Source organism: Kitasatospora sp. NPDC093550 (assembly GCF_044764985.1).
Classification (GTDB): domain Bacteria; phylum Actinomycetota; class Actinomycetes; order Streptomycetales; family Streptomycetaceae; genus Kitasatospora.
Window position 1 is genome coordinate 1 of record NZ_JBIWJF010000049.1, and the last position, 42,898, is coordinate 42,898.

31 protein-coding genes are annotated in these 42,898 nt (G+C 73.5%); 25 read left to right on the plus strand and 6 right to left on the minus strand.

What is annotated here, in order from left to right:
- Positions 1-202 precede the first annotated feature (202 nt).
- Entirely contained in the window at positions 203-1,096 is an 894-nt protein-coding gene (locus tag ACIRD3_RS38635) for a ferritin-like domain-containing protein (protein ID WP_402226402.1), read from the minus strand.
- Positions 1,097-1,389: 293 nt separating this feature from the next.
- Here ACIRD3_RS38635 and rimP point away from each other — a divergent pair, with 293 nt between their 5' ends.
- The 10 genes from rimP to ACIRD3_RS38685 all read left to right on the plus strand — a co-directional run bounded on the left by rimP (position 1,390) and on the right by ACIRD3_RS38685 (position 14,676).
- Positions 1,390-1,929, plus strand: a complete 540-nt coding sequence (rimP, locus tag ACIRD3_RS38640; RefSeq protein ID WP_402226332.1) for a ribosome maturation factor RimP — start codon at positions 1,390-1,392, stop codon at positions 1,927-1,929.
- 55 nt (positions 1,930-1,984) lie between these two features.
- Positions 1,985-2,989, plus strand: coding sequence for a transcription termination factor NusA (gene nusA, locus ACIRD3_RS38645; RefSeq protein WP_402226335.1), 1,005 nt, complete (start codon positions 1,985-1,987; stop codon positions 2,987-2,989).
- Positions 2,990-3,087: 98 nt separating this feature from the next.
- Positions 3,088-3,381 carry a YlxR family protein gene (locus ACIRD3_RS38650; protein WP_402226338.1) on the plus strand — a complete coding sequence of 98 codons (294 nt, stop codon included), beginning with the start codon at positions 3,088-3,090 and terminating at the stop codon, positions 3,379-3,381.
- Between the two features lie 229 nt (positions 3,382-3,610).
- Complete coding sequence (gene infB / locus ACIRD3_RS38655; RefSeq protein WP_402226340.1) at positions 3,611-6,724, plus strand: translation initiation factor IF-2; 3,114 nt, start codon at positions 3,611-3,613, stop codon at positions 6,722-6,724.
- Positions 6,725-6,874: 150 nt separating this feature from the next.
- Positions 6,875-7,171 carry a DUF503 domain-containing protein gene (locus ACIRD3_RS38660; RefSeq protein WP_030289887.1) on the plus strand — a complete coding sequence of 99 codons (297 nt, stop codon included), beginning with the start codon at positions 6,875-6,877 and terminating at the stop codon, positions 7,169-7,171.
- A gap of 153 nt (positions 7,172-7,324) precedes the next feature.
- Positions 7,325-7,768 carry a 30S ribosome-binding factor RbfA gene (gene rbfA / locus ACIRD3_RS38665; RefSeq protein WP_402226343.1) on the plus strand — a complete coding sequence of 148 codons (444 nt, stop codon included), beginning with the start codon at positions 7,325-7,327 and terminating at the stop codon, positions 7,766-7,768.
- Between the two features lie 2 nt (positions 7,769-7,770).
- Positions 7,771-8,874: a bifunctional oligoribonuclease/PAP phosphatase NrnA gene (locus tag ACIRD3_RS38670; RefSeq protein WP_402226345.1), complete on the plus strand. Its 1,104-nt coding sequence runs from the start codon at positions 7,771-7,773 to the stop codon at positions 8,872-8,874.
- Positions 8,875-8,916: 42 nt separating this feature from the next.
- Positions 8,917-9,846, plus strand: a complete 930-nt coding sequence (gene truB, locus ACIRD3_RS38675) for a tRNA pseudouridine(55) synthase TruB (protein ID WP_402226348.1) — start codon at positions 8,917-8,919, stop codon at positions 9,844-9,846.
- A 193-nt stretch (positions 9,847-10,039) separates the two neighbouring features.
- Entirely contained in the window at positions 10,040-13,666 is a 3,627-nt protein-coding gene (locus ACIRD3_RS38680; protein ID WP_402226350.1) for a serine protease, read from the plus strand.
- Positions 13,667-13,731: 65 nt separating this feature from the next.
- The gene (locus ACIRD3_RS38685; protein ID WP_402226353.1) at positions 13,732-14,676 is read left to right on the plus strand and encodes a bifunctional riboflavin kinase/FAD synthetase; all 945 of its coding nucleotides are present in this window, start codon (positions 13,732-13,734) and stop codon (positions 14,674-14,676) included.
- A 58-nt stretch (positions 14,677-14,734) separates the two neighbouring features.
- Here the strand turns inward: ACIRD3_RS38685 and ACIRD3_RS38690 are convergent, their stop codons facing one another.
- The 3 genes from ACIRD3_RS38690 to eccE form a co-directional block, all read right to left on the minus strand.
- Positions 14,735-16,912 (minus strand): MinD/ParA family protein, encoded by a 2,178-nt coding sequence (locus tag ACIRD3_RS38690; RefSeq protein WP_402226356.1) that lies wholly within the window; start codon positions 16,910-16,912, stop codon positions 14,735-14,737.
- A 131-nt stretch (positions 16,913-17,043) separates the two neighbouring features.
- Complete coding sequence (locus ACIRD3_RS38695) at positions 17,044-17,811, minus strand: hypothetical protein (protein ID WP_402226359.1); 768 nt, start codon at positions 17,809-17,811, stop codon at positions 17,044-17,046.
- Positions 17,811-19,211: a type VII secretion protein EccE gene (gene eccE / locus ACIRD3_RS38700; protein ID WP_402226361.1), complete on the minus strand. Its 1,401-nt coding sequence runs from the start codon at positions 19,209-19,211 to the stop codon at positions 17,811-17,813. The genes ACIRD3_RS38695 and eccE overlap by 1 nt, the downstream gene beginning before the upstream one ends.
- A gap of 213 nt (positions 19,212-19,424) precedes the next feature.
- Between eccE and ACIRD3_RS38705 the strand changes: the two genes are divergently transcribed.
- From ACIRD3_RS38705 to ACIRD3_RS38730, 6 genes are all read left to right on the plus strand, one after another.
- Complete coding sequence (locus tag ACIRD3_RS38705) at positions 19,425-21,122, plus strand: type VII secretion protein EccB (RefSeq protein WP_402226363.1); 1,698 nt, start codon at positions 19,425-19,427, stop codon at positions 21,120-21,122.
- A gap of 182 nt (positions 21,123-21,304) precedes the next feature.
- Positions 21,305-21,610, plus strand: coding sequence for a WXG100 family type VII secretion target (locus ACIRD3_RS38710; RefSeq protein ID WP_402226366.1), 306 nt, complete (start codon positions 21,305-21,307; stop codon positions 21,608-21,610).
- Between the two features lie 105 nt (positions 21,611-21,715).
- The gene (locus ACIRD3_RS38715; protein WP_402226368.1) at positions 21,716-22,012 is read left to right on the plus strand and encodes a WXG100 family type VII secretion target; all 297 of its coding nucleotides are present in this window, start codon (positions 21,716-21,718) and stop codon (positions 22,010-22,012) included.
- A gap of 104 nt (positions 22,013-22,116) precedes the next feature.
- On the plus strand, positions 22,117-23,403 hold the full coding sequence (gene mycP / locus ACIRD3_RS38720) for a type VII secretion-associated serine protease mycosin (protein WP_402226371.1): 1,287 nt from the start codon (positions 22,117-22,119) through the stop codon (positions 23,401-23,403).
- 107 nt (positions 23,404-23,510) lie between these two features.
- Positions 23,511-24,053 (plus strand): SigE family RNA polymerase sigma factor, encoded by a 543-nt coding sequence (locus tag ACIRD3_RS38725; protein WP_402226373.1) that lies wholly within the window; start codon positions 23,511-23,513, stop codon positions 24,051-24,053.
- A gap of 91 nt (positions 24,054-24,144) precedes the next feature.
- Positions 24,145-25,359, plus strand: a complete 1,215-nt coding sequence (locus tag ACIRD3_RS38730; protein ID WP_402226375.1) for a hypothetical protein — start codon at positions 24,145-24,147, stop codon at positions 25,357-25,359.
- A 93-nt stretch (positions 25,360-25,452) separates the two neighbouring features.
- On the opposite strand, the gene ACIRD3_RS38735 is transcribed toward ACIRD3_RS38730, so the two are convergent.
- Together ACIRD3_RS38735 and eccCa are read right to left on the minus strand one after the other, a co-directional pair.
- Positions 25,453-26,853, minus strand: coding sequence for an APC family permease (locus tag ACIRD3_RS38735; protein WP_402226378.1), 1,401 nt, complete (start codon positions 26,851-26,853; stop codon positions 25,453-25,455).
- Positions 26,854-27,323: 470 nt separating this feature from the next.
- The gene (gene eccCa / locus ACIRD3_RS38740; RefSeq protein WP_402226381.1) at positions 27,324-31,265 is read right to left on the minus strand and encodes a type VII secretion protein EccCa; all 3,942 of its coding nucleotides are present in this window, start codon (positions 31,263-31,265) and stop codon (positions 27,324-27,326) included.
- 314 nt (positions 31,266-31,579) lie between these two features.
- On the opposite strand from eccCa, the gene eccD reads away from it, so the two are divergent.
- From eccD to ACIRD3_RS38785, 9 genes are all read left to right on the plus strand, one after another.
- Positions 31,580-33,040: a type VII secretion integral membrane protein EccD gene (gene eccD / locus ACIRD3_RS38745; protein ID WP_402226383.1), complete on the plus strand. Its 1,461-nt coding sequence runs from the start codon at positions 31,580-31,582 to the stop codon at positions 33,038-33,040.
- Between the two features lie 189 nt (positions 33,041-33,229).
- Positions 33,230-33,520 (plus strand): 30S ribosomal protein S15, encoded by a 291-nt coding sequence (rpsO, locus tag ACIRD3_RS38750; protein WP_209416808.1) that lies wholly within the window; start codon positions 33,230-33,232, stop codon positions 33,518-33,520.
- 457 nt (positions 33,521-33,977) lie between these two features.
- Complete coding sequence (locus ACIRD3_RS38755) at positions 33,978-36,185, plus strand: polyribonucleotide nucleotidyltransferase (protein WP_402226385.1); 2,208 nt, start codon at positions 33,978-33,980, stop codon at positions 36,183-36,185.
- A gap of 121 nt (positions 36,186-36,306) precedes the next feature.
- Positions 36,307-37,659 carry a M16 family metallopeptidase gene (locus ACIRD3_RS38760; protein ID WP_402226388.1) on the plus strand — a complete coding sequence of 451 codons (1,353 nt, stop codon included), beginning with the start codon at positions 36,307-36,309 and terminating at the stop codon, positions 37,657-37,659.
- Positions 37,660-37,687: 28 nt separating this feature from the next.
- Positions 37,688-38,434: a 4-hydroxy-tetrahydrodipicolinate reductase gene (dapB, locus tag ACIRD3_RS38765; RefSeq protein WP_402226390.1), complete on the plus strand. Its 747-nt coding sequence runs from the start codon at positions 37,688-37,690 to the stop codon at positions 38,432-38,434.
- Positions 38,435-38,459: 25 nt separating this feature from the next.
- On the plus strand, positions 38,460-38,918 hold the full coding sequence (locus tag ACIRD3_RS38770) for a hypothetical protein (RefSeq protein WP_402226393.1): 459 nt from the start codon (positions 38,460-38,462) through the stop codon (positions 38,916-38,918).
- Positions 38,915-39,646 carry an FAD-dependent thymidylate synthase gene (gene thyX, locus ACIRD3_RS38775; RefSeq protein WP_402226395.1) on the plus strand — a complete coding sequence of 244 codons (732 nt, stop codon included), beginning with the start codon at positions 38,915-38,917 and terminating at the stop codon, positions 39,644-39,646. The genes ACIRD3_RS38770 and thyX overlap by 4 nt, the downstream gene beginning before the upstream one ends.
- A gap of 215 nt (positions 39,647-39,861) precedes the next feature.
- Positions 39,862-40,761, plus strand: a complete 900-nt coding sequence (dapA, locus tag ACIRD3_RS38780) for a 4-hydroxy-tetrahydrodipicolinate synthase (RefSeq protein WP_402226398.1) — start codon at positions 39,862-39,864, stop codon at positions 40,759-40,761.
- Between the two features lie 167 nt (positions 40,762-40,928).
- Entirely contained in the window at positions 40,929-42,614 is a 1,686-nt protein-coding gene (locus ACIRD3_RS38785; RefSeq protein WP_402226400.1) for a ribonuclease J, read from the plus strand.
- Positions 42,615-42,898 lie beyond the last annotated feature (284 nt).

Sequence of the window (42,898 nt, forward strand, 5' to 3'; positions counted from 1 at the left end):
GCCGACCCTGTGGGATGAGTGCTGGGCGCCGTTGGCAGTCTGAAAATCACCCGCAACGCCCCTCTCCGGGCCACCCCCTGCGCCGCCCCTTCCGCGGCACTCCCTCTCGCCTGCTCGGGTGAGGAGGGGGAGGGGAGATGGGAGGTGGGTGGGTGTGCGCGTGGGTTTGTGTGCGGGCGCGGCGCCCGACGGGGGATGGGCGTCAGGTGGTGGGGATGCCGGGGAAGGGGGTGGTGGGGGCGCCCCAGTGGTGGGCGCGGAGGGTGGTGTCGCGGAGGGCTTGGGCGGCGGGGAGGCGGTGGGGGGTGGGGACGGCGGCGACCAGGTCGGCGTAGACGGTGGTGAGGCGGGTTTCCAGGTGGGTGGCGAGTTTGGTGGCGTCGGTGGGGGAGGTGACGGGGAAGGGGAGCTGGTAGCCGGCGGCGGCGGGGCTGGGGGTGGTGCCGAGGGTGGTGAGGAGGCGTTGCCAGGTGTCGCGTTGGGCCTGGTGGGCGGCGTAGGCGGTGCGGGCGTCGGCGCGCTGGGGGTCTGCGGGGAGGCGGGCGCCGACGACGCCGTAGCCGTAGACGGCGGCGTGTTCGGCGGCGAGGGCGTTCTGGAGGGCGGTGAGGGCGGCCGCAGGGGTGGGGGTGGCCGTCGTGGCGGTGGTGGGTCGGGCGGGGGGCGGGGGAACGGGGGCGCCCAGGATCGTGGCGTGGAGGGTGTTGGCGGCGGCGACGGAGGCGAGCAGGCGGGCGAGTGACGGGCCGGCTGCGTCGAGGTCGGCGAGGTGGGCGTCGGCGGTCCGGAGTTCCAGGGCGGCCAGGTCGACGGGGGCGGGGTCGGCGGTGGGTGACGGGGTGGCCGAGGGGGACAGGCCTTCGGCGAGCGCGGCGCGGTGGAGGGCGGTCTCGGCGCGGAGGCCGGGGTTCTGGGCCAGGGCGTCGTAGCCGGCGAGGAGGGCGTCGGTGGCGGCGAGCGCGCGGAGGCGGACGGGGGTGTCCGGGTCCGGGCGGAGGCCTCCGGTGCCGGGGGTGGGGCCGGGGTGGTCGGCGGTGCAGGCGGTGAGGGTGAGCAGTCCGAGGGCCAGGAAGGTCCGTCGGCTGGGCGGCTGCATCGGGGTCACTCCGGGGCGTGTACGGGAGGACGGCCTCCCCGCCTGCCCTCGTTGGCGTGAATGATTACAGAATCCCCACGTTCCCGGGTCCGGTTCGGGGGTGCCGGGGCCCGGGCGGGCCGGTGTGAGCTTGCTCGCAGTGGGTGGTGCGCGAGCGGTCCGGGATGGTCCGGAATCGGTGGTTGGGGGCTTCACCGGCTAGGCTTTGGGCCGAGCTGCCGTGACCCGGTGTGGCGCCGAGGGCGCGGGGCGACCTTCTGACAACAGCAGACGCGGCCGAGGAGTCCACCCGGATGAGCACCACCCACACCGACCGGCTGCGAGCGTTGCTGGAGCCGCTGGCCGTTCAGGCCGGACTGGACCTGGAGGACGTCAGGGTCACCAAGGCGGGCAGCCGCCGGCAGGTGCAGATCGACGTCGACACCGACGGCGGCGTGGACATGGACACCATCGCCGAGTTCAGCCGGGTGGTCGGCGAGGCCCTGGACGCGTCGGACCTGATGGGTGACGAGGCCTACCTGCTGGAGGTCGGTTCGCCGGGTGCGGAGCGTCCGCTGGTGCTGCCCCGGCACTGGCAGCGGGCCGAGGGTCGGCTGGCCAAGATCCACCTGGCGGACGGCGGGGAGATCGTCGCCCGGGTGCTGGAGGCCGACGAGGACGGCGCGCTGGTCGAGGTGCAGCCGGTGAAGGGGCGCGGCCGTCCCAAGGAGCGCCGTCTGGAGTACGGCGAGGTGGCCCGGGCCCGGGTCCAGGTCGAGTTCAACCGCAAGGAAGACGAGAAGCTCCTGGACGAGGCCGCCGACTTCGACGAGGGGGAGGACGGCGCCGAGTGACCCCCGGGTGCCGTACGACCATGACGAACGTGACGAAAGACGAGGAGGCGTAGCCGTGGACATCGACATGAGTGCCCTGCGCACGCTGGTCAACGAGAAGAACATCCCCTTCGACCTGCTGGTCGAGTCCATCGAGTCCGCCCTCCTCACCGCGTACCACCGCACCGAGGGCTCGCGCCGCCGCGCCCGGGTGCACCTGGACCGCAAGAGCGGCCACGTCACCGTGTGGGCCATGGAGGACCCGGCGGAGCTGGACGAGGGCGTCGAGCCGAAGGAGTTCGACGACACCCCGAACGGCTTCGGTCGGATCGCGTCCAGCATCGGCATCCAGGTGATGATGCAGCGCCTGCGCGACGCCGCCGACGACCAGACGTTCGGCGAGTACGCGGGCAAGGAGGGCGACATCGTCACCGGTGTCGTCCAGCAGGGCAACGACCCGAAGAACGTGCTGGTCGACATCGGCAAGCTGGAGGCCATCCTGCCGCCGCAGGAGCAGGTCCCGGGCGAGGACTACCGGCACGGTACCCGGCTGAAGTGCTACGTGGTGGCCGTGCGCCGGGGTGTGCGCGGGGCGTCCGTGACGCTGTCGCGCACGCACCCGAACCTGGTGAAGAAGCTGTTCGCGCTGGAGGTCCCGGAGATCGCGGACGGCAGCGTGGAGATCGCGGCCATCGCCCGTGAGGCCGGTCACCGGACCAAGATCGCGGTCTGGTCGCGCCGCCAGGGCCTGAACGCCAAGGGCGCCTGCATCGGCCCGATGGGCGCCCGGGTGCGCGCGGTGATGGGCGAGCTGCACGGCGAGAAGATCGACATCGTCGACTGGTCGGAGGACCCCCGCGAGATGGTCGCCGCCGCGCTGTCCCCCGCGCGGGTGACCAGCGTGGAGATCGTCGACGCAGCGCAGCGCTCCGCCCGGGTGATCGTGCCGGACTACCAACTGTCGCTGGCGATCGGCAAGGAGGGGCAGAACGCCCGCCTGGCCGCCCGGCTCACCGGGTGGCGGATCGACATCCGCCCGGACACCGAGGGCCAGTCGGAGGACGGCGGCCGCACCCAGTAATCGGGTGGCCGTCGGCCAGTGGTCGGTGTTGTCATAGCCGTCCCCGCCGGTCCCCCGGGATCAGCGGGGCGGCGCCATGTCGCTTCGGAGGGGTAGACTTGCCTTCGTCTGGCCGGACGCATGTCCGAGCACGCCCGGAACGCACCTGCGTGGGCTGCCGCAAGCGAGCGGCCAAGCACCAGCTGTTGCGTGTCACGGCGGTCGAGGGCGAGTGCGTCCCCGATCCCCGTGGCGCACTGCCGGGCCGGGGCGCTCACCTGCACCCCGATCCGGCCTGCCTCGACCTCGCGGTCCGCCGTCGGGCGTTCCCCCGGGCCTTCCGGCTCCAGGGCGCGCTCGACACGGAGCGGCTCCGCGGGTTCATCGAGGAGCGGGCAGGCGGAGCCTCCTAGACGGCCGCCTCCCGCGACGGCCGCCGCTCCACGCGGCGGAGAACCACCGCAACAAGCACAGCGCTCGGGCAGCCGCGCGCCGTGCCACCAGTCAGGTACCTCGCGATGTGGAAGTAGGTCGAGATTGCGATGAGCACTCGATGAGTACGCGATGAGTACGCGATGGGTACGCCCATGAAGTAGCGACAGTCCGGCGGACGAGACCCCCGGACTCATAGACAGGAGTGAAGTGGCTAAGGTCCGGGTTTACGAACTCGCCAAGGAGCTTGGCTTGGAGAGCAAGGCCGTCATGGCCAAGCTCACCGAGCTCGGTGAGTTCGTCCGTTCGGCGTCCTCGACGATCGAGGCGCCGGTCGTGCGCAAGTTGACTGACGCGCTTGGTGTGTCCCCCACCGGTGGTGGTTCCACTGCCAAGCCGGGCCCGCGGAAGACCGCGGCGCCCTCCCCCTCCGGCTCGGGTGCCCCGAAGCCGGGTGCCCCGACCCCGGGTCCGCGCCCCAGCGCGACCCCCGGTCCCCGTCCGACCCCGGCGGCCGCCGCGGCTCCCGCCGCCCCGGCCGCCCCCGCCGCCCCGAAGCCGGCCGGTCCGACTCCGGGTCCGCGCCCGGCCGCGCGTCCCGCCGCTCCGGCGGCCCCGGCCGCGCCCGCGGCCGAGTTCTCCTCGCCGGCTCCGGCCGGTGACGCCCCGCGTCCGGCTGCCCAGGCTCCGCGCCAGGGTGGTCAGGCCACCGGCGGTGCCCGTCCGGGCCCGCGTCCGGCCGGCCCGCGTCCGGGCAACAACCCGTTCACCTCGGGCAGCGCCACCGGCATGGGTCGCCCCGGCGACCGTCGCCAGGGTGCGCCGGGTGGTGCCGCGGGTGCCGGTGCGCCGCGTCCGGGTGGCGACCGTCCGCGTCCGGGCGGCGACCGTCCGCGTCCCGCCGGTGCCCCGGGTGCCGGTGCGCCGCGTCCGGGTGGCGACCGTCCGCGTCCGGGCGGTGCTCCGGGTGCCGGTGCGCCGCGTCCCGGTGGTGCCCCGCGTCCCGGTGCTCCCGGTGCCGGTGCCCCCCGTCCGGGTGGTGCCCCGCGTCCCGACGGCATGCCCCGTCCGGCCGCGCCGCGTCCCGGTGGCCCGACCCCGTCCGGCATGCCGCGCCCGAACCCGGGCATGATGCCGCAGCGTCCGGCCGGCCCGCGTCCGGGTCCGGGTGGCCGTGGTCCGGGTGGCCCCGGTGGCCGTCCGGGTGGTCCGGGTGCCGGTGGCGCCCGTCCGGGCTTCCAGGGTCGTCCGGCCGGTCCGGGCTCGCGTCCGGCCGGTGGCGGCGGCTTCGGCGGCCCGCGTCCCGGTGGCGGTGCCCCGGGTGGCGGCGGCGGCTTCGGCCCGCGTCCCGGCGGCTTCGGCGGTCGTCCCGGCGGCCCGGGTGCCCGTGGTGGCACGCAGGGCGCCTTCGGTCGTGGCCCGGGCGGTCGCCCGGCGCGCGGTCGCAAGTCGAAGCGGGCGAAGCGCCAGGAGTACGAGGCCATGCAGGCCCCGTCCGTCGGCGGTGTGATGCTGCCTCGCGGCAACGGCCAGACCGTTCGCCTGTCGAGCGGCGCCTCGCTGATGGACTTCGCGGAGAAGATCAACGCCAACCCGGCCGCGCTCGTCTCCGTCATGTTCAACCTCGGTGAGATGGTCACCGCGACCCAGTCGGTCTCCGACGCCACGCTGCAGCTGCTGGCCGACGAGATGGGCTTCCAGCTGGAGATCGTCAGCCGGGACGACGAGGACCGCGAGCTGCTGGAGTCGTTCGACATCGACTTCGGCGCGAACGAGGGCGACGAGGACCAGCTGGCCCCGCGCCCGCCGGTCGTCACCGTCATGGGTCACGTCGACCACGGTAAGACCCGCCTGCTGGACGCGATCCGCAAGTCCAACGTGGTGGCCGGCGAGGCCGGTGGCATCACCCAGCACATCGGTGCCTACCAGGTCGTCACCGAGGTGAACGGCGAGCAGCGTCCGATCACCTTCCTGGACACCCCGGGTCACGAGGCGTTCTCCGCCATGCGTGCCCGTGGTGCCAAGTCCACCGACATCGCGATCCTGGTGGTCGCGGCCAACGACGGTGTCATGCCGCAGACGGTCGAGGCGCTGAACCACGCCAAGGCCGCCGGTGTGCCGATCGTGGTCGCCGTCAACAAGATCGACGTCGAGGGCGCCGACCCGACCAAGGTCCGCGGTCAGCTGACCGAGTTCGGCCTGGTGGCCGAGGAGTACGGCGGCGACACCATGTTCGTCGACATCTCCGCCCGCCAGGGCCTGCACATCGACCAGCTGCTGGAGGCCGTGGTCCTGACCGCGGACGCCTCGCTGGACCTGCGGGCCAACCCCGAGCAGGACGCGCAGGGTATCGCCATCGAGGCGCACCTGGACAAGGGCCGCGGCGCCATGGCGACCGTGCTCGTCCAGCGCGGTACCCTCCGCGTCGGCGACTCGATCGTCGTGGGCGACGCCTACGGCCGCGTCCGCGCGATGCTGGACGAGAACGGCAACAGCCTCTCCGAGGCCGGCCCGTCCCGCCCGGTGCTGCTGCTCGGTCTGACCTCGGTGCCCCGCGCCGGCGACAGCTTCATCGTCGTCGACGAGGACCGCACCGCCCGTCAGATCGCCGAGAAGCGCTCGGCCCGCGACCGCAACGCCGCCTTCGCGCAGCGTCGGGTCCGGGTGTCCCTGGAGGACCTGGACAAGGCCATCGCCGCCGGCTCCATCGAGCAGCTCAACCTCATCATCAAGGGTGACGTCTCCGGTTCGGTCGAGGCCCTCGAGGACGCCCTCGTCAAGCTGGACGTGGGCGAGGAGGTCGAGCTCCGGGTCCTGCACCGCGGTGTGGGTGCCATCACCGAGTCCGACGTGGACCTGGCGATGGGCTCGGACGCCATCATCATCGGCTTCAACGTGCGCGCCGAAGGCCGTGCGCGCACCGCGGCCGAGAAGGAAGGCGTGGACGTCCGGTACTACTCGGTCATCTACCAGGCGATCGAGGAGATCGAGAACGCCCTCAAGGGCATGCTCAAGCCGGAGTACGAGGAGGTGCGCCTCGGCGCCGCGGAGATCCGCGAGGTCTTCCGCTCCTCCAAGTTCGGCAACATCGCCGGTGTCCTGGTCCGCGACGGCATCATCCGCCGCAACGCCAAGGCCCGCCTGCTGCGCGACGGCAAGGTCGTGGCGGAGAACCTCTCCATCGAGGGTCTGCGCCGCTTCAAGGACGACGCGACCGAGGTCCGCGAGGGCTTCGAGGCCGGTGTGACCCTGGGGTCGTTCAACGACATCAAGGTCGACGACATCATCGAGACCTACGAGATGCGCGAGAAGCCGCGCGCCTAGTCGGTGTCAGCCGGGGCCGGTCGACGGGTGGTATTTCCGTCGACCGGCCCCGGTCTCGCTGTGTAGGGTCCGGAGGTAGTCAGACGTAGCGGCGCCGGCCCTTGCCGGGCTGCCCCCCGAGGCCTTCCAGGTCGGCGAGACCTGTCACACATGTTCGTCGGAACACTCACCTTCGACCTGCTGCTGGGCGACGTCCACTCGCTCAAGGAGAAGCGTTCGATCGTGCGGCCCATCGTGGCCGAACTGCAGCGCAAGTACAGCGTGTGCGCTGCCGAGACCGGGAACCAGGATCTGCACCGCCGGGCCGAGATCGGCCTCGCGGTGGTGTCCGGCGAAGCCGGGTACGTCACCGAGGTCCTGGACAGCTGTGAGCGGTTGGTCGCCGGCCGCCCCGAGGTGCAGCTCCTCTCCGCGAGGAGGAGGTACCACAACGACGACGACGAATGAGAGCTGTGGAGCCGGCCGGCGGAAGTCGCCGTTCTCACACAGATCAGGACCGAGAGCGCCCGCAAGGCCGGGCGCGGGCCGGTACTTTGGGGCGTGGGCCCCGACGGGTGCGCAGCTCGCCCGGGTACCGGGCCCACTGCACGAGGAGGCAACGTGACCGACACCGCAAGGGCGCGCAAGCTCGCCGACCGCATCCAGGTGGTCGTCGCCCAGACCCTGGAGCGGCGGATCAAGGACCCGCGACTGGGGTTCGTGACCATCACCGACACCCGGGTGACCGGCGACCTGCGCGAGGCCACCGTCTTCTACACCGTCTTCGGTGACGAGACCGAGCGCCAGGCCACCGCGGCCGCGCTGGAGAGCGCCAAGGGCGTGCTCCGCTCCGAGGTCGGCAAGCAGACCGGGGTGCGCTTCACCCCGTCGCTGACCTTCGTCGCGGACGCGCTGCCGGAGAACGCCCGGAACATCGACGACCTGCTCGACCGGGCCCGGCTCTCCGACGCCGAGGTGCGCACGCAGGCCGCGGGGGCGACCTACGCCGGCGACGCGGACCCGTACCGGGTTCCGGCGTCCGAGCGTGACGACGAGGACGAGTAGTCATGGCGGGTGAGCCGGCGAAGGCCGCCTCGCGAGCCGGATCGACCACGGGGGCGTCCTCCACCAGCACGGTGGAGGGTGCCCTCGCGGCGCTCCCGGGCCCGCGCGCCGAGGAGAGCGGGTTCGAGCTGGTCTGGCAGCAGGTGGTGGCGGAGATCGGGCGGGCCCGCTCGATCGACCTGATCTGCCACATCTGCCCCGACGGCGACGCGCTGGGCTCCTCGCTGGCGGCCGCCCTGGCGCTGCGCGCGCTCGGCAAGGAGGTGCGGGTCTCGTTCGGCGACGACCCGCAGATCGTGCCCGAGTCGCTGGCCTTCCTGCCCGGCCAGGAGCTGATCGTGCCGGCCGCCGAGGTGCCGGACGTGCCGGAGCTGGTGCTCTGCTTCGACGTGGCCGCGGAGAGCCGGCTCGGCCTGCTGCACGACAAGGCCTTCGCCGCGCCGGTCCTGGTGGTGTTCGACCACCACGCCTCCAACCCGGGCTTCGGCACCCACCAGTTGATCGACCCGACCGCACCGGCCACCGCCGTGCTGGTCGACGAACTGCTGCGCCGGCTCGGCGTCGGGCTCGACCCGGACCTGGCCACCTGCCTCTACACCGGCGTCGCCACCGACACCGGCTCGTTCAAGTACCGCGCCACCACGCCCGCCACCCACGAACTCGCCGGCCGGCTGCTGGCCACCGGCATCCGGCACGACCTGATCTCCCGGCAGCTGTGGGACACCTCCTCCTTCGGCTACCTCAAGGTGCTCGCGGGCGCGCTCGACCGCGCCGTCTACGAGCCGGAGGCGGCCGGCGGCCTGGGCCTGGTGTGGACCTGGGTGCCGTACCAGGACCTGGCGCTGTTCAGCGTCACGGTCGAGGAGATCGAGGGGCTGATCGACATCCTGCGCCGCCCGGCCGAGGCCGAGGTGGCGCTGGTGCTCAAGCAGGACCCGGACGGCACGCTGCGCGGCTCCTCGCGCTCCAAGGGAGCGGTGGACGTCGCCGCGGCCTGTGCCGAACTGGGCGGTGGGGGGCACGTCTACGCGGCCGGATTCAGCGTCCGGGAGGACGTGGCCGCGGTGGTCGAGCGGTTCCGCGGCGCGCTGCGGCCGCTACGGTGACCCCCTGCTGACGTTGTCCGAAGTTTTCAGAGAAAGAACTCGATGAAGCGCAAAGGCACCGGCCCGGACGGCCTGGTGATCGTGGACAAGCCCGAGGGCATCACCTCCCACGGGGTCGTCGCCAAGCTGCGGTGGCTGGCCGGGACCCGGAAGGTCGGGCACGCGGGCACGCTGGACCCGATGGCGACCGGCGTGCTGGTGATCGGCGTCGAGCGGGCCACCCGGCTGCTCGGCCACCTGATGCTCACCGCCAAGACGTACGAGGCGACCATCCGGCTCGGCCAGACCACCGTCACCGACGACCGGGAGGGTGAGGTCACCGCCTCCACCCCGGCCGACGCCGTCACCCGGGAGGCGATCGACGCCGGGATCGCGGCGCTCACCGGCGAGATCATGCAGGTGCCGTCCAAGGTCAGCGCGATCAAGATCGACGGCAAGCGCTCGTACGCGCGGGTGCGCGAGGGCGAGGACTTCGAGCTCGCGGCCCGGCCGACCACGATCCACTCCTTCCGCGTGCACGAGCAGCGCGCGGCGGTCGCCGAGGACGGCACGCCGGTGATCGACCTGGACGTGACCGTCGAGTGCTCCTCCGGCACCTACATCCGGGCCCTCGCCCGGGACCTGGGCGCCGGGCTGGGCGTCGGCGGGCACCTGACGGCGCTGCGGCGCACCAAGGTCGGGCCGTACGGGGTGGAGTCGGCGCACACCCTGGAGCAGCTGGAGGCCGCGGTCACCGGCGACGCCCCCGAGGGACTGCAGGTGCTGCCGATCGGGGAGGCCGCCGCGGCCGCCTTCCCGCGCTGGGACCTGGACGAGGCCTCGGCGGAGAAGCTGTCGCACGGCGCCCGGCTCAAGGCGCCCGGGCTGGGCGCGGAGGGACCGATCGCGGTGTTCGGGCCGGACGGGCGCTTCCTCGCGCTGGTGGAGGAGAAGGGCGGGCAGGCGAAGCCGGTCGCGGTGTTCGTCGGCTGACGGCCCCGCACGACCGCTCGTGACCCCCCGTCGGGAGATTCCTCCCGGCGGGGGTTTTCCCGTGGGGGCGCATTCACCGGTTCGGGGGAGCGCGAGAGGTGAACGACCGTGGTGAGCGGCGCGGGCGCGGTCGGGCCGCCCCCTCGGCGGGCAGGCTCCCGGCGGTGAGCGAGCGACGGTCGAGGGGGCATTCATGGCGGGGTTCTCGGAGGGCGATCCGGGGCGGTTCCTGCTGCGGATCCGCGACCTCAACGGGCGGCTGCACGGCTTAGGGTTCGTGGCCGACCCGCAGGGCGGCGTGCTCACGGCGCACGAGAGCGTGGCCGGGCTGGACCGGGTCGTCCTGCACACCCCGGGCGGGCAGACCCGGGTGCTCGGCCCGGACGCCGTCCTGCCGCTGCCCGAGCACGGACTCGCGCTGCTGCGCACCGACGCGGTCGGCGGGGTGCCGGTGCCGCCGCTGCCGGTGGCCGCCGTCGGGGCCGGGCACGAGGTGCTGCTGCCCGCCCTGGTGGGCGAGGACGGCCGGGCGGTCGCACTGCGCTGCGGGCTGCTCGGGGTCACCGGCGCCGCCTACGGCGGTCACCTGCTGGGCGGGGTGCTGCTGCTGGACGTACCGGTGGTCGCCGGCGTCGCGGTGCCGGCCGGCTCGCCGGTGCTGGACGCCCGCAGCGGAGCGGTGGTCGCGCTGGCCGCGCCCGCCGTCCGGGGGCGGGGGCAGGGCGGGCCGCTGCCCGCGGTGGCGGCGGGCGGCGGGGCGGTGCTGGTCGCCGACGCGCTGGCCGGGTTGCTGGCGCGCAACGCGGCGGCCGTGCCCGCGTACGGTCCGGCGCTCAACCTCGCCGGGGTGCTGCGGCTGACCGCCGCCCAGCTGGCGGCCGCCGGGGCCGGGCCCGGGCGGGTGGCCGGGCTGGCCGCGGACCGGGTGGACCGGCCGGACGGCCTGGCCGGGGACGAGCCGGGCACGACCGTCACCGCGCTGGTCGGCGCCCCCGGCAGCGGGCGCTCCACCGAACTGGCCGCGCTGGCCGTGCGCCGCTCCGGCGGCGCGCACCCGCTGCCCACCCTCTGGCTGCGCGGCGCCGACCTGCGCCCCGAGGACCGTTCGCTCGCCGAACCGGTGGAGCGCGCGCTGGCCGCGGCGGCGGCCGAACTGGGCACCCCGGCGCCCGCGCCGGAGCCGGTCGCGGCGCTCTGCGCGGCGGCCGGGCGGCCGCTGCTGGTCGTCCTGGACGGCCCGGAGGAGGCCCCGGCGCGGCTGGACGCGCGCTGGCTGCGCGGCGCCGGGCAGTGGCTGACCGGCTGCGGGGCCCGCCTCCTGACGGCCTGCGGCGAGGAGCTCTGGGAGCGGCTGGCGGCCGAGCCCTGGGGCGGCGGCACACCGGACGCGGCCCGCGCGCAGGAGCCGCACCCGGACGGCGACCTGGCCAGCGCCCCCACCGTGCGGATGGACGGCGCCGGCCCGGGAGCCCCGGGCCTGGCCGGGCACCGGCTGGGCCCGCTGCCCGCCGAGGCCGCCGAGCGGGTGCGCCGCCGGTACGGGCTGCCGCCCGGCCGCCCGGCCGCCGCCGAGGACGCCCGGCACCCGCTGGCCGTACGGCTGGCCGGGGAGCTGTGGGCCGAGGGGCTGCGCGACGGGCCCGCCCGCCGGGGCGAGCTGTTCGGCGCCTTCCTCGACCTGCGGTGTCTGCGGGTGGCCCAGCGGCTGACCGAGGACGGCCGCTCGCGCCGCCCCGGAGCCCACCGGCGGGGCACCGCCCGGCCCGGCGGGCCGCGCCACGGGCGGGTGCGCCGGCTCGCGGCGGCGGTGGCCGGCCGGGTCCACGAGGCGGCCCGGCGGATGCTCGGCAGTGAGCCGGGCGGGCTGGACCGGGCGACCTTCGAAGAGCTGTTCCCGGTCGACGGCGGCTGGGCCACGGCGGTGCTCGCCGAGGGCCTGTTCGTCCCGGCCGGGCCCGGATTCCGCTTCGCGCACGGCGAGTTCGCCGACTGGCTGCAGGGCCTGCACCTGGACCTGGACGCGGCGCTGCGGCTGCTGCTCGGCGAGGCCGCGGACACGCCGCCCGCGCCCGCCGACGGCCCGGCCGGGCCCGCCCGGGCCTCCGTGGCGAACTCCGTGCCCCGGCACCGGATCGGCCCGGTCGCCGCCGCGCTGCGCCGGGTGGCCGAGACCTGGGGCGCGCCCGCGCTGGATCCGTGGCTGCACCGGATCTGGCGGGCGCTGGACCTGCGCCCGCCCGGCAGTGAACCCGCCTGGTGGGCGGCCCGGTTGCTCACCGCCGGGCTGGCCGCCAGCCCGGACCCGGCCGAACACCGGGCGCTGCTCGACCAGTTGGCGGGACGGATCGCCGAACGGGCCGCCGCCGCGGGCGGGCCGGCCGCGCTCCCGGCCGCCGGGCTCGGCCGCTTCGGCCCGGCCTTCTGGACCGGCCTCGGGCTGCCGGTCGAGGCCGAACTCGCCCTGCTGCGCCACCTGGTGGTCGCCGACGGCCCCGGGCAGCGCTTCCTCGGGGCGGTGGCCGAACGGCTGCGGGCCGACCCGGTCACGGTGTTCCCGCTGCTCTGCGCCTGGTTCGACGACCCGCGCGGCCTGCCGGGCCGGGCCGGCGCCGGCGGGTGCACGGGTGTCGCCGACCTCGCGCACGACCTGCTGTACGCCCACCGGCGGCTCGCCCTGGACGAGTTGGCCGACGCGCTGGCCGCCGCCGCGCACCCGCGGGCGGACGCCCTGCTCACCGTGCTCGCCGCGGAGGAGCCGTCCGCGCTCTGCCGCGCGGTGGACCGGTGGAGCCATGACCGGCGGCCCGAACGGCACGTCGCGGCCGCCGTGCACGCACTGCGGACCGTCCCGTACGCGAGCGGGGCCGGGGCCGAACTGCTGCGGTTCACCGCGCTGACCCTGCTCGCCCGCGAGGACGAACCCGGTCTGCACGGCGCCGCGCTGGCCCTGCTGGTCGCCGACCCGGTGACCAGGGCCGAGCACCTCCCGGCCGCGCTCGCCCTGCACCGGGCGGGCGGCGACGCCTTCCTCACCCCGAGGGCGCTCGCCCCGGCCCTGGAGAGCGACCCGGAGTCCGTCCTGGCCGCACTCGCCGAGCGACTGTCCACGCCCGGCGCGACCACCGCCGAGACGTTGCGGGTGCTGGCCGACGCCGCCGCCCCGGTGGCCGTCCGGCGGGGTGCCGAGCTGGCCGCCCGGCTGCTGCGCGCGCACCCGGGGCTGGCCGGCCCGGTCGCGGTCGACTACCTCGGCCGCCGGCTGGCCCGCGCCGCCGTGGTCGGCCCGGCCGACCGGCTGGAGCTGCGGCTGCTGGTCGGCGCCGCGCTGGCCGCCCGGACGGCGACGGTGCGGCGTCCGTTCGCCGAGGTGCTGTCCGTGCCGGTGGCGGACCCGGCGGCGGACGCGCTGCGCTGCGAGCTGCTGGACACCCTGCTCGCCGGCGAGACCGACCCGGCGGTGCTGACCGCCGCCGTCGAGCGGCTGGCCGAGCACTGCGCGGCCGAGAAGCCCGCCCGGGTCCGCGCGGTCCTGGCCCGGGCGGTGCCCGCGCTGCCGGGCGCCGACGAGCTGCTGGTGCGCTGTGCCGGCCGCTGCGCGGCCTTCGCCCGGCTGCTCGTCCGGTGGCCGCGGGACGTCGCCCCGGCCGCGCCGGACGGCCCCCGGCTGGCCCGGATGCGGGCCCTGGCGGCGGCCGGCCGGGACCCGCAGTACGCCGCGGCCGAGGCGGAGCGGACCGCGCCGGACCGGGCGGTGCGGCCGCCGGTGCGCTCAACCCGTATTCCGGTGCCTGAGCCGGGGCAGGCGCATGGCACGCTATAGGGGTTCGGGTTTTGAGCGTTTGAGCGTACAGAGGGTACGCGCCGTACGGAACAAGGAGCGGTCAGGTGCAGCGCTGGCGTGGCCTGGAGGAGATCCCCGGTGACTGGGGACGCAGCGTCGTCACCATCGGCTCGTTCGACGGGGTGCACCGCGGACATCAGCTGATCATCGGGCAGGCGGTCGAGCGGGCCCGCGAGCTCGGCCTCCCCGCGGTCGTGGTGACCTTCGACCCGCACCCGCGCGAGGTCATCCGCCCGGGCAGCCACCCGCCGCTGCTCGCGCCGCACCCGCGGCGGGCCGAACTGATCGCCGAACTCGGTGTGGACGCGGTGCTGGTGCTGCCGTTCACCACCGAGTTCTCGAAGGAGTCCCCGGAGACCTTCGTCCGGCAGGTCCTGGTGGACGCCCTGCGCGCGCGGGTCGTCATCGAGGGCCCCAACTTCCGCTTCGGGCACCGGGCCGCGGGGGACGTCGCGCTGCTGGCCGAGCTGGGCCGGGCGGACGACTTCGAGGTCGAGGTGGTCGACCTGCAGGTGTGCGGCACGGCCGGGGACGGCGAGCCGTTCTCCTCCAGCCTGACCCGCCGGCTGGTCGAGGCCGGGGACATGGCGGGCGCCAACGAGGTGCTGGGCCGCCCGCACCGGGTCGAGGGCGAGGTGGTGCGCGGCGCGCAGCGCGGCCGCGAGCTGGGCTACCCGACCGCGAACGTCGAGACCGTGCCGCACAGCGCGATCCCGGCCGACGGCGTGTACGCGGGCTGGCTGACCGCCGACGGCGAGCGGATGCCGGCGGCGATCTCGGTCGGCACCAACCCGACCTTCGACGGCACCGCCCGCACGGTCGAGGCGTACGCCATCGACCGGGTCGGCCTGGACCTGTACGGGATGCACGTCGCCGTGGACTTCCTGGCCTACCTGCGCGGGATGGAGAAGTTCGACTCCATCGAGGCGCTGCTGGACCGGATGGCCGACGACGTCAAGCGCGCCCGCGAGCTGACCGACGGGGCCTGAACCCCGGTGACGCGGAAGGGCCCGCCGACCTGCTGGTCGGCGGGCCCTTCCCGTGCCGTCACTGCTGCGGGGGCGCCTGCGGCGGGTAGCCGTAGCCGGGCGGCGGCGGGGGCTGGTGGCCGTCCGGCGCGGGCGCCGGCGGCTGGCCCTGGGCGGGCGGGTAGCCGTAGCCGGGGTCGGGCTGCGGGGCGCCCTGCTGCGGCGGCCAGGGCTGCTGGGGCGGCGGGTAGCCGTAGCCGGGCGGGGGCGGCGGGGTCTGGCCGGGCTGCGGCGCCCACGGTGCGCCGGGGGCGGGCTGCGGGGTCGGCGCGGCCTGGGCCGGGTACGGCTGGGGGGCCTGCGGCTGCTGCCAGGCGGCCTGCTGGGCGGCGGCCTGCTGGGCCCGGGCGATGTCCTCGCCGACCAGGGTGGCCAGCTCGAAGTACGCCTCGCGGACCTTGGGCCGCATCATGTCGAGGTTGACCTCGGCGCCGGCCGCCAGGCTCTCGTCGAACGGCACCACGACCACGCCGCGGCAGCGGGTCTGGAAGTGCGCGACGATGTCCTCGACCTTGATCATCTTGCTGGTCTCGCGCACCCCGGAGACCACCGTGATGCTGCGCTGCACCAGGTCCGCGTAGCCGTGCGCGGAGAGCCAGTCCAGGGTGGTCGAGGCGCTGGAGGCGCCGTCCACGCTGGGGGTGGAGACGATGATCAGCTGATCGGCCAGGTCCAGCACCCCGCGCATCGCGCTGTACAGCAGACCGGTGCCGGAGTCGGTCAGGATGATCGGGTACTGGCGGCCCAGCACGTCGATCACCTGGCGGTAGTCCGAGTCGTTGAAGGTGGTGGAGACCGCCGGGTCGACGTCGTTCGCCAGGATCTCCAGGCCCGAGTTCAGGTCCTGCGAGGTGAACTGACGGATGTCCATGTAGCTGCGCAGGTGCGGGATGGCCGTCACCAGATCGCGGATGGTCGCGCCGGTCTGGCGCTTGACCCGGCGGCCCAGGGTGCCGGCGTCCGGGTTGGCGTCGATCGCGATCACCTTGTCCTGGCGCTCGCTGGCCAGGGTCGCGCCGAGCGCGGTGGTGGTCGTGGTCTTGCCGACCCCGCCCTTGAGGCTGATCACGGCGATCCGGTAGCAGCTCAGCACCGGGGTGCGGATGATCTCCAGCTTGCGGGCCTTCTCGGCCGCCGCGGCCTTGCCGCCGAACTGGAACCGGGGCTGCTGGCGCTGCTGCTTGGGCTGGCTGCGCAGCAGCCGGTCCGAGGACAGCTCCACGGCGGCGGTGTAGCCGAGCGGGGCGCCGTGGGCGGTCTGCTGCGGGGCGGCGGACTGCTGGAACGCGGCGGGCTGCTGGGCCTGCGGCTGCTGCTGCCACGGCTGGGCGGGGCCCGGCTGGCCCGGGTGCGGCTGGGGCTGGCCGGGCTGCGGCTGGGCCGGCTGCTGGTAGGCGGCGGGTTGCGGCCAGCCGCCCTGGCGCGGGTCCACCGGGCCGGGCTGCGGCGCCGGGGCGGGAGCGGGGGCGGGCTGCGGCGCGGCGACGGGGGCCGGCTGCGGCTGGGCCGCCTGCTGGGCCTGCGCCTGCGCCGCCCAGGCGGCCTGCGGGTCCCACGCGGCCTGCTGGTCCTGCGGCGGGACCGCCTGGGCGGGCGGCTGCGGGTACGCCTGGGGGACGGGCTGCGCCGTGGCGGCGGGCGCGGGGGCCGCCGGGTACGGCTGCGGGGCGGGCTGCTGCGCCAGGGCCTCCGGCGTCGGCCAGCCCGGGGCGACGGCCTGCGGCTGCTCGGCGACGGGGGCCGGGGCCGGGTGCGGCATCGGGGACGCCGCCGGGAACGGAACGTGCTGGGCCTCGGCCTGGACCGGCGGCACCGGGGGCACCGGCGAAGCGGGCGCCGGGGCGGTGGTGGGCACGGCGGTCGGCGCGGCTTCGGCCTGGGGGGCGGGGGCCGGAGCCGGGACCTGCGCCGCCGCCGCGGCGGGAGCAGGGGTCGGCGCGGGTGCCGGAGCAGCGGGTGCCGGAGCAGCGGGCGCCGGAGCGGGCACCGGCGTCGGCGCCGCTGCCGGCGCGTCGGCCGGCCCGGCGGGCGCGCTCACCGGCGCCGCCGTCGAGGCCGCCGTCGGGGCCGGCACGGCCGCCGGGCCCTCGGTCTGCACGTACCAGGACGGGGGAGTGTAGTCAGGCGCGTCGGACCAGTCGTCGTCGTCCTCCGCCGCGTTGTCGCCGACGTAGACGCCGTCCCGATCGCTGCTCACTCTGGCTCCCTCGTGTTCGCCGCCGCTTGTTCAGCGGTGCCGTTGCCGCATCCCAGACTAGGCCGTACGGCAAGCCCCGTTGAAGGCGGCTTCGGTTCCGCGGTGGCCCGCCGGGTGCGGCGAGGCGCCGCTCAGTCCATCCGGCGCGGGCCGCCGAGCACCTGCTGCTCGGCCTGTCCGGCCACGGCCCGTACGTACTGCCGCCGCATCCGGGTGGCCCACAGGGTGAGGTCGTCGCCGAGGGTGGGCAGCGTGGCCACGTCCTCCGGCGGGAGCGGGAGCACCCGGCCGGTCAGTTCCGCCTCCTGCGGGGAGATCCGCTGCACGCCGACCAGGTCGGCGGCGTTGAGCACCCGGGAGGCGTTCGGGCCCAGGTAGGGCAGCAGCGTCAGGGTGGTCTGCCAGGGCGCGGCGGAGAGCCGGCTGCGCGGCGGGCGGGCACCGAGGTCGCGCACCACCAGCACCGGCGAGGCCACCGAGGCGCCCTGCGGGCCGAGCCGGCCGACCTGGTGGACCGTCACGCACGGCTGTCCGCCGCCGGCGGCCTGGGCCATCGGCCCCCAGAGCTGTCCGCGGGCGGTCTCCACCACGACCCGGGCGCCGATCGCGGCCGCCCGCAGCGCGATGACCTGCGCCGTCCACATGCCGCCGACCAGCACCAGGTCGTACGCGCTGGGGCGGAACAGGCCGAGCACGGCGGGCAGCCCCCGCGGGTCGACGCCGATGACCACGCCGTCGTCGCCGACCGGGAAGGCCAGCGCGCCGAGGTCGGCCGCCTCCAGGACGTGCTTCTCCCGGCGCGGGCCGCGCAGTCCGAAACCGGGCAGGATCCGCGGGCGGACCCGGCGCTGCTCGGCACCGGGCTGCGGGCCGAGGGCGGGATAGGTCTGGTACGCCATCAGGACGCTCCTCCCAGCGGCAGGGTGGCGAGCATGCCCGGGGCCTGCTCCAGGTCGAGCCGGACCAGGCCGAGGCCGGCGCTCTGCGCCCTGGTCTCCACCTGGCGGCCGACCTGGCCGACCTCGCTCTCGCTGCGCCCGGTCACCCGCACGTGGCCGCTGATGGTCACCGAGCCGCCGGTGCCGTGCCCGGCGGTCAGGCTGAAGGTGCTGGCCAGGGCCGGGGAGCCGGTGACCAGGTTGACCAGGTCCGGCGCCGCGATCCGGCCAGGGGCGCCACCGGGGCGGCTGAGCTGCGGCCAGCGGGAGATCCAGTAGGTGGAGTGCCAGCGGTCGTCGATCCGCCAGAACCGGTTGCCCTCCTGGGTGCGGCGGGTGGTGCCGCCGCCGCTGCCGGTGCCCTGGCGGCCGGCCACCGCGATCGGGTTGGCGCAGGCGGAGATGGCCAGGGCCGCGATCAGCTCGCGCTCGTCCAGGACGGTCGCGTTGAACCCGGCGCTGTTGAGCCGTCCGGCCAGCTGGTCGGCCACCCGCTGGAGCGCCTTGCGGGCGCCCTCCTCTCCGCCGCCGCGGGCGCGGACGGCGGCCGCCGCGCGCTCCGGGTCGAGCTTGAGGGCGACCCAGGTCAGCCGCAGCCCGGGGGTGGAGGTGCCGTCCGGCAGCTCGCGGTAGGCGCGGGCGGCCAGCGACTGCTCGGGCAGGTGCGGAGCCGGGGCGGGCTGGGTGTGCTGGACGAGCTGCACCGACTCCAGGGTGATGTCGTCCACCGTGAGCGCCGAGCAGATGACGTCCAGCGGCAGCGGGAGCGCGGTGCGCACCGGGCGCAGCGGCTGGTCCTTGGCCTGGACGAGCAGCAGCGAGCTGAGGAAGGTGCCGTCGCCGACCATGCCGGTCTCCCGGCGGACCGGGCGGCCGCCGAACTCGGCCTCGGTGGCGTGGGTGCAGGTGCGCAGCGCCGGTTCGAGCTCCAGCGCGGGCGCCAGCGCCGGGTCGGTGCCGGTCGGCGGCAGCAGCGTACGGGCCTGCTTGCGGCGGGACTTGAGGGCGGAACGCACCCGCAGCAGTTCGGGGACGGTCCGGCCGCGCACCGGGACGGCCGCGAGGACGAGCAGGACCAGCGCGACCGCGCCGAAGCCGGCCGCGACCGGGCGGCTGATCGTCCAGCCGACCGCGACCAGCGCCGCCGCGACCTCGACCAGGACGAGCTGTTGGAGCTTCAACCGGCCGCCGAGCAGCCCGGGTCGGGGATTGACGCGCGGTTGGACGGCGCCGCCGTGGCTCGGCTGCGGCCCGCCGGGCGCCGCCCCGGTGTCCGGGCCGCCGCGCCGGGCCCGACCGGACCGGCGCGGCTCCCCGCCGCCCGCGCTGCGTCGGCGTCCTGGCGCGGTCTGGCTTGGCATCCCCCGGTGGCCCTCTCTGATCCGTTGCCGCGGCCCGGCTGGCTGGTTCGCGGACCGCACCCGTACCGTACTCACCGTCTGCTGCCGCATCGTAGAGGGTTCGCGCCGGTGCGCCCGGCGGGTGGACCAGGGGCGGGCCGGTCGGACGGCGTCCGACGAGGGCTGACGACGTCTGACGGCGTCTGGACATGTCTGACAAGGGGGACGACGAGGATGGCATCGCGCCGGGACGAGCTCAACGCGTACACCTTCGCCCGCAAACGCACGGTCGGGGCGTTCCTGCTGCCGGCCGGCGGTGGCAGCGACGAGGACGCGCCGCGTCCGGTGAAGGCGGTGCTGCCGAGCATCCTGGCGGGTGCGGTGGTGGTGGCCGGGTTCGGGCTCTGGGGGGTGTTCAAGCCCAGCGCCCCGCTGAAGTGGGACGAGGGCAACAACGTCATCCAGGGCAAGCAGTCGACCACCCGCTACGTGGTGTTGGTGGATCCGGACGGCAAGACCAAGCGGCTGCACCAGGTGCTCAACATGTCCTCGGCGCGGCTGGTGCTGCCCGCCGACGCCAAGGTCGTGGTGGTCGACGACGGGGTGCTCGACCGGTACCCCAACCACGGTCCGACCATCGGCATCCCGTACGCGCCGGACAAGTTGCCGAGCCGGGACAACGCGAGCAAGCCGATGAAGTGGGCGGTGTGCGACCGCCCGGGCTCGGACGACAGGCAGGAGACCGTCAACCAGGCGGTGTTCGTGGCGGCGGGCCGGGACGCGGCGGCGCTCGCGGCCAAGGACCGGATGCTCGGCCCGGACCAGCTGATGCTGGTGCAGCAGGCCGACGAGCAGCAGGTCGCCGCCGCGCCGACGCCGGGCCAGCATGCCGCCGCGGGCCCGAAGGTCTTCCTGGTGGACGCGCAGGGCCGCAAGCACGAGATCGGCACCCCGCAGTCCGACGACAAGGAGCGCAAATCGCTGATCACCGCGGTCTTCGGGCCCAACGCGGTGCCGCAGCGGGTCAAGCGGGACTGGCTGGAAACCCTGGTTAACGGAACCCCGATCACCTTCCCGCAGGTCAAGGGTGTGGCCGACACCCCGAACCCCAACTCCACGGTGCAGCTGGGGAACGCCGCCGACCACCGGGTCGGCCGGCTGGTGCACTACCAGGACCGCCACTACGTGGTCGGCGAGGACCGGCTCTACCTGGTCACCGCGTTCCAGGCGGAGCTGATCCGGCAGAACCCGGCGTACCAGGTGCTCTACAAGTACGACCAGGACAAGAAGCCGCGCAGCGACGAGATGACTCCGGCCGACCAGTCCCTGGTCGGCAGCGAGACCCCGCTGCCCGGCACCGCGGCGGACTGGCCGCTGAAGACCGGTGCGCCGGTGAACAACTGGCAGGACCGCCAGGACGCCAGGCTGGTGGTGTGCAGCACCTTCGACGGCATCGCCGAGGACGGCAAGGCGCCCAAGCGCAGCGTCTGGGCCGGGACTTCGTACCCCGCGGCGTACAACAACGGGGCTGGGGGCGCGTACGTGACCCCGGGTCACGGCCTGTTCTACCGGGCGCTGGACAACTCCATGACCGCGTCCGGAACGGACTTCCTGATCACCGAGACCGGACTGCGCTACGCCGTCCCGTCCAACGGTGACGGCGGCCCCGGCGCCACGTCCGCGCCGGGTGCCAAGCCCGGCCAGAGCGGTGCCCCGAAGCCCCCGGGCGGGCAGTCCGCCGGCCCGAACCCGGGGGCACCGGACCAGCCGGGCCAGCAGCCCGGTCGGCCGCAGGACGAAACCGGCGGCAACCAGGCCCGGTTGGGCCTCCAGGGGGTCCAGCCGCTGCCGGTGCCGAAGGAGTGGTCGAACCTGGTGCCGGCCGGCCCGCCGCTGACGGCGAAGAGCGCCGCCCAGCCGCAGAACGCCTGAGCGGCCAAGCGCGGTGGGGGAATTGGCCGCCGTGTCATGGCCTGGTAACTACTCAGTGTTCGGTGTTGGGTGAGCTGCGTGTGCCCACTACAGTGCTGGTGGACATCACACGGGTGATGCGATGGTGGGGCCCTCCGGGGCCCTCCGTACACGCAATGTTGTCTCATGGGGGACGGTGGAGCATGGCTCAGGGTCAGTTCACGATGACCGCGCAGGAGATGCTGGCTTTCGCCAACCAGATCGAGCAGGCCATCGGCAAGATCGAGGCCGAGAAGACCAAGCTGATCAGCACGGTCACGGGCATCACCACCGGCTGGCAGGGCCAGGCGGCGACCGCCTACACCAACCTGCAGAACAAGGTCAACGAGGACATCGCGAAGCTCAAGGAATCGCTGACCGCGATCAAGCACGCGATCGAGATGACCACCAAGCACTACGCGACCACCGAGGAAGAGCAGAAGGCGCTGTTCGCCAACGCCCAGGGCTGATCGCCGAACCCGCGCTGATCGCCGGACCGTTCCGAACCGCCGTCCGACGGGGTGTCCGCCGCCGATCGCGGAGCGCCCCGCAGCCTCGTCAAGGGAGACAACACCGTGTCCGACCACATCCTCGTCAACTTCGAGACCGTCCACCACGCCGCCGAGGAGGTCAAGGCGTCGGCCGCCCGCATCGAGCAGATGCTGAGCGACCTGAAGAAGGACGTCACCCGCATCGCCCACAGCTGGCAGGGCAAGGCCCAGGAGGGCTACAAGGTCCAGCAGGCCAAGTGGGACTCCGCGGCCAACGACCTGCACACGACCTGCACGCAGATCGCGACCTCGCTGGAGAACGCCGCGCAGAGCTACCGCACCACCGAGAACAAGAACGCCCAGCTCTGGGGCAACCACTGACCACGCGTTCCCCCCGATGAGGAGCGGGAACGCACGGGAGTGACAGGGGGCGGCTACCCGGACCTCGGGGACCCGCCCTCCGGCGCGCGGCAGGAACGATCGACATGAGGGGTGGCAGGGTGTCCGGACGCGGGTACCGGAAGGCGGCCGCGGCGCTGGCCGCGCTCGCGGTGCTGGGCGGTCCGCTCGCCGCCCCGGCGCACGCCGACGGCGGGCCGGGGTCGGCCGCCGCGGGCGACTGCCCCAAACCCGCGCCCGACGTGCAGACCGTGCCGTGGTCTCTGCAGCGCCTGCTGCTGGACGAGCTGTGGCAGGGCGGGAGGACCACCGGCGCGGGCGTGAAGGTCGCCGTCATCGACACCGGGGTCGACCGGACCAACCCGCAGCTGGCGGGCCAGGTCCCGGCCGAGGACCCGAAGGCGCCTCCGGCCGACAAGGTCCAGGGCGGGTCCAACCTCCTGGTCAACCGGGAGACCAAGGAGAAGATCCCGGGCACGGCCGTCGAGGACCCGGTCGGCCACGGCACCAAGGTGGCCGGCATCATCGCCGCCCGCCGGAGCGACCGGACCGGTTTCGTCGGGCTGGCGCCGGACGCCCAGATCCTGTCGATCCGGCAGAACGACGGCGACGGCAACGGCGACGTCTCCACCCTCGTCGCGGCCATCAACGAGGCGGTCGCGGCCAAGGCCAGGGTCATCAACATCTCCCAGGACGTGCGCGGCGCGGGCGACGCCCGCTTCGGCGGCTACCCGGAGCTCAAGGCCGCCATCCAGCGGGCCGAGGAGGCCGACGTCGTGGTGGTCGCCTCCAGCGGCAACGACGGCAAGGAGGGCGACACCTACCCGGGCGCCTTCCCGACCGTGCTCGCCGTCGGCGCCTCCGACCGCAACAACGAGCGGGCGCCGTTCTCCCAGTACGGCTCCTTCGTGAAGGTCGCCGCACCCGGCGTCGACATGCTGTCCACCGTGCCCGGCAGCGGCCAGTGCGTGGACAACGGCACCAGCTTCGCCGCCCCGTACGTCTCCGGGCTGGCCGCGCTGCTGCGCGGCGCGCACCCGTCGTGGAAGGCCGCCCAGGTGCGGGCCTGGATCGAGCAGACCGCGCAGCGCACCCGGCGCGACCCGGACCCGTTCGTCGGCTGGGGCGTGGTGGACCCGGTCAAGGCGGTCACCAAGGCTCCCGAGGTCGCGCCGTTCGCGGCGGTCCCGGACGCGCCGGTGCAGCTCGCCTCCGCGCCGATCGTGCCGCGGCCGGTCGGGCTCGGCGAGACCCAGGCCGACCGCGACGGCCGCACCGCGACGTACGTCCTCGGCGTCGGCGCGCTGCTGGTCGCGCTGCTCATCGGCGGCGGCGTGGTGCTGCGCGACCACCGGCGCAGGTCCGCCGACTGATCCGGACCCGACCACCGGAGAACTCCTCCCCGCCCGGCTGTAACACCACGGCCCTCCCACCGCATCGATGAAGTGTCAGGGCGGGCGGACCACGGGGGGCGGCGCACATGGGGTGGATCGGGGCGGGCCGGGAGGCCAAGGACGCCGAGTTCCTGGAGCTCGTCTCCGGCCGCACCGGTCACCTGTACCGCTCGGCCTGCCTGCTCACCAGCGGTGACACCCACCACGCCGAGGACCTCGTCCAGGAGGCGCTCGGCCGGATGTACGTGCTCTGGCGGCGCAGCGCCTTCACCGGCGGCCGGGAGCGGATCGCCAACCCGGCGGCCTACACCCACACCGTCATGGTGCGCACCTTCCTCGCCCAGCAGCGCCGCCGCTCCAGCGGCGAACGCCCCACCGACGCCCTGCCGGAGCCGGCGGGGCACGACGGCGACAGCAGCCTGCGGCTGACCCTCCTCGACGCCCTCGGACGGATGCCGCCCAAGGACCGCGCGGTCCTGGTGCTGCGCTACTGGGAGGACCGCAGCGTCGAGGAGACCGCCGAGGTGATGCGGGTGTCCTCCGGCGCCGTCCGGACCCGCACCACCCGGGCGCTGGCCCGGCTGCGCGCCCTGCTCGGCGACTCGCTGTCCGAGCTCGCCATCCGCTGACGACCTCTCGCGATCCGCTGACGGTTTCTCGCCGTCCGTGACTTCTCGCCATCCGCTCGCCATCCGCGACCCAAGGAGACGGTGCACACCCATGTCCGAACCCGACCCGTTCGAGGAAGACCTGCTGTACGCCCTCACCCGTACGGGTGAAGGTTTCCGTACCGGACCGGCCGACCTGGTCGACGGCGGCTACCGGCGCGGCCGCCGTCGCTGGCGCCGCCGGTCGACCGCCGCCGTGGTGGGCGGTGCGGCCGCACTGGCCCTGGTGGGCGCCGGTGCGGTTCACCTGGCCGGCGCGTCGTCGGTGCCGGGCGCGGTGGCGGCAGCGGCGTCCGCCTCCGGCACCGGCCCGGCGGCCCCGTCCGCGTCCCCGTCCACGGTCGTGATCACCGGCGACGAGGTGGTGGCCACCCTGCGGGCCCTGCTGCCCGCCGGTGCGACCACCGGCGCCAAGGGCCGCGGTACCGACGACCCGGCCTTCGACGGCACCTTCGCCGGCGCCAGCCTGGTGTTCGACGACGGCCAGGGTCCGGCGGCCGTGTCGCTCTCGGTCCAGCGCAACCGCAAGGGCCGGGCCCAGGAGCGCAGCTGCCCGGACCCGAAGCTCGACCGGATCGACTCCTGCGCGGTCTCCACCCTGGCGGACGGCTCCCGGCTGTTCCTGAGCCAGGGCTACGAGTACCCGGACCACCGCGCCGAGACCAAGGAGTGGATCGTGGCGCTGGACGGCCCGGACGGGCGGGAGGTCGTGCTCAGCGAGTGGAACGCGGCGCAGGAGAAGGGCGCGGCCGTCAGCCGCCCCGCCCCGCCGCTCAGCCCGGAGCGGCTGCGGGCGATCGTCACCGACAGGTCCTGGGACCGGATCGTCGCGGGCCTGAAGGACAACGGCGTGGACCGCGCGGCCGAGGGCACCGGTCTGTCGCTGGACGACCGCCGGGCGCTCCTGGCCCGGCTGCTGCCGGCCGGGACGGACGTCACCGGGATCGACGGCAACGAGGTGACGGCCGACGTCCGGCTGGACCGGAGCGGGACCGCCGGGTCGGTGTTCCTGCAGCTGCGGAAGGTGTCGCCGGCGGCGGCGGAGAAGACGGCGCAGGCGTTCGAGGGGGCGACGGTGCTGCCCGACGGCGGCCGGCTCAGGCTGCACGGCCCGGGGACGGCCGATCCGCAGGGCCGACCGATGGCGGAGCTGCTGCGGGGCGACCGGTACGTCTCGGCCGCCCAGGGTCCGACCGGGCAGCCGTTGCTGAGCGTGGCGCAGCTGGAGGCGATCGTCGCCGCTCCGGAGTGGCGGGGCGGCCGGTAGCGGCCCGGCGGGCGGAGCCCGGACGCGGCGGTGCCCCGGGCTGGGGGAGGCCCGGGGCACCGCTTGTGGGGGAGTGTGGGGGAGGGGTGGGGGTCAGGCCTGCTGGTCCTCGGGGAGGCTGATCACCCAGCGGGTGTCCTGCCGGGGGCGCAGGTAGAACAGCCAGTAGAGGGTGGCGGCGGCGGTGATGCCGCCGGTCCACAGCAGGGGCTCGGTGTCCAGCTGGGTCATCACGTAGACCAGGACGGCGATCAGGACGACCGGGACGGCCGGCCACAGCGGCATCCGCCAGGCGGGGGCGTGCTTGTGGTGGGCGCGGCGGGAGAGCAGCGCGGCGATCGCGACCAGCAGGTACATCCCGGTGACGGCGACGCCGGTGATGTTGCTCAGCAGCTCGCCCTTGACGAAGCAGAGCGCGGCGCCGGGCAGGCCCACGGCCAGGGTGGCGATCCAGGGGGAGCCGAAGCGGCCGAGGGTGCCGAAGGCCTTGTTGACCGGCTCCGGCCAGGCCTTGTCGCGGGCGGAGGCGAACAGCACCCGGGAGTTCTGGATGACCATGACGATGCCGGCGTTGATGATGGCCAGCGCGACGCAGAGGCTGATGAAGGTGCCGACCGCGGAGTTGCTCCAGGCGGTGACCATGCCGGAGATGTCGCCGGAGGTCAGGGTCTGCAGGTCGGGGGCGCCGACGGTGATGGCGACGACCGGGATCAGGATGACCGCGGAGGAGATGCCGAGCGTCCACAGCACGGTGCGGGAGACGTTGCGGCGGGGGTTCTCCAGCTCCTCGGACAGGTAGACGGCGGTGGAGAAGCCCTGGGTGATGAAGAGGGCGATGCCGAGCGCGCCGACGACGGCGCCCACGCTCACGGTGGTGGTGCCGCCGTCCCCGGCGACCACGCCGTGCAGCAGGCTGGGGGCGTGGCTGTTGGCGTGGGCGAAGCCGAGCACCGAGACGACGCCGGCCGCGATGACCTCCAGCACCAGGAAGATGCCGGTGATCCAGGCGTTGGCGCGCAGGTCGAGCAGGCCGGCCAGGGTGGCGGCCAGCATCACGGCGGCGCCGGTCATGGCCTTGTCCACGTGCAGGACCGGGGCGAGGTAGTCGGCGGTGCCGAGTGCGATGACCGAGGGGACGATCATCACCACGATCAGGGAGAGCACGAAGACCAGCCAGCCCATCAGCCGTCCGGCCAGGGTGCCGACCATCGCGTACTCGCCGCCCGCGCTGGGGATCAGCGTGCCGAGCTCGGAGTAGCAGAACGCGACGGCGACGCAGAGCACGGTGCCGATGGCGATGGCCAGGGCGGTGGCGCTGCCGATGCTGGAGAACAGCTCCGGCACGATCACGAAGAGCGTCGACGCCGGGGTGACGCAGGACAGCGTGAGCAGTGTGCCGCCCACGACGCCGATCGAGCGCTTGAGCTGCTGGGGCGCTGCCGCCTCGGCCGCCGGTGCGGCTACGTTCTGTGGCGGGCGAAGCGTGTCGGTCATGTGGCTTCCGATCGGCTCTGTGCGGTCCTGGATGGGGAGCGGTATCGCCTCCGCTGGCTGGCTGCTCGGGTCTCGGTCCAGTCGCTCCCGGGCCGCAATGGAACCTTGGGCGTATTGATTGCGTCAACGTCGGAACCGCTGCGGAATCCGTTGCGGCGAACGGCATAAACATGCGATCCGATGATCACGTTCGGTCATTGCGCGGTTTGTCCGACTTGTTACCTCGGCTTCCTCGGGGTTGAATCGAAGGTAAACAAACAGTTGAAGGCTGGCATTCAAAGGCGTGACTCCAGGTGGACGGCAACACGTCCAGGCGCCCCGAAACGGCGCGAGAACGCCCACGGCGGGGTACGGGAACCGCAGCACCGGCCGGGAAAGATCTAGGTAACGTTTCAGCACCTGGGACGCCGAAGGGGTCGGACTCCGCGGAGTCCGACCCCTTCGATCACCGTCCGTCACGACCGGCGTGGTTACACCACCGGCAGCCAGCCCGTCTGGACCATCTGCCCGTTGGTCGCGCGGCGTGACACGTACACCCCGCGGCCCGGCGGCAGCGCCTGCGGCTTGACCGTCCCCAGCAGCGCGCCCTCGTCCCGGTTCCCGGAGAGGATCACGCCCTGGCCGCCCAGCTCGCGCATCCGCTGCAGGACCGGCTCGTACAGCGAGCGCCCGGCGCCGCCCGCGCTGCGGGCCACGATCACCCGCAGGCCGATGTCCCGGGCGAACGGCAGGAACTCGGCCAGCGGCGCCAGCGGGTTGCCCGAGCCGGTGGCGACCAGTTCGTAGTCGTCGACGATCACGAACATGTCCTTGCCGCTGTACCAGCTGCGGTTGCGCAGCTGCTCGGCGGTCACGTCCGGGCCCGGCAGGCGGCGCGAGCAGGCGCCGCGCAGCATCTCCACGACGGCCGACACGGCCGGCTGGGCGGCCGCGTACTCGACCAGGTACTCCGGCGGCACCGTGCCCAGCAGCGCGCGCCGGTAGTCGCCGACCACGATGCCCGCCTGCTCCGGGGTGTAGCGCTCGGTGATCTGCTTGATCAGCATCCGCAGCACCGCGGACTTCCCGGACTCGGTGTCGCCGAAGACGATGAACAGCGGGTCGGTCTCGAAGTTCACGAAGACCGGTGCCAGCTCCGCCTCGTCCACGCCGAAGGACACGCCGCGCTCCGGGTGCTCGAAGCCCTTCGGCAGCGAGTTCCCGTCCAGGACGGCCGGCAGCATCCGCACCTGCGGGGCGCGCGGCCCCGCCCAGGCGCCGTCGATCGCGGCGACCAGCCCGGCCACGCCGTCCCGCAGGTCCTCCACGGAGGAGGAGCCGTCCAGGCGCGGCAGACCGGACAGGAAGTGCAGCCGCTCCGGGGTGACGCCCCGGCCGGCCAGCGGCGGGACGTTCTGCGCCACCCGGCGGTCGACCTCGGACTCCATCGCGTCGCCCAGCTTGAGCTCGGTGCGGTTCTGCAGCAGGTCCTTCAGCGCCGGGCGGACCTCCGCGTACCGGGCCGCGGTGATGATCAGGTGGACGCCGTAGCCGAGGCCGCGCTGGGCGATGTCGCCGATGACCGGCTCCAGGCCCTCGAACTCCTGCTTGAAGGTGTTCCAGCCGTCGATCACCAGGAAGACGTCGCCGAAGGCCTCGTCCGGCAGCTGACCGGCCGCCCGGCGGGCCCGGTAGGTGCCGATGGTGTCGATCCCGGTGACCCGGAACAGCTCCTCGCGCCGGTTCATCACCCCGTGCACCTCGGAGACCATCCGGCGCACCTTGTCCACGTCCAGGCGCCCGGCCACCCCGCCGACGTGCGGCAGCCCGGCCAGCGACCCGAAGCTGCCCGCGCCGAAGTCCAGCAGGTAGAACTGCACCTCGCGCGCGGTGTGGGTGAGCGCGAACGAGGCCACCTTGGTGCGCACCACGGTCGACTTGCCCGAACGCGGGCCGCCCACGATCAGGCCGTGACCGGCCGCCCCCGCGTAGTCGACCTCCAGGATGTCCGTCTTCTGCTCGCGCGGCTTGTCCACGATGCCGATCGGCGCCCGCAGCCGGCCCGCCGGGTAGCCGGGGGCGGTCAGCCCGCGCTCCGGCACCACCTGCAGCGGCGGCAGCAGGTGGTCCATGCTCGGCGCCTCCTCCAGCGGCGGCAGCCACACCTGGTGCGCGGCCGGACCCTGGCCCGCCATCCGCTGGACGAACACGTCCAGCACGGTGTCCACCAGCGCGTCGTCCTGCTCCGGCACCGGCGGGGCCTCCTCCTCCACCGGGTCCGGCAGGTCCACGAAGGCCGCGGTGAACTCCACCGGGCGCGCGGCGACCCGCCGCCCGCCGGTCGACCGCTGCTGCCCCGGGGCCCGGTACGGCCCCGAGACGTAGGCGGCCTTGAACCGGTCCATCACGTCCTCGCCGAACTTGAGGTAGCCGACGCCCGGCACCGGCGGCAGGTGGTACGCGTCCGGCACGCCGATCGCGGCCCGCGACTCGGCCGCCGAGAAGGTGCGCAGACCGATCCGGTAGGAGAGGTAGGTGTCCAGGCCGCGCAGTTTGCCCTCCTCGAGGCGCTGTGAGGCCAGCAGCAGGTGCACGCCCAGCGACCGGCCGATCCGGCCGATCTGGATGAACATCTCGATGAAGTCCGGCTTGGCGGTGAGCAGCTCGGAGAACTCGTCGATGATCAGCACCAGCGAGGGCAGCGGGTCCAGCGCCGCGCCGGCCGCCCGGGCCCGCTCGTACTCGTGGATGTTGGCGTAGTTGCCCGCCGAGCGCAGCAGCTCCTGACGGCGGTGCAGCTCGCCCTCGATCGCGTCGCGCATGCGGTCGACCAGGGTGAGCTCGCCCTCCAGGTTGGTGATCACCGCGGAGGTGTGCGGCATGTCGGCCATGCCGGAGAAGGTCGCACCGCCCTTGAAGTCGGCGAGGACGAAGTTGAGGATCTCCGAGGAGTGCGTCATCGCCAGCGCCAGCACCAGGGTGCGCAGCAGCTCCGACTTGCCGGAACCGGTCGCGCCCACGCACAGGCCGTGCGGGCCCATGCCCTCCAGCGCGGCCTCCTTGATGTCCAGGTAGACGTGCTCGCCGTTGGCGCCGACCCCGATCGGCACCCGCATCCGCTCGTGCTGGGCGCGCTGGCGCCAGCCGCGGTTCACGTCGAAGGAGCCCGGGTCGCCCGAGTTCATCATGTCGGTGAAGTCCAGGTCGGACAGCAGCGGCTCGTCGTCCCCGCCGGCCGAGATCCGGTACGGCGCCAACTGCCGCGCCAGCGCCTCGGACTGCCACACCGAGAGCAGGTCGGGCTTGCCGGTGTACGTCGCCCCGGAGGGCGAACGCAGCACCAGCTCCTCGGAGTTGACCGTCACCATCAGGTGCCCGCTGGGCTCGTCCACCTCGCCCGGGACGACCTCGACGACGGTCACGCCCTGCACGCCCTCCGGGCTCGCCAGCAGCGAGTCGTGCGGCACCCCGGCACCGTCCATGACGACCACCAGGTGCGGCTGGTCAGCCGCCGGCGCCACGTCCCGGACGAAGCGCTGGCGGCCGGCCAGCTCGTCCTGCAGCAGGTACTCCAGGTCACCGAGGTCGGTGGCGAACAGCCGGCGCGACCCCGCGCCGTCGTTCTCCTTGCGGTGCTGGTTGTGCGGGAGCCACTTGGTCCACTCCCACTCCTCGGCCGCGCCGGGCGCCGCCGCGACCGCCACCATCAGGTCGTCCGGCGAGTGCAGGGTGGTCAACTGGGCGATCATCGCCCGCACGTTGCCGTACACCGAGTCCGGGTCCCCGCACACCGTGATGTGGTAGAAGGCGCGCAGCGACACCGCCAACGGCAGGTCCTGCAGGGTGCCGTGCGCCTTCAGGAAGGAGTGCATCGCGGCGGCCGACAGCGGCTCCAGCTCGTCCATCGGCGCGGTCTGCGGCGCCACCAGCGGGGTGGACAGCTGGACCGGCCCGAGGCCCACCCGGATCTGCGCGAAGTCGCCGTCCGCGGTGCGCCGCTCCCACAGCCGCCGACCGTCCTCGACGATCGACCACAGCTGGTCGGGCGCCGGGTTCAGGAACAGCAGCGCGCCGCGCTGGCGCTCCGCCGTGCGGCGCACCTGGCGGCGCGTCTGCTGCAGGTACTTGAGGTAGTCGCGCCGCTCGTCCGCCATGGCGGTGGAGCCGCCCTTGCGGGCCCGCACGAGCTGGGCCAGCACCATTCCGACCGTCGAGGCGATCATCAGACCGCCCATGACCTTCATCGGGGCGGCCGCTCCCGGCGCGAAGAAGAACACCGCCGAACCGCCCATGCCGAACATCGGCAGGATGCTCATCAGCCAGTCCTCGCCGCCCTGCCGGGGCAGTTCGGGCGGACTCACCAGCTCCACCGGTTCGTCCGGCACCGTGGGCGGGTAGGCCCTGGCCGGTCGCTTGACCGTGATCACACCCATGTGTCATCCGCCCCGTGGCGTCGATCGATCACTTCGGCGTCAGCCCTCACGCGACTGCGTACGGGCCGTACGGGAATCCGGCGGCTGAGGACGCCCCACACAGCGCAGCCCCCGTACCTTCGCGCAGGCGCCGATCCTAACGGTCGGCCCCGCACCGCCCGCCCAGGCGCCGGTCACCAACCGTACGGATAGGGTGACGCCGCGCCGACTCGCGGCCCGGTCGGGCCGGTTCCACAGCCACACCGAGCGCCGCCGGGCCTCGGCACCGTCAACAAGGGGGAGCGCCAAGTGCGTCGAAGGATCGAGGTGCGGGCATGACCACGTCCGCCGCGACCGGCTACTGCCGGGTGACGGTCGTCGCCCCGGACCGCCGGATCGACGTCGCCCTGCCCGAGGACGTCCCGCTCGCGGACGTGTACCCCGAGGTGCTGCGCCTGGCCAACCGGAGCCAGCCCGACGGCACCCCCACCGGCTTCCACCTGGTCCGCCGGGACGGGACCGTCCTGGACAGCGGTCTGCCGCTGGCCGCCCAGCAGGTCCGCGACGGCGACCTGCTCGCGCTGCGCCCCTTCGCCGAGTCCCTGCCGCCGGCCGTCTACGACGACGTCGCCGACGCCATCGCCAGCGCCGTCGAGACCGATCGCCGGTTCTGGACCGCCGAGCTGACGCGCGGCTTCGGACTCATCGGCGCCGGGGTGCTGCTCACCCTGCTCGGCTTCGCACTCTGGTTCGCCGACCTGCGCCACGACATGCACGGCCTGCCCGGCGTGCTGGCCGGCGTGACCGCCGTCGTGCTCACCGCGCTGGCCGGCGTCCGAGCCCGGGTCTACCAGGACGCGCACGCCGCGCTCGCGCTCGGCCTCGGCGCCCTGCCGCACGCCATGATCGGCGGCAGCGGGCTCATCGCCGTCGCCCACCCGTGGGACGGCCCCGGCCGGCTCCAGTTCCTGGCCGGCTGCATCGCCGTCCTGGTGGTCTCCGTCCTGCTGAGCGGCCTGCTGCCGGAGAAGGACGCGGTGTTCGTCGCCGCCGCCCTGGTCGCCACCGCCGGCGCGCTCGCCACCTTCGCCGCCGTCCTGACGCCCGGGACCCCGGCCGGGCACATCGCCGCCGTGACCGGCGTCGCCGCCGTCGCCGCCGTCGGCTTCCTGCCCGGCCTCTCCGCCCGCTTCGCCCGGCTGCCGGTCGGTTTCAGCGCCCCCGGCCAGACCCGCACCCGCAGCCGCGACTACGACGAGGAGGCCGAGCGCGCCGAGGCCGTCCAGTACGAGAAGATCGCGCACCAGGCCCGCCGCGGCCACGAGGTGCTGGTCGGCCTGGTCGGCGGCTGCGCCGCGGTCGTGGTCGGCGCCTGCGCCGTCCTCGGCTTCACCGACGAGACCTTCCCCGAGGTGCTCGCGCTCGCCCTGGGCCTGGCCACCATGCTGCGCGCCCGGCTGTTCCGCTACACCGCGCAGGTCCTCAGCCTCACCGTGGCCGGCCTGCTCGGCCTGTGCCTGCTGATCGTCGGGCTGTCCCTGCACACCCCGCAGTTCTTCCTGCGGGTGGCCGGCTCCACCACCCAGCTCGACCTGCGCACCATCTGGCTGGCCGTCTCCATCGCCTTCGGCGCCGCGCTGCTCGTCGCGATCGCGCTGGTGGTGCCCCGGCTGGGCGTCTCCCCCTTCTGGGGCCGCGTGCTGGACCTGGTCGACAGCCTCACCCTGATCTCGCTCGTCCCGCTGGCGCTCGCCGTCCTGGACATCTACCGGCTGGTCCGCGGCGCCACCGGCTGACCCGCCCGGAGCCTCCCGCCGGCCCGCCGATCGGCCGGGTGGGCGGCACTGGTACGCTTGGCCTTCGAGCGCAGCCGTGTGTCCGCAGCCCCCCGGGCCGCAGAGCGCGGGCCGCGCTCACGACACCGAGTTCTCGATGAGTCCTGTGTTGTCGACCAGGACCGCTCGGTAGACCCCGAAGGAGTTGCAGTGGCTCTCGCCTCTGACGTCAAGAAGCAGATCATCGCCGAGTTCGGCCAGAAGGAGGGCGACACCGGCTCCCCCGAGGTCCAGGTGGCCATGCTCTCCCGTCGCATCTCGGACCTGACCGAGCACCTGAAGTCGCACAAGCACGACCACCACTCCCGTCGTGGCCTGCTGATCCTGGTCGGCCAGCGCCGCCGTCTGCTGCAGTACCTGGCCAAGAAGGACATCGAGCGTTTCCGTACGCTCGTCGACCGCCTGGGCATCCGCCGCGGTGCCGCCGGTGGCGCCCGCTAAGACCGCCGCTCGGGGCGGCTCCCCACTCCGGGGAGCCGCCCCTCGCGCGTATGCCGCGGCCGTCGGGCCGCGGCGCCCGGACATAACAACTCGCGCGCACCTCCCCGGGTGCCCGAGGATTGCACCGTAGGGTTGTGGGCATGCCGGGTGATGGCGCACCAGCGCGCCACCCGGGCAGAAAGACCCGAACCCCCCGCGGGACGAAGGCTTCAAACGGAAGCCGCCCGCATCCGAGAGAGCGTCCAGACGCGGACCGCCCCTCCGGCCCGGCAGCCGTGAGGCGCCGGTCCTCGGTAGTGGCCGCCGGAACCCCCGCAGACCGAGCGGGGCACCCCGGAGGCTTCGATCGAAGACCGGCCCGACTGCCGCCCTCCCCGGCAAGGAGGGCCCCAGGGCCGACCGCAGGCACTGCGCGGGGGCGCTCTCCCGGAGACGTACGAAAGAGGAGATCTTCCAGGTGGAAGAGAACGTGTTCTACGCCGAGGCCGTGATCGACAACGGTTCCTTCGGCACCCGTACCATCCGCTTCGAGACCGGCCGTCTGGCCCGTCAGGCCGCCGGCTCCGCCGTGGCCTACCTGGACGACGACACCATGGTGCTGTCGGCCACCAGCGCGTCCAAGCAGCCGAAGGAGCACTTCGACTTCTTCCCGCTGACCGTGGACGTCGAGGAGCGGATGTACGCCGCGGGCCGCATCCCCGGCTCGTTCTTCCGTCGTGAGGGCCGGCCCTCCGAGGACGCGATCCTCACCTGCCGCCTGATCGACCGCCCGCTGCGCCCGTCCTTCGTCAAGGGCCTGCGCAACGAGGTCCAGGTCGTCGTCACCGTGATGGCGCTCAACCCGGACCACCTGTACGACGTGGTCGCGATCAACGCCGCCTCCGCCTCCACCCAGCTGGCGGGCCTGCCGTTCTCCGGCCCGATCGGTGGCGTGCGCGTCGCGCTGATCAACGGCCAGTGGGTCGCCTTCCCGACCCACAGTGAGCTGGAGTCGGCCGTCTTCGACATGGTCGTCGCCGGTCGTGTCCTGCCGGACGGCGACGTCGCGATCATGATGGTCGAGGCCGAGGCCACCGACAAGACCATCAAGCTGGTCGAGGGCGGCGCCGAGGCGCCGACCGAGGAGGTCGTGGCCTCCGGCCTCGAGGCCGCCAAGCCGTTCATCAAGGTCCTCTGCGCCGCGCAGTCGCAGCTGGCCGCCCAGGCCGCCAAGCCGACCGGCGAGTTCCCGGTCTTCCTGGACTACCAGGACGACGTCCTCGCCGCGCTGAGCGCCGCCGTCAAGGACGAGCTCGCCCAGGCCCTCACCATCCCGGGCAAGCAGGAGCGCAACAACGAGCTGGACCGCGTCAAGGCGCTGGCCGCCGAGAAGCTGCTCCCCGAGTTCGAGGGCCGCGAGAAGGAGATCAGCGCCGCCTACAACGCGCTGACCAAGAAGATCGTCCGTGAGCGCGTCATCAAGGACAAGGTCCGCATCGACGGCCGCGGCGTCACCGACATCCGCACCCTGGCCGCCGAGGTCGAGGCCATCCCGCGGGTGCACGGCTCGGCCCTGTTCGAGCGCGGCGAGACCCAGATCCTGGGCGTCACCACGCTGAACATGCTGCGCATGGAGCAGCAGCTGGACACGCTCTCCCCGGAGACGCGCCGCCGCTACATGCACAACTACAACTTCCCGCCGTACTCCGTCGGCGAGACCGGCCGCGTGGGCTCGCCCAAGCGCCGCGAGATCGGCCACGGCGCGCTGGCCGAGCGGGCGATCCTGCCCGTGCTGCCCTCCCGCGAGGAGTTCCCGTACGCCATCCGCCAGGTCTCCGAGGCGCTCGGCTCCAACGGCTCCACCTCGATGGGCTCGGTCTGCGCCTCGACCATGTCGCTGCTGAACGCCGGTGTGCCGCTGAAGGCCGCCGTCGCCGGCATCGCGATGGGCCTGATCTCCCAGGAGATCGACGGCGAGACCCACTACGTCACGCTGACCGACATCCTCGGCGCCGAGGACGCGTACGGCGACATGGACTTCAAGGTCGCCGGTACCCGCAACTTCATCACCGCCCTCCAGCTGGACACCAAGCTGAACGGCATCCCGGCGTCGGTGCTCGCCGCCGCGCTGAAGCAGGCCAAGGACGCCCGCCTGCACATCCTCGACGTGATGAACGAGGCCATCGACTCCCCGGACGAGATGTCGCCGAACGCGCCGCGCATCATCACCATCAAGATCCCGGTGGACAAGATCGGTGAGGTCATCGGCCCCAAGGGCAAGATGATCAACCAGATCCAGGAGGACACCGGCGCCGAGATCACGATCGAGGACGACGGCACCATCTACATCGGTGCCGCCGACGGCCCGGCCGCCGAGGCCGCCCGCACCACGATCAACCAGATCGCCAACCCGACCATGCCGGAGGTCGGCGAGCGCTACCTGGGCACCGTGGTCAAGACCACGACGTTCGGCGCGTTCGTGTCGCTGATGCCGGGCAAGGACGGCCTGCTGCACATCTCGCAGATCCGCAAGCTGGCCGGCGGCAAGCGCGTGGAGAACGTCGAGGACGTCCTCGGCGTCGGCGCCAAGGTCCAGGTCGAGATCGCCGAGATCGACCCGCGCGGCAAGCTCTCCCTGATCCCGGTCATCGAGGGCGAAGAGGGCGGCGAGGCCGCTTCCGAGTGAAGCGCCGCTAGCTGATCCCTGCGGCCCGTACGCCTCCGCGGCGTGCGGGCCGCACCCCGTTGTCCACGCTTTCGTCCGTACGTGCCTTCACCCACGTGCGTTTCCTCTGGAGGTACCCCCCGTGGCGCAGGCCCCGGCGGTAAAGCAGCGCCCCGGCACCACCCGGACCCTGCTCAAGGGCGTCGACGGCGCCGGCACGGTGCGCCGCACCGTCCTCCCCGGCGGCCTGCGGGTCGTCACCGAGACCCTGCCGACGGTGCGCTCCGCGACCTTCGGCATCTGGGTCGGCGTCGGCTCGCGGGACGAGACCCCGCAGCTCAACGGCGCCACCCACTACCTGGAGCACCTGCTCTTCAAGGGCACCGAGCGGCGCAGCGCGCTGGACATCTCGGCGGCCCTGGACGCGGTCGGCGGCGAGATGAACGCCTTCACCGCGAAGGAGAACACCTGCTACTACGCCCGGGTCCTGGACACCGACCTGCCGCTGGCCATCGACGTGGTCTGCGACATGCTCACCGGCTCGCTGATCCGCACCGAGGACGTGGAGGCCGAGCGCGGCGTCATCCTCGAGGAGATGGCGATGGCCGAGGACGACCCGGGCGACGTGGTGCACGACCTGTTCGCCAAGGTGATCTACGGCAGCGGACCGCTCGGCCGCCCGATCCTCGGCACCCAGGAGACCATCAAGACGCTCACCCGGGACCAGATCGCGGGCTTCTACCGCCGCCGCTACCGGCCCGAGCACCTGGTCGTCGCCGCGGCCGGCAACCTGGACCACCGCAAGGTGGTCAAGCAGGTCGAGGAGGCCTTCGCCCCGGTGCTGGCCCGCTCCTCGGCGGCCCCCGCCGAGGCCCGCCGCGGCGTCAAGGCACTGCGGACGGCCGGCAAGGTCGAGGTGCTCAACCGGCCCACCGAGCAGGCCCACCTGGTGCTGGGCGTGCCCGGCGTGCCGCGGCACGACGAGCGCCGCTGGGCGATGGGCGTGCTCAACGCGGCGCTGGGCGGCGGGATGAGCTCCCGGCTGTTCCAGGAGGTCCGCGAGAAGCGCGGCCTGGCGTACTCGGTCTACTCGTACTCCTCGTCCTACGCGGACAGCGGCCTGTTCGGCATCTACGCCGGCTGCCAGCCCAAGCGCGTCGAGGAGGTGCTGCGGATCTGCCGCGCCGAGCTGGCCAAGGTGGTCGCCGACGGCATCACCGAGGAGGAGCTGCAGCGCGCGATCGGGCAGATCTCCGGCTCCACCGTGCTCGGCATGGAGGACACCGGCTCGCTGATGAACCGGATCGGCAAGGCCGAGCTCAGCTACGGTCACCACCTGTCGGTGGACGACATGCTGGAGCGGATCGCCGCGGTGACCCTGGACGACGTCCAGGAGGTGGCCCGTGATGTGCTGGGCGCGTACCGGCCGTCGCTGGCGCTGATCGGCCCGATCAACGACAAGCGGGCCGCCAAGCTCGCCGATCTGCTGGTCTGAGACCGGCTGGTGTGAGAGGAACTTCGCTATGACGCTGCGTGTCGCCGTGATCGGCGCCAAGGGACGGATCGGCTCCGAGGCGGTCAAGGCGGTGGAGGCCGCACCGGACCTGGAGCTGGTGGCCGCGCTCGGTCGCGGCTCCGCGCTGGAGGAGCTGAGCGCGTCCGGTGCCCAGGTGGCCGTGGAGCTGACCCACCCGGACTCGGTGATGGGCAACCTGGACTACTGCGTGCACCACGGGATCCACGTCGTCACCGGCACCACCGGCTGGACGGACGAGCGGCTCGCCACCGTCCGCGGCTGGTTGGACAGGGCCCCGGAGCTCGGCCTGCTGATCGCCCCGAACTTCTCCATCGGCGCGATCCTCGGCATGAAGTTCTCGCAGGTCGCGGCGAAGTACTTCGAGTCGGTCGAGGTGGTCGAGCTGCACCACGACCGCAAGGCCGACGCACCCAGCGGCACCGCCACCCGCACCGCGCAGCTGATCGCGGCCGCCCGCGCCGAGGCCGGCCGCCCGCCGCAGCAGGACCCGACCACCCACAGCCTGCCCGGCGCGCGCGGCGCCGACGTGGACGGGGTGCCGGTGCACGCCGTGCGGCTGCGCGGTCTGCTCGCCCACCAGCAGGTGATGTTCGGCGACACCGGCGAGACGCTCACCATCCGGCACGACTCGCTGCACCACAGCAGCTTCATGCCGGGCATCCTGCTGGGCGTGCGCAAGGTCGTCGAGACGCCGGGGCTGACCTTCGGCCTCGAGCACTTCCTGGACCTGTGACCGTGTCGATCCCCAGGAGCGCGTCATGACCTCCCGTACCGGCTTCTTCGTCCTGTCCGGGGTGCTGCTGCTGGTCGCCCTGATCTGCGTGGGGGAGGGCGTCCAGCTGATCGCCACCGGCAAGCCGCTCGGCATCGGCATCGGGATCTGCGCCTTCGTCATCCCGGTGATCGGCGTCTGGTTCCTGCGCCAGACCGTCCGCTTCGGACGGGACAGCGAGCGGCTCGCCCGGGAGCTGGAGGCCGAGGGCGGCCTGCCGGTGGACGAGTTGAAGCGCTCCGGCGGCGGGCGGATCGACCGGGCCTCGGCCGACGCGGTGTTCGCCCGCCGTCAGGCCGAGGCGGAGGCCGAGCCCGGCGACTGGCGGGTGTGGTTCCGACTCGCCGTCGCCTACGCCGACGCCGGCGACACCCCGCGCGCCCGCAAGACCATGCAGCACGCCATCAAGCTGCACAGCACCGAACCCGCAAGGAGTAACGCGTGAGCGACGAACCGACGGCCCCCAGTTTCCGCAGCGACGTGACGGTGGAGCTGGTCCGCAGCGCCGCCGCCGACTCGGACGTCATCTGGGCGGCCCGGGTCTCGACCGCGGGGGAGCAGTCCCTGGAGGCGCTCTCGCAGGACCCGGAGAAGTCGAAGGGCCTGATCAACTTCCTGATGCGCGACCGGCACGGCACGCCGTTCGAGCACAACTCGATGACCTTCTTCATCAGCGCGCCGATCTTCGTGTTCCGGGAGTTCCACCGGCACCGCAGCGGCTGGTCGTACAACGAGGAGTCCGGCCGCTACCGCGAGCTGGAGCCGGTGTTCTACGTGCCCGCCGAGGACCGCAAGCTGGTCCAGCAGGGCCGTCCGGGCAAGTACGAGTTCACCGAGGGCACGCCCGAGCAGCACAAGACCACGACCGAGGCGATGGAGGCCGCGTACCGCGAGTCCTACGCCCGCTACCAGGAGATGCTGGCGGCCGGGGTGGCCCGCGAGGTGGCCCGCGCGGTGCTGCCGGTCGGCCTGTTCTCCTCGATGTACGCGACCTGCAACTCCCGCTCGCTGATGCACTTCCTGTCGCTGCGGACCAAGCGGGAGAACTCGGCGGTGCCGTCCTTCCCGCAGCGCGAGATCGAGATGGTCGCCGAGCAGATGGAGGAGCAGTGGGCGCAGCTCATGCCGCTCACCCATGCGGCCTTCGAGAAGCACGGCCGAGTCGCCCCCTGACCTGGGACGACAGGCATATGGGCAGAGTGTCTGGCATGTCTGGATTGCGGCTTTTCTAGCCGCTCCCTACATTCGTGAACACGGATTCCGGTGCTGCCTGAACCCCCGAGCGGGCAGCACCGGAATCCCATCTCTTTGCCCCCGGCCCGCCACACCTGTCCGAACCCTGGACCGGCATGGGTACCGCCCCACCGCCTACGAGTAGTTTTGGACGCATGGCTCCGATCTCCACCCCCCAGACGCCGTTCGGCCGGGTCCTGACCGCGATGGTCACCCCGTTCACCGCCGACGGCGGACTCGACCTCGACGGCGCCCAGCGCCTCGCCACGCACCTCGTCGACTCCGGCAACGACGGCCTCGTCGTGAACGGCACCACCGGTGAGTCCCCGACCACCAGCGATGCCGAGAAGGCCCAACTGATCCGCGCCGTGGTGGAGGCGGTCGGGGATCGCGCCCACGTGGTGGCCGGTGTCGGCACCAACGACACCCACCACAGCATCGAGCTGGCCCGGCAGGCGCAGGCCGCCGGCGCACACGGCCTGCTGGCCGTCACGCCGTACTACAGCAAGCCCCCGCAGGAGGGCCTGTACCGGCACACCGTCGCCGTGGCCGACGCCACCGAGCTGCCGGTCATGCTGTACGACATCCCGGGCCGCTCCGGGGTGGCGCTCAGCCACGAGACGCTGGTCCGCCTCGGCGAGCACCCGCGGATCGTCGCCAACAAGGACGCCAAGGGCGACCTCGGCGCCGCGGCCTGGGCGATCGCCCGCGCCGACCTCGCCTGGTACTCCGGCGACGACATCCTGAACCTGCCGCTGCTGTCCGTCGGAGCCGTCGGGGTGGTCAGCGTCGTCGGGCACGTCGTGGCCGGCGAGCTGCGCACGATGATCGAGGCCCACCTGGCGGGCGATGTGGTCAAGGCCACCAGCATCCACCAGCGCCTGCTGCCGGTGTTCAGCGGTATGTTCCGCACGCAGGGCGTGATCCTCACCAAGGCGGCGCTGGACCTGCAGGGTCTCCCGGCCGGTCCGCTGCGGCTCCCGCTGATCGGAGCGACGCCCGAGGAGATCGCGCGATTGAAGCAGGATCTCGCCGCCGGCGGGGTACACCTGTAGCAGACACAGACGTGCGCGCCCCGGCTCGCCGGACCCCCGGGTCCGCCGCTGGACCGGACCGAAGGCGCGAGAGCACAGACCCAGTAGGAAAACGACACTGAGTACGCACGCCATATGTCGCCGGGGGAGGACCCCGGGCATATGGCGTGCGTCGTGAGGAGAGTCTTTTGAGCCACCCGCACCCCGAGCTCGGCGCACCCCCGGCCCTGAAGGAGGGCGCCCTCCGTATCACTCCGCTCGGCGGCCTCGGCGAGATCGGCCGCAACATGACGGTCTTCGAATACGGGGACCGCATCCTGATCGTCGACTGCGGCGTCCTCTTCCCCGAGGACGAGCAGCCCGGCGTGGACCTGATCCTCCCGGACTTCACCTACATCCGGGACCGCCTCGACAAGATCGACGGCATCGTCCTCACCCACGGGCACGAGGACCACATCGGCGCCGTCCCGTTCCTCCTGCGGGAGAACCCGGACATCCCGCTGATCGGTTCGAAGCTGACCCTGGCCCTGATCGAGGCCAAGCTCGCCGAGCACCGGATCCGCCCGTACGTGCTGGAGGTCAAGGAGGGCGAGCGCGAGCGCATCGGCCCCTTCGACTGCGAGTTCATCGCGGTCAACCACTCCATCCCGGACGCCCTCGCCGTGGCCGTCCGCACCCCCGCCGGCATGGTCGTGGCCACCGGCGACTTCAAGATGGACCAGCTGCCGCTCGACGGCCGCCTGACCGACCTGCCGACCTTCGCCAAGCTGGCGGAGGAGGGCATGGACCTGCTGCTGGTCGACTCCACCAACGCCGAGGTCCCCGGCTTCATCCCGCACGAGCGGGACATCTCGGCCGCGCTGCGAAACGTTTTCGCGAACGCGGACCGGCGCATCATCGTCGCCTCCTTCGCGAGCCACGTGCACCGCATCCAGCAGGTCCTGGACGCCGCGCACGAGTACGGCCGCAAGGTCGCCTTCGTCGGCCGCTCGATGGTCCGCAACATGGGCATCGCCCGCGACCTCGGCTACCTGAAGGTCCCCGGCAACCTGATCGTGGACGTCAAGCAGCTGGACGATCTCCCGGAGAAGGAGGTCGTGCTGATCTGCACCGGCTCGCAGGGCGAGCCGATGGCCGCGCTGTCGCGGATGGCCAACCGCGACCACCAGATCCGCATCGTCGAGGGCGACACCGTCGTCCTGGCGTCCTCCCTGATCCCCGGCAACGAGAACGCCGTCTACCGGGTGATCAACGGCCTGACCCGCTGGGGCGCCAAGGTCGTGCACAAGGGCAACGCCAAGGTGCACGTCTCCGGCCACGCCTCGGCCGGCGAGCTGCTCTACTTCTTCAACATCTGCAAGCCGCGCAATCTGATGCCGGTCCACGGCGAGTGGCGCCACCTGCGGGCGGCCGCCGACCTGGGCATCGCCACCGGCGTCCCGCGCAACCGCGTGGTCATCGCCGAGGACGGCGTCTGCGTCGACCTGGAGAAGGGCGTCGCCCGGATCGTTGGCAAGGTGCAGGCCGGGTACGTCTACGTGGACGGCTCCTCGGTCGGCGACATCACCGAGGCCTCGCTCAAGGACCGCAGGATCCTGGGCGAGGAGGGCTTCATCTCGGTCTTCGTCGCGGTCGACTCGACCAACGGCAAGATCGTCGGCGGCCCGACCATCCAGGCCCGCGGTTCCGGCATCGACGATGGCGCGTTCGTCCCCGTGGCCGCCAAGCTCCAGGAGGCCCTGGACCGCTCGGCGAGCGACGGCGTGCTGGAGCCCCGCCAGGTGCAGCAGCTGGTCCGCCGGACCATCGGCAAGTGGGTGGCGGACAACTACCGCCGCCGGCCGATGATCCTGCCGGTCGTGGTCGAGGTCTGACGCTCGTTCGTCTCCGGCTGAGGCCGGTTTGACGTGGGGCGGCCCGGTGCGTAGTGTTCTCCGGGTTGCCCCACGGGACGGCCCCTCGGAACGGGCTCGAATCTGAATTCGAGAACTACCGGGGAAAACGGCCCGAAAAACTCTGGTAGAGTTCGGGAGCGCCGAAAGGCGAAAGCCGATTCGATGAATGAAACTCCGGGAAAACGGAGCGGAAAACATCTGATAAGCTGGAAACACGAAAGAACGAAGCCCGGAGGGTCCGCTGGAAGGCGGTCCGAAGGAAG

Bases quoted from the DNA above. Each gene is read 5' to 3' on its own strand.
- ACIRD3_RS38635 (WP_402226402.1), bottom strand. From the start codon at position 1,096: ATGCAGCCGCCCAGCCGACGGACCTTCCTGGCCCTCGGACTGCTCACC.
- rimP (WP_402226332.1), top strand. From the start codon at position 1,390: ATGAGCACCACCCACACCGACCGGCTGCGAGCGTTGCTGGAGCCGCTG.
- ACIRD3_RS38660 (WP_030289887.1), top strand. From the start codon at position 6,875: ATGTTCGTCGGAACACTCACCTTCGACCTGCTGCTGGGCGACGTCCAC.
- ACIRD3_RS38670 (WP_402226345.1), top strand. From the start codon at position 7,771: ATGGCGGGTGAGCCGGCGAAGGCCGCCTCGCGAGCCGGATCGACCACG.
- truB (WP_402226348.1), top strand. From the start codon at position 8,917: ATGAAGCGCAAAGGCACCGGCCCGGACGGCCTGGTGATCGTGGACAAG.
- ACIRD3_RS38680 (WP_402226350.1), top strand. From the start codon at position 10,040: ATGGCGGGGTTCTCGGAGGGCGATCCGGGGCGGTTCCTGCTGCGGATC.
- ACIRD3_RS38695 (WP_402226359.1), bottom strand. From the start codon at position 17,811: ATGGCGTACCAGACCTATCCCGCCCTCGGCCCGCAGCCCGGTGCCGAG.
- eccE (WP_402226361.1), bottom strand. From the start codon at position 19,211: ATGCCAAGCCAGACCGCGCCAGGACGCCGACGCAGCGCGGGCGGCGGG.
- ACIRD3_RS38705 (WP_402226363.1), top strand. From the start codon at position 19,425: ATGGCATCGCGCCGGGACGAGCTCAACGCGTACACCTTCGCCCGCAAA.
- ACIRD3_RS38710 (WP_402226366.1), top strand. From the start codon at position 21,305: ATGGCTCAGGGTCAGTTCACGATGACCGCGCAGGAGATGCTGGCTTTC.
- mycP (WP_402226371.1), top strand. From the start codon at position 22,117: ATGAGGGGTGGCAGGGTGTCCGGACGCGGGTACCGGAAGGCGGCCGCG.
- ACIRD3_RS38725 (WP_402226373.1), top strand. From the start codon at position 23,511: ATGGGGTGGATCGGGGCGGGCCGGGAGGCCAAGGACGCCGAGTTCCTG.
- ACIRD3_RS38730 (WP_402226375.1), top strand. From the start codon at position 24,145: ATGTCCGAACCCGACCCGTTCGAGGAAGACCTGCTGTACGCCCTCACC.
- ACIRD3_RS38735 (WP_402226378.1), bottom strand. From the start codon at position 26,853: ATGACCGACACGCTTCGCCCGCCACAGAACGTAGCCGCACCGGCGGCC.
- eccCa (WP_402226381.1), bottom strand. From the start codon at position 31,265: ATGGGTGTGATCACGGTCAAGCGACCGGCCAGGGCCTACCCGCCCACG.
- eccD (WP_402226383.1), top strand. From the start codon at position 31,580: ATGACCACGTCCGCCGCGACCGGCTACTGCCGGGTGACGGTCGTCGCC.
- dapB (WP_402226390.1), top strand. From the start codon at position 37,688: ATGACGCTGCGTGTCGCCGTGATCGGCGCCAAGGGACGGATCGGCTCC.
- ACIRD3_RS38770 (WP_402226393.1), top strand. From the start codon at position 38,460: ATGACCTCCCGTACCGGCTTCTTCGTCCTGTCCGGGGTGCTGCTGCTG.
- dapA (WP_402226398.1), top strand. From the start codon at position 39,862: ATGGCTCCGATCTCCACCCCCCAGACGCCGTTCGGCCGGGTCCTGACC.